Source organism: Lactobacillus ultunensis DSM 16047, assembly GCF_001436305.1.
GTDB classification, from domain to species: domain Bacteria; phylum Bacillota; class Bacilli; order Lactobacillales; family Lactobacillaceae; genus Lactobacillus; species Lactobacillus ultunensis.
This window is the reverse complement of the sequence record NZ_AZFO01000018.1, coordinates 1-43,004: the sequence shown is the minus strand read 5'-3', so window position 1 is coordinate 43,004 and position 43,004 is coordinate 1. Positions and strand designations below refer to the sequence as shown.

Here is a 43,004-nt window from a genome sequence, read left to right as displayed (position 1 = left end):
CGATTTAACTAGCACCACGCGTAATGAAAATATATTAAAAAGGATATTCTCTCGGGAATATCCTTTTTTTGCGTCCATATCGATCTTTTGTATAATAAAACTAATATGATTCAATTGAAGAGATAGGAATTATGAATAGGAAAAAATTAGATTTAATCATCAAAATAATTTTAACCATTTTGGCTTTAGCTTCAGCTGTTTTAACGTTTGCAGTTCAATGGCCTGGAAAGGAAACAGTAATAGTAGCCATTTATGGGGTACTTTACTTGATCACTGCTTTAACAGTCTGGTTTGAAAATAAGCGTGGTTGGATTCGAGTCATAATGATTGCCTCAATGGTAATTACAATTATTTTTACCATTGCTCAAGCTGTTACAGGAATTCCACTTGGAATTTATATGGGTGAAGGAATAGTTCATTCATTAATCATTGTTTTGCTAGCTTCACCAGGGATTCTAGGCTTGATTTACTTTAATTTGGGTGCGCAACACAATAATCTAGACTTGTTGTTAATTTTTATGCGGATAATACTAAATTTCGAAATTGGAATTATTGCATTTTTACTCATTGTCATGCTCGAAGTTAGTGGAGCATTAATTTGGTCTTTCCCTGAATGGGGTCAATACCTATTTGTTTATGGTATTTTGTTCCTAGTTATTCTCGATATGATCTATGCAATAATTAATTGGTTCAATTTTTATCATGGTCGAGTAACTTGGATTACTACTGGTTTAGTAATTATTGAAGTTCTTGCATGTACTCCATTGTTTGGGGTAATTACTTTCACTACTATTGTGTTTGTTTTAATTATTATTGCTATTTTAATTTGTACAGCTTACTTAAATAATCGTATTAAAAATAAAAAGTTATTGCACAAATAGTAAGTAGGTCTTATAATTCAAAACAAAAAGAGAAAATTTTGATGGAGCGACTGTTTCATTTCGAAATGGTCGCTCCTTTTTCTACTTATGGAAGGTGAGAGTAGCTATGGATAAGAAAACAAAGTTAAAACGTGGACTAAAAAGTCGTCATGTAACCATGATTGCAATTGGAGGAGCTATAGGTACAGGCTTATTTTTAGGCTCAGGTTCAGCTATTCATAGCGCAGGCCCTTCAATTATTCTGTCATACTTGATTGTGGGGGTAATTACCTTCTTTATGATGCGGGCATTGGGTGAATTAATTTTGGTTGATCCAGATAGCCATTCATTTTTAGAAGCGATCAAAAAGTATTTAGGTAAACGTGCAGAATTTGTAGCAGGATGGACTTACTGGGCTTGCTGGCTTAGTTTGGCCATGGCAGATTTAACTGCAACAGGAATCTATTTACGTTATTGGTTCCCTTGGCTTCCTCAATGGGTAGGTCCGCTCGCAATCGTAATTTTATTAATGTTCATTAATATGGTGAATGTGGGCTTGTTTGGTGAACTAGAAAGCTGGTTTTCTTTAATTAAGGTCCTAGCGATTGTAGCATTAATCATTACGGGAATTGTGATGATCTTATTGCAGACTTCAGTTAAAGGCGGCAATGTATCATTAGTTAATTTAGTTAATCATGGTGGCTTTTTCCCAACGGGGACATGGGGATTCCTACTATCTTTCCAAATGGTAGTTTTTGCCTTTGTTGGGGTAGAAATTGTAGGGCAAACTGCGAGTGAAACTGCTAATCCACATCAGGATATTCCTAAAGCAATTAATACGTTGCCTGTAAGAATTGGTCTCTTTTATGTTGGCTCAATGTTGGTAATTATGTCAGTTTATCCTTGGAATCAAATTAAAACGACTTCAAGTCCATTTGTTCAAGTCTTTACTGGAATTGGCGTAACCGCTGCAGCAGGGATCCTAAATTTTGTGGTTTTAACTGCTGCCTTATCAGCAACTAACAGTGCGATCTTTTCAACGAGTCGGTCGCTTTATTCATTAGCATGTAATGGGCATGCACCTAAATCACTTAGAAAACTTACCAAAAAAGCGATTCCTAAGCGAGCTTTGATGGCTTCATCATTGATTTTGTTTGTAGTGGTAATATTAAATTATATTATGCCAGCCAGAATTTTTGATGTAGTTTCAACTGTTTCGACAATCTGTTTCGTAATTGTGTGGCTGTTTATAATGTTTGCTCACGTCGTTTATAGAAGCAAGAACAAGGACAACTTAGGCGAGTTCAAAATGCCGGGCTATCCATTAACTAGTTGGTTGACAATCGCATTTTATGTTGCAGTATTAATTTTATTATTCTTTGTGAAAGCAACACAGTTGGCATTAATTATTTCGATTATATTTGTTGCAATTTTAGCAATTAGCTATAATTTTGTACATAAAAGAGAAAGTATTTCCTAGGAAATACTAAAGAAGGGGAGTTTTATATGGCAAAAAAGGCACCTGAATTAAAACGATCAATGACTGCCGGTCAGATGGAAATGATCTCGTTAGGAGGAGCCATCGGTGTCGGTTTATTCATGGGTGCTAGTTCCACAATTAAGTGGACAGGCCCATCAGTATTATTGGCTTATATTTTTGTTGGCGTTATTTTGTACATTGTTATGCGTGCTTTAGGGGAAATGTTGTATGTTGATCCGGGTACTGGATCATTTGCGGATTATGCGGCAGATCATGTGCATCCCATCGCTGGATATTTAGCAGAATGGGCCAACGTTTTTCAATATATCGTTGTTGGTATCTCTGAAGTTGTAGCCACTACGGAGTACCTACGTTTCTGGTGGAAAGGAACATCAGACTGGATTGCCGGAATAATTATTATTCTGTTTTTACTGATCGCTAACTTGGCTAGCGCACGTGCATATGCAACGTTGGAATTCTGGTTTGCGATGATCAAAGTGGTTACGATCATCTTAATGATTTTATTGGGACTTAGCGTAATCCTATTTGGTTTTGGCAATGGCGGTCATCCAGTTGGTTTTTCTAATCTATGGAGTCACGGTGGTTTCTTTACCGGTGGTATAAAAGGTTTCTTTTTCTCAATGGCAATTATTGTTGGTTCTTATGAGGGAATCGAGTTAATTGGAATTTCTGCTGGTGAAGTTTCTAATCCACATAAAGCGATTGTCAAAAGCGTGAAGTCAGTGTTATGGCGAATTTTGATTTTCTATGTTGGTGCTATCTTTGTCATTGTGACGATTTATCCATGGAATAAGTTGGATAGCATGGGATCACCATTTGTTACTACTTTTGCCAAGGTGGGAATCACTGCAGCTGCTTCCGTGATTAACTTTGTTGTTTTAACAGCAGCATTATCTGGAGCAAATTCTGGAATTTATTCATCTAGTAGAATGCTCTATAAACTAGCACATGAGGGTGAAGCCCCTAAGACATTTGGCTATGTTTCAAAGCGAATCGTACCAAGTCATGCGATCATAGGAATTACTAGTGGAATCTTTATTGGCTTTATGCTTAATGTGTTAGCCCAGTTTTTGAATAAATCTTTGGCAAATGTTTTCGTTATCGTGTATAGTTCGTCTGTTTTGCCAGGGATGGTGGCCTGGTTCGTAATTTTGCTAGCTGAATTGCGTTTTAGAAGAAAGAACCCAGAATTGATGAAGGAGCATCCGTTTAAATTGCCGCTTTATCCATACTCAAACTATTTTGCATTAGTTATGCTGGTAGTGATTGTGGTGTTTATGTTTATTAATCCAGAGACGCAGATTTCAGTTACAGTTGGTGCAGCTGTGTTAATTATTGCAGCACTGGTTTATGTAATTAAACATCGCGGGGATGTTAAGGAATAAATGAAAGTTATGGGTACAATTAATAAATTTAATTGTACTTTTTTATTAATTTATTTATAATGTAAACTACATACTAAAAGTAAGTAGGGGAGGAGTGCAAGTATGAACAAACCAATCATTGGAATTTCAGGTTCAGTACTTATTGACGATGGAGGTATTTTTCCAGGATATCATCGTAGCTACGTAAATGAAGATTATGTTGATTCAGTGGTCCAAAACGGTGGTGTACCATACATTATTCCCTTTAATGAGAATGATGATGTAGTTAGAGAACAACTGAATAATGTTCAAGGACTAATCCTTTCAGGTGGACATGATGTTGATCCTCATAATTATGGTGAAGAACCTCTTCAAAAAATAGGAGCTACTTGGCCTGCACGTGATCATTTTGATATGCTTTTGCTTAAATTAGCTGAGGAAAATGGCATCCCGGTATTGGGCATCTGTCGTGGCGCGCAAATTATCAATGTTGCTCATGGCGGAACATTATATCAAGATCTTTCTTACCGTAAGGAATTAACATTAAAGCATATGCAAGGTCATACTTCAGACTTGCCAACTCACGGAATGAAAGTTAAACCTAATAGCAAACTAGCAAAAATTTTAGGCAAAACCGAATTTCAAGTTAATTCTTTCCACCATCAATTGATTAAAGATGTTGCTCCAGATTTGATTGCTTCTGCTGTGGCCCCAGATGGTGTGGTTGAAGGATTAGAAAATAAAAAGGGCAATGTAATTGCGGTTCAATGGCATCCAGAAATGCTGCACCGTAATTCGCATGTCCAGTTTATGAATAACTTATTTAAATTTGTAATTGAAAATGCAAAATAAGAGGGATGCAAAATTGAGTGAGAAAACAGGAGATAAATTAGGCTTCTGGTCAATTGTGCTGTTAGCCATTAACGCTATCATTGGTTCAGGAATTTTCTTAACACCAGGTAGTGTGGTTCAACAAGCTGGTTCCAAGGCCTTAATCGTTTACTTTATTGCAGCGATTTTTGCGGCAATCCTGGCAATTTCTTTTGCGGCCGCATCAAAGTATGTAACGAAGTCAGGTGCCGCTTATGCTTATTCCAAAGCAGCCTTTGGCAAAAAAGTCGGCTTTTATATGGGCGTGTTACGGTACTTTTCAGCCAGCGTTGCATGGGGCGTTATGGCGGTCGGAGTTATCAAGTCCATGATTTCAATTTTTGGTGGTGACCCTAACAAAACTCTAAACGTAACGGTTGGCTTCTTAGTCTTAATGGCGATTATTACGATCATTAATTTGTTTGGTCAACGAGTATTAAAATGGGTCATGAATTTAGCTACGATTGGCAAACTAGCTGCTTTAGTTTTAATTATCGTTGCCGGTGTTGTGTTGTTGATTGCAACGGGTGCTTCAAGCAATTTAAGTGAAGTTGATCAGATTACGCAAGGTGGACAAAAAATTGTGCCTACTTTGACCACTACTACATTCGTTATGGCAATTGTCTCGGCGTTTTATGCTTTTACTGGTTTTGAGTCAGTAGCTTCAGGTTCAGAGGATATGAAGGATCCTGAGAAAAACTTGCCCCGTGCGATTCCTTTGGCAATTTTAGTAATTGCTATTGTATATATTGGCGTTGTAGCGGTCGCAATGGTGCTTAATCCTAAGGCATTAATGACGACTAAACAGGTTGTTGCTATTGCAGCTATTTTTGATAATAAAATCTTACGTGATGTGATCTTGGTTGGTGCATTAGTATCCATGTTTGGCATCAATGTAGCTTCTAGTTTCAACGCTCCTCGTATCTTGGAAGCAATGGCACGTGAAGGACAGATGTCAAAGGCACTTACTAAGAGAACGAAGAATAATTTTCCAATTAGAACCTTCTTTATCTCAGTAGCTCTAGCAATTTTAATTCCGATGGCCTTTGAATATAACATGGTCAACCTGATTACTTTGAGTGCGATGGTTCGCTTCTTAGGCTTTATCGTGGTTCCTCTAGCAGTTATCCAATTCTATCGTGACAAGGCTAAAGAAAATGTATTAAAGGCTGACAAGAATGTCGTTACGGATGTCGTTGTGCCAATTTTATCAATAGTGATTGTAGTGTTCTTACTAATTGAATATAACTGGCAGGCACAATTTGGCGTGGCTAATGCGGCAGGTAAAATTGTTGGTGTTAACTGGTACGCTATTGTGATGATGATCTTCGGCTTTGTAATTTTGCCATTGATTATGGCTTGGATTTCTAAAGGTGAACGGAAAAATTAGATAGTAATAAAGCATCCCTTGAGACAATGAGTTTTGTAGGGGTGCTTTTTTATAAGAAATATATTAAAAAATATTAAAATTTTAATATCCCGCGAGTAATATAAATGAAAATGAACGGGAGTGAGAAAATGGCTAGAAAAAATATGCAGTTGAATCTTAAAACTCAAAGATTTATTCGCTCTCGTAAAATTGGCTTGGTGCTCCCTTGGTTGGGTATTTTAGGGATGCTCATTCTGGTGTTCTCACTTATCATGCACGGCTTCCTCGTCTTTTTTATAGAGATTGGCTTTATTGCCAACTTTTATTACTTCATCGATGGCTATAACTGGTTAGCTGACCGGATTAGTTTTAATCCTCGTGAACAAATAGTTACTCATGAACGAGATAATCTAAATCGTTTGTTGATGTGGTTTTTTATTATTTTGGCTGGTGTTACGACTGGCGTACAAAGTTGGGTATTAGTCAGGTTTGGATTTTTAAAATTTCTGACAAATTTATCATTCATTAGTTTTTGTTACTTAAGTAGCAGAGTAGTGGAAAACTGTATGGTGCTCCTTCGGGTTCAATTACGCAATTGGTCCCATTTTTATATCGTGGTGGGTATCAGTACAGTTGTTTTACCAAGTCTGAGTCTTTTCTTTTTGTGTTGGAATTTAATTGCTTACTTTATTTTCTTAGGCATACTCTACTTGATTTATGTTTTCACTTATTACGCTTTAATTGAGGTTTATCAGCATGTTGAAAGTGACCTAGGTGGGCACAAGTATTTTATTGATTTACCTGATCATCGATTTGACAAAAAATGAAGCATCCTTTGAAACAATGAGTTTCGTAGGGATGCTTTTTAAAAATCCACTTTCATTTGTTTATTATTAAAAAAACTACCAATTAAAACTTTCTTTTCTTTTTCATTCACTCTGTAAAAGATAGCATATTTCTTACCAATAGTAATTCGGTAAGTGGGAGTAGAAAAATGATAAATTGAGCTGACATCTTGATACATGGGAGGAAATTCATGTAAAAGAGAAATACTTTTGGATACCAATGAAGTGTATCTCTGAATATAAGCATCTGGTAACTGCAATTCATCTTGCCAATAAGTGATAGTTTGAGTAAATGAATTCACGAAGTTCTTACTGTATTGTATTTGATACATTATTTACCCCAACCATATTTTCCAAACTTTGCTTTCATTTCCTTTTCATCGAACCAGTCACCATGCTTAAAATCTTCAAAACTTTGTTCAATAAGATCACGATCATGCTTTATGTCTGTAGAATTTAAATCAATAATAACTTGATGATGCTGTTTGTCTATTTTATATTCTAATTTAGCGCCTTCTGCAACACCCTAACTTTTTGGAAAGATACTACCAAGAGAATTACCAATTCTTCTAACTTTAAGTTCTTTTTTCATTATGCTTTGTCCTTTCTAATCTTATCTAATGCATTTTTGTTATAACGTGTTATAACTTGCAACTACTAAAAAATCCGAGAAGTTTCTCGGATTTCTAAATTACAGCAAGCGAATATCGTCTGCTTCACATTTTTTAACCATGTCTTTAGGCCAGATACTGGCTTGTACTTCGCCAATATGAGCCTTGCCAAGTAAAAGCATGCAGAGACGTGATTGACCAATCCCGCCACCAATAGTGTATGGCAATTCGCCTTTCAAAAGCATTTGGTGGAATGGCAACTTGGCACGTTCTTCACAGTGGGCTTTCTTCAATTGTTCACGCAAGCTTTCTTCGCTAACACGGATACCCATTGAAGAAATTTCCAATTTGCTTTGAAGAGGTTCATACCAGAAGATTAAGTCACCGTTCAATTGCCAATCATCGTAGTCAGGCGCGCGACCATCATGTGGCTTACCGCTACGCTTTAGTTTGTCACCGATCTTCATAATGAAGACTGCTTTTTCTTCTTTAGCGATCTTGTTTTCACGTTCTTCTGGGGAAAGGTCTGGCCAACGATCTTCTAATTCTTGGGTAGTAATAAATGAAACGTGATCGCCAAGACGGTAGGTAGAACCAGGGTAGCGAGCTGAAACTAGCTTTTCAGTTTCTTTGATTGCTTTAAAAATCTTGTTAACAGTAATTTCCAAAGTATCAGTATTGCGTTCTTCCTTGCGGATGATCTTTTCCCAATCCCATTGATCAACATAGATAGAGTGGAAATTATCAAGGTCTTCGTCACGACGAATAGCGTTCATGTTAGTATAAAGACCTTCGTGCATACCAAAGCCGTATCTCTTAAGAGCTAATCTTTTCCACTTAGCAAGAGAATGAACGACCTCGATAGTGTCATCCTTAGGCATTGCCTTCATATCGAAGGCTACAGGACGTTCAACTCCGTTTAAGTTGTCATTTAACCCAGTGCTCTTTTCAACAAACATTGGAGCAGACATTCTTTGAACGCCTAGAATAGAAGCAAGTTTGTCTTGGAAAGTCTCACGAATGAAGACGATTGCTGCTTCAGTATCGCGAACAGTTAATGTTGGATGATAATCTTTAGGTAAAATAAGTTCCATAGTAATCCTCTTTCTAAAAAATATTTTTTAGTTGAGAGTAAAGAAAAAGCCCTTCGCTCCCTAATTGTCAGGGACGAAAGGCTTTTTTCCGCGGTACCACCCAGATTGTCTAATATAGACCTCCTCATGAAGCACTATCATGCTCCACCGGCGTGGTAACGTACCGGAGACGTCTCAACCTACTATAAGAATTGTTAGTTCGGTGAGCTGCTAAAAGTGTTTTTCAATAATCCAGGGTCTATTAGCTTCACACTGGCACTAATTCACTGAAAAGAATGGAATTATTTACTCGTCTTTTTCATTGCTTTTTAATTTGTTTATATGTATTTAACATTAATTTGAACAAAAAAGCAAGAAAAAATTGTGCTATCATTAATTAGAAAGCGGTTTACCTATAGATATCAAAGAAAGTAAAGGACTTTTTAAGAGGATAAGAATGCTAGGTTTTTCTGTTTATCTCGGACATGAATTAACGTCTGAAGATTACAATTATTTATTAATGATGCGGAATAGTGGGTTTGCGTGTGTGTTTACGCAACTTGATGTTCCTGAGGCTGATAGTGAAACAATTTTAAATAGATTAGGTGATCTGACCAGTTGGTGTCAGAAACTGGATTTAAAAATTATTGCAGATGTATCTGAAACAATCTTGCAGAATTTGGACATTAATGTGAACAGTGTGCAACAGATTAAAAGTCTTAATTTAACCGGAATTCGTGTTGATGACGGCTTTTCTAGCGAAATGATTGCTAAACTGTCAAAAGAAATGCCGGTTGTTTTAAATGCCAGCACGATTACGCAAGATGATATTGATAATCTGAAATACAGTAATGCAAATTTTGAAAAATTAACGGCAGGACATAATTTCTATCCGCGTCCTGAGACTGGATTGGAAGCTCATTGGATGCATGAAAAGAATAAGTGGCTGCATAAATATAATTTAAAGACGGCTGCTTTTATTGCAGGAAATGGCAAATTGCGTGGCCCAATTTTTGCTGGTTTGCCTACCTTGGAAAAACAAAGATATGAAAATCCATTGGCTGCAATTCTAGAATTAAAGAGATATGATTGTGACTATATCTTTGTGGGTGATCCTCAATTAACTAGGGATGCAATTGAAACGATTACTAATTATGAAAAAGAAAATGCCATTACGTTACATTTGGATACAGAGATTCCAGAATTATTTGAAAATGAATGGCATAACCGCCCAGATGTAGCTCGTGATGTAGTTAGATTACGGGAGAGTAGAGAGAAGAGAATTCTTCCTACTGAGCCACAAGATAATATTTATGCTCGCCCCAACGGCAGCGTAACGATTGATAATAATCTGTATCAACGTTATGAAGGTGAGATTGAGATTACCAAACGTGACTTGCCATGTGATCAAAAAGTAAATGTATTAGGGCAAGTAAAGAATTATGATTTAGCCCTGTTAGATTATATTGGTTCTGATACACGGGTAATCTTCAGAAAATCGAATAAACAAGAATAATAAAAAAGAAGCATTTCCTAGGAAATGCTTCTTTTTATACTATCGGGAAAACAGGATTCGAACCTGCGACCCCCTGGTCCCAAACCAGGTGCTCTACCAAACTGAGCCATTTCCCGTTTTTAAGTGCGCCCTGAAGGATTTGAACCTTCAACCTTCTGATTCGTAGTCAGACACTCTATCCAGTTGCGCTAAGGGCGCATCTATCAACTCAATTAGTATAACATAAATACTAATAATGTCCAATTAATTTTTGAAAATAACAAAGAGCAAGAAAAAAGCCTAGCTACTGACTACCCTACAGTAACTAGACCCATATTATTTTATCGAAAAAATCCAATAAAACTATATTATCTAAAAATATTAACAAGAAAATAATTAATTTGCAATATAAATGATTAGAATATGCTTATTATTTGTCACCATCAAAAATATTATCCTTAACGATAACATAGTCTACTAACTTGATGGAGTTAAGGTCGCGACCACCAGCGTAGGAAATTGAAGATTGTAAGTCTTCTTGCATTTCACGCAAAGTATCTTTAATTGAACCACGGTATGGGACTAACATTTGCTTGCCTTCTACGTTTCTGTAAGCACCTTTTTGTACTTCGGAAGCTGAACCCCAATATTGCTTGTAAGTTTTGCCATCAATTTTGATCACATTACCTGGAGATTCTTTGTGCCCAGCCAGCATTGAACCAATCATGACCATCGTAGCACCAAAGCGTACAGACTTAGCAATATCACCGTTATGGCGAATACCACCATCTGCAATTAATGGCTTGGAAGCAACTTTGCTACACATTCTGAGAGCTGCTAATTGCCAACCGCCTGTACCGAAACCAGTTTTAAGCTTAGTAATACATGCACGACCGGGACCAACACCAACTTTAGTTGCGTCCGCACCGGCATTTTCAAGTTCACGGACTGCTTCAGGCGTAGCGATGTTGCCTGCAGTTAAGAATGATTCAGGCAATTTTTCTTTAATATACTTGATCATCTTGATAACGTAAACGGAATGACCATGGGCTACGTCGATGGTGATGTATTCTGGCTTCAAATTTTGTTTAACCAATTCATCAATAAAGTCGTATTCGCTGTCTTTAATACCAACTGAAATTGAAGCGAAGAGACCTTTTTTATGCATCATCTTAATGAAGGGGATGCGTTTTTCTGGTTCAAAGCGGTGCATTACATAATAATAACCATTTTCTGCTAACCAAATGGCTAAATCATCATTAATGACGCTTTCCATATTAGCCGGTACAACTGGTATTTTAAATGTTCGGCTTCCGAACTTTACACTAGTATCAGCGTCACGACGGCTTTTGATGATACCTTTGTTAGGAATAAGTTGAATATCATCATAATCAAAGGCTTCCATACTGAAATAATTACTCAATTTAAAATGCTCCCTTGTAAATTGCTTACCAAACGAGACCTACTATATGGGATAAAAAGCGTTTTGTCAATATAAAAATCGAACTATGAAATAATTTAAAAATAAAATAATTCGGATTTTGCATTGACTATTAAATATTAAATTGCTAGACTAGCTTACGTAATATTTATAGAGATTTTTTATGAGGTGAATTTCAAATGACAGCAGGTGCAGTCGTAGGTAGTCAATGGGGCGATGAAGGTAAAGGTAAGATTACTGACTTTTTGAGTAAAGATGCCGCTATGGCAGTTCGTTCAAATGGTGGTAACAATGCCGGCCATACTATTGATATTAATGGCAAAGAATTCAAGATGCGTTTAATTCCATCTGGTATTTTTGCTGCTTCTAAGGGTGCCGTAATTGGTAACGGTGTGGTTATCAACCCAGAGGTTATGTTTGGTGAACTTGATAACTTGGAAAAGAATGGAATTGATATCAGCAAGTTAAGAATTTCTAACCGTGCTAACATCATCATGCCTTACGACGTTAAGCAAGATGAATATCAAGAAGAAGCTAAGGGTGCTAATAAGATTGGTACTACTAAGAATGGTATTGGACCAACTTACATGGACAAGGCTTCAAGAATTGGTATTCGCGTTTGTGATTTGCTTGAAAAAGATACTTTTGAAGAAAAATTACGTCTTAACTTAAAGTTGAAGAATGAATTATTTACCAAGGTTTATGGTAAGCCAGCTCTTAAGTTTGAAGATATTTTTGAAAAGTACTATGAATATGGTCAAAAGATGAAGAAGTACGTTACTGATACTTCTGTTTTGGTTAATGATGCACTTGACCATAATGAAAAAGTTCTTTTCGAAGGCGCACAAGGTACCATGCTTGATATTGATGAAGGTACTTACCCATACGTAACTTCATCTAATACTATTTCAGGTGGTATCTGCTCAGGTATTGGGATGGGTGCTAACCGTTTGAACACTGTAATCGGTGTCTGCAAAGCTTACACCACTCGTGTTGGTGAAGGTCCATTCCCAACTGAATTAAAGGATGAAGTAGGTGACCGTATTCGTGATACTGCTCATGAATATGGTACTGTTACTGGTCGTCCACGTCGTGTTGGTTGGTTTGACTCAGTTGCTTTACGTCACGCTAAGCGTGTATCAGGCATTAATGGTTTGAGCTTGAACTTGCTCGATGTTTTCTCAGGCTTTGACAAGATTAAGATTGCTACTGCTTACGAACTTGATGGCAAGAAGATTGATTATTACCCAGCAAGTTTGAAGGAACTTTACCGTTGCAAACCTGTTTATGAAGAACTTCCAGCTTGGGATGAAGATATTACTCAAGTTAAGACTTGGGATGCACTTCCAGAGAATGCTAAGAAGTTCTTGAACCGTGTTTCAGAATTGGTTGGTGTGCCATTAGTAACTGTTTCAGTTGGCCCAGACCGTGAACAAACTATTGTATTGAAGAATCCATGGGAAATGTAATCTATGATTGATCGTTATACTCGCCCTGAAATGGGGAAAATTTGGACTGATGAAAATAAGTATGCGGCTTGGTTAGAGGTAGAAATTGCTGCTACCAAAGCTTGGGCTGAAGAAGGCGAAGTCCCTAAAGAAGATGCAGAAAAGATTGCTAAGAATGCTAGTTTTACTGCAGAACGTGTAGCTGAACTCGAACAAGTTACACACCATGATGTGGTCGCATTTACGCGTACAGTCTCTGAAAGCCTTGGCCCTGAAAAGAAGTGGGTTCACTTTGGCTTAACTTCAACTGATGTGGTAGATACAGCCCAAGGACTTTTGCTTAAGCAGGCTGATAACATTATCAGAAAAGATTTGCATGAACTGAAAGAGACCATTGTGGAAAAAGCTAGAAAGTACAAATATACTGTAGAAATGGGTCGTACTCACGGTGTTCAAGCTGAACCAACTACATTTGGATTAAAGCTTGCTCGTTGGTATGCTGAAATTAACCGTGATATTGATCGCTTCGAACACGCTGCTAAAGGCGTTGAATCGGGTAAAATTTCAGGTGCTGTTGGTACTTTTGCTAACGTACCGCCTCAAATCGAAACTAGTGTGATGAAGCAATTAGGCTTAACTCAACAACCAATCACTAGTCAAGTTTTGCCACGGGATTTACATGCTGAATATATAGCTATGTTGGCTTTGATTGCTACAAGCATTGAAAACTGGGCAACTGAAATTCGCGGACTTCAAAGAAGCGAAATTCATGAAGTGGAAGAACATTTCCGTGCTGGACAAAAAGGTTCATCTGCAATGCCTCATAAGCGTAACCCAATTGGTTCAGAAAACTTGTGTGGTATGGCTCGGGTAATGCGTGGTCATATTGTTACAGCATATGAAGATGTGGCATTATGGCATGAACGTGATATTTCTCACTCAAGTGCTGAGCGAATTATTTTGCCAGATACGACTATTGGTATTGACTACATGTTGCATCGCTTTAATCGTATTTTGAGCAATTTGGATGTTTTCCCAGAAACAATGCTTAAGAATATGGGACGTACTTATGGTTTGATCTACTCACAACGTGTTTTGCTTAAGCTGATTGACGAAGCTGGTTTATCACGTGAAAAAGCCTATGATATGGTACAAAAGTTAACTGCTAAGTCATGGAATGAGCAAAAGCAATTTAAGCCTTTAGTAGAAAATAGCGAAATCATGAACTATCTTTCTAAAGAAGATGTCGATGATGCTTTTGATTATCACTATCACTTGCGTTATGTGGATGACATTTTCAAGAAATGTGGCTTAGACTAAATTAAAAAATAAATCGAAGAGCGTTTGGAGAAAATCCAAACGCTTTTTTGGTACAATGAGAACATGTTACGGGGGAAATATCATGAAGAGATTTATTTCATTCATTGTTAGATTAATCATATTACTAGCTGGCATTGCTTTAGCAGGTTTTCTTGTATGGCAATTATTTACTGATGCATCACTGCTCAATGTTGATGTTCAAACTAAAGGACCAGTAATTATTGTTCTTTTCAGTATAATTGCTTTAATTTCTTTAGGTGCAGGCGCTAGCTTTTTTACCGATAAAAACATGGGCTCAACTATCTTTTTAGGAGCATTGTTAGCAGTAATTGCTCTGATTTTATGGATGCAAAATCAAGATTTAGTCGATATCTATCGCTGGTACTTCATTTACGGCTTATTAGTTGCCTTGCTTAGTCCATTTTTTAGAAAAGAAAATTAACTAAAAAATCCTATTTTCAAAAAATTTTACGTATTTTTTGCGTAATAAATAATAGAGGATAAAATCTCTAATTTTTTGAAATGAGGATTTTTTTTATGTTGGAAAATGAGATTACACCAACAATGGTGGATCATTTAACTGCTGGAATTATGAAAAAATACAATGATAGATTGCTTTCAGCAGTCCAAAGAATGTTGCCTGAACTTGATATTCAGGAAGTTCAATCACTTGATGATCAAAATAAAAATGTTTTGAATAAAAAAGCTGTCGTACATGTGATTGCACGAGATAAAGAACGTAATAAATACGGTTTAATTATCCAAGTAGGATCGCAGGAACCAGATGAAAACATTCTGGAGATTGCGAATGGCTATCAAGAAGAAATAATTTTTGGTGGTCTTGGTTGTCCGGAAGAAGAATTTAAGGCCGCGTACGTGATCTTTCTCTGTCGAATTGATCCGTTTGGCAAAGGTAAGTTTCGCTATGATTATTATGGTGGAAAGTATAACAAAATAACGCAGGAAACTACGCCAGCGCCAAATGTCATCTTTCTTAATTTGAATGAAGAAGGTTATATGTAAAAAAGAGATCGGTTTTTCCGATCTCTTTTTACTATAAGCTGAATATTGCAAGCAAGATAATGACGGCTGCTAAAGTGCCAATTATGATCGTTTGCATTTTTTTAGTAATTACTAAGTATGCAATGAATTCACGAACAAAGGCATTTAAGGTAAAATACCATTTTGTTTTAGCACCATAGCCGATGCATTTTAATCCCTGTCTTTTTGCTAAAACTAAAGCTCTATAAACGTGATAGGAGCTAGTAACAATACAAAATTTGCTATCTGGTTTCATCAATGCATGCGAGAAGCGAAGATTTTCATTAGTGGTTCTGGATTTATTTTCAATAATAATGTCGGCTTTAGGTACACCGGCATTCATTGCGTATTCAGCCATTGCTTCAGCTTCAGGGATATCTTCACCTGGGCCTTGACCACCAGACATGATTAATTTGGAACCAGGATTTTTGTGATAGATTTCTATTCCCCGGGAAATTCTAGAAGCAAGAAGTGGAGTAACGGTTTTACCCATAATGCCTGCCCCTAAAACTACTACATAATCAAGATGCTGTACGTGCCAATTAACCAAGTTGATCCAAGAAGTCAGGGTGAACATCATCATAATTGTTATCAAGTAAAGAATAACTAATGTCAAAAAAACATAAGGATAACTAAGCCAATTGCTGCTAGTGAAGCGCCCTATCTGTGGGAAAAAGAAGAGAAAGAAAATAATTGCAATTCCCATCCCTAAAGAAAGATAGTTGGTCCAGCGATTACCTTCTTTGCGAATAATGACGATGCCATCATAGATGAACATGATAATCAAAGTTAGAATGAAGGTAATTGTTCCAACAGCAATAATAATAAAGACAGTTACAAAGAGTGGTAAAATCCAATCTTTATAATGTGGATCAAAGTCAGCGATATTCAGTAATACAGTGGCAATAAAAATAGCCAAAGTAAAAAGTGCTATGACTAGACTGACCCCAGCATGAAGTGATCTACGTTCATGAGTTATAACCCAGAGAAAACGTCCTAGAAATAGTAGAAAGATTAAAAATGTAATAAAAATAGGATTTAGCATTTTCTTCTCCTTTAAATGCATATATCTGAAGATAATTATACCGATTAAAGTACTGAAAATGTATATATTTCGCATAAATATTAACCATAATTGAGGATGTGATTTTGCCTTTTTTATTTTTTAAAAAAGTAATAGACAATTCAAAAAATAGTAATATAATTCTAGTAAATTAGATAATTATTAAAAAGTAGGTGAGAATTATGAATGGACATATAGACGATCACATGAACAAGGGGGAGCTCACTGGTTGGCTTCGTAACCGCAAGTGGGGCAAACAAATTTTAATTGGAGAACTTATCTATGTAGCCATTTTACTGCTTGCGTTGGTATTCTACTTTCCGCTTTTTATGCATTTAATTGTTTTTCAAGGGATAGTAGTTCTAGCATACTTGGTAATAGGTTGGGTCTTTGATAAAAAAGGTGCTACTGTTAAGTTTAAACAACACGATAGTCTTTGGGATACCGTTACCAGCATTAGATTCAATAAACTATTCTTTATCCGGATGTTCGAGATGATCGACTTTTGGGTAGTCCTTGGAGCCGCCATTGTTTTTGCGCGTCAATTGTGGAACGATATTTGGCAAAAACCACTGGATTCTAGTTTAGTTGAAAATGTTACGCTTTATGGTGATTTTCTAGTCATCATTTTATTATTAGCAATTGACGTGATAATTATTGGCGCAAATAAGAAGGCAATGAGGATTAGTGGATTTATTGCGTTAGTTTCTTTGGTAGCAATTATCTTTGTTCAAAACAGCATGTTAATTCCTGCGCTTGTCGGCATTGTAGGTAGCGTTGGAGTTATTGCTTTATCATTGCAGACTAAGCTTTAGGGGGGTAGCATTATGATTAATCCTAATTCCAAAGTCTTTCAAAAAGTTTTTAAAGATAAAAAACGCAATCGCATAATGCTGTTTGCGGAATTGCTTTATGCGGTAATTCTAGCAATTACTGTGATTTATGATATTCCTGTCTTTTGTAGACTTTTGACAATTCAATTTATTGGAGTCCTTGTATTTTTGGCTATTGGCTGGTTTCTTACTTGGCGTGATAAAAAAGCAGGGCGAATTGTTGCTACAAAGAAGGATCATACTTTCTTTCTCAAAACATTCATGGAAGAAACGCCAATTCAGAAGCAAAAGGCTTTCTTTCGTACATTAAGCTTCATAACAGTATGTGTTTCTTTCATTATTTCTGCTATTTCTTGCGAAAAAATCTTTGTTGATTTAGCCAGCAAGATTCAACCTGGTGAAACTGCCATTATGGAAAATATGATGATGTATGCTGATACTTTCTATGTTTTTACTATGGCAGGCATCATGTTAGGACTGTTGTTTGGTAAAAAGCGATTAACTCGTAACGCTAGTGTAGCCTCCGCCTTTTTATCCCTAGTATTGTTTGCCTTTCATCCCGGAGCATGGCTACTCTATCTAATTGGTTTAGTAGTAAGCGGAAGCGGTTATCTTCTTTATAAGTTGAATCAGTTATAACGAATTTGAGTATCTCTTAAGCAATATGTTAGAATGAAACACATTAAACTTAAGGGATGTGAAAATGTGAATCAGCGTTATCGCGGGATTACTTTGGCTGTAGTCGGTGCATGTTTTTGGGGAGCATCAGGTACAGCAGTTGAATTTTTGTTTGCTAACAGCAATGTCGATACTTCATGGCTTGTTGGTCTACGGTTGATTTTTTCGGGCTTACTGTTAATAATTTATGCTTGTTATAAATACTTAGATCAAGTCAAGGCAATGTTCCATGATAAAAAGGCATTAATTATGTTAATTCTTTTTGCCTTTTTAGGAATGGGTAGCTCGCAGCTATCTTACTTTGTGGCTGTGAAATATAGTAATGCTCCAACAGCTACTGTAATTCAGTTTTTAGCGCCAGTCTTCATTATTCTTTATTCATCAATTCGCAGTAAAATGTTGCCACGGCGAATAGATGCTATTTCTATTTTGGTTGCAGTAGGTGTAACCTTTATTTTGGCTACAGGTGGACGCTTTGATCAGCTTGCCTTGTCACCTATGGCTTGTTTATGGGGATTGATTGCTGCACTTTCTGAAGCAATTAATACCGTTATGCCAGGCAATTTGTTTAAAAAATATGGCACAATTCCTGTAGTAGGAGCAGCAATGTTCATTTCAGGGTTAGCCTTTATTCCGATTTATTTTAATGAACCAATGCCTAAGCTTACGTCTATTGATATGTGGATGATTGTCTACATTATTATTGGTGGTACTCTATTAGCTTATACAATGTATCTTTCTAGTGTGCAATATATTGAACCGGCAACTGTGGGGATGCTAGGGGCATTTGAACCATTGATTGCTACGATTCTGTCAGTTACGCTACTTCATGCAGATTTCGGACCAATAGATATGCTTGGTGGTTTACTGATTGTTGTCGCTACATTTATGCAATTAGTGCCTAGTAAAACTGATATCAAAAATGAATAAAAAATTAACGGACTAGCTTGTACTAGTCCGTTTTTGTTATGATGATAATTGCTAGTTTGAAAATAAGGATTAAGAAGAAATGGTTACACAAAAACAACGCCGTCTTTGGGCATTTTTGGCAGCTTTAGCCTGTGTTATGTGGGGTATCTCAGGCTTATTTGCCAAGAGTTTATTCAATATAAGTTCAGATATTACGCCAATGTGGCTATCACAAATTAGAATGGTCACTTCTGGTATTATTTTGCTGATTATAGCTGGTTTTTTGAAGCAAAAGCCAATAGCTACAATGAAAAATAAACATGATGCTTGGGTAATTATTGCCTATGGGGTCTTTGGATTATTACCCGTGCAATTATTTTACTTTATTGTAGTTAAGCAAGCGAATGCATCAATTGCCACAATTTTGCAGTTTGTTGGTCCATTCTTCGTTATGGCGTATTTAGCATTTACGCATAAGCAAGTAATGCGTCGTATTGATGTGATCGCTGCTATTTGTGCTTTTATAGGTGTTGTATTGCTTGCAACGCACGGACATTTCAATCATTTTGCCATTACGCCAAGCGTTTTATTCTGGGGCTTGCTTTCAGCTGTTGGTGTTGCAACTAATACGCTGATTCCAATTGGTGTATTAAAACGTGTATCAAGTTTAGTCGTTACAGGTTGGGGACTTTTGTCTGCTGGAATCTGCTTGATGATTGTCCATCCGCAAATGCCACATATTCCTAATACGCCTCATGTTTGGCTTGACGTTGCAGCGGTAATTATCATTGGAACCTTGATTCCATTCCAGTTGATGACTAATTCATTAAGATTTATCAAGGCTTCAACGGCTAGTTTGCTTGATGCTTTTGAACCATTCTCTGCTACGGTGGGTTCAGTTCTTTGTTTTGGTTTGGTTATGACGCCAATGGATTGGATCGGTTCGATTTTAGTTGTTTTGGCTGCGATGGCTTTGAATATTGCTCCTAAGAAAAAGCCGAAGACAAACGCACATAGATAATTTTTAAGGATACTTATCAAGTATCCTTATTTTTGTGATTTAATAAATTGATGAAAGGGAGAGAGGCGCAATAATGGTTAATCCAAAAGTACGAAGATTATGGACGTTTTTAGCGGCATTAGCTGCGACTATGTGGGGGATTTCAGGACTTTTTGCGAAAGGTTTATTTAATATCAGCGGCAAAATTACTCCCATGTGGTTGACGCAAATTAGATTAATAGTTTCAGGAATAGTTTTACTTATTTTAGCAGCGGTGTTTAAGCAGAAGCCGCTTGCTACATTAAAGAATAAACATGATGCTTTGGTGATTTTAGCATATGGCATTTTCGGTTTGTTGCCGGTTCAATTGTTCTATTTTATGTGTATTCAAGTAGCCAATGCATCAATTGCCACAATCTTACAATTTATTGGCCCATTCTTTGTACTGGGGTATTTAGCTTTCACTCATAAGCAAATTATGCGTAGGCTGGATATTATTGCAGCGATCTGTGCGTTTATTGGCGTATTTTTGTTATCAACACACGGTCAATTTAATCATTTAGCTATTACGCCAGTTGCCTTATTTTGGGGCTTGCTTTCAGCAGTGGGTGAAGCTACTTACACTTTGATTCCAGTTAATATTGTTAAAAGAGTTTCCGCTATGGTTGTAACAGGCTGGGGGATGCTTTTTGCCGGCTTGAGTTTGGTTATTATTCATCCGCAATTTCAAGCTATTCCTAATAAGCCAGCAGTTTGGTTTTATACTGGGGCAGTAATTGTCATTGGGACGATTATTCCGTTTCAAATTATGGCTAATGCACTACGCTATGTTATTCCATCAACAGCTAGCTTACTCGATGCTTTTGAACCATTTTCTGCAACAGTAGGGTCGGTTTTATGCTTTGGTTTGCTAATGATGCCAATGGATTGGGTTGGCTCTGTTTTAGTTGTTGTAGCAGCTATGGCTTTGAATATGACACCCAAGAAAAAGAAGAATAAGATTCACAATCAAAGTAACTAAATTACAAACTTTGTTACATAGCTTAATTTTATAGTAGTATTTTTAAAACAAACCTGTAACATTTCTTCGGTATTATTTAAATCGTTGAGTGATGAAGCACATCATTTGACTCTAGAAGAAATGTTAAGGAGAAAAATAAATTGGAATTTAGACGTAGTTTAGTTAAGTTTGCCGCAGTTTTATCATTATTCTTTACAGGTATTTCATTAATTAATGTACCTGTTCAAAATCAAACTGTGCAAGCAGCAAGTCAAAGCAAAACAGAAAAGCGTGAAGCAATTGTTAAACTTGCTAAGAAGCAAGTTGGCAAGCGTTACGTTTATGGTGCTACTGGCCCATCAGCTTTTGACTGCTCAGGCTTAGCTCAATACGTTTACAAGAAGGCAGCTAACAAGACTTTGCCTAGAACTACTTATGGTCAAGTTACTAAGGGTAAGCGTGTTTCAATGAAACACCTTAAGAAGGGTGACTTATTGTTCTGGGGTTCTGCTTCTTCTCCTTACCACGTTGGTATCTATGTTGGTAATGGTCAATACGTTCATGCCGCAACTCCTAGCCAAGGCGTTAGAAAGCAAGCTTTGAGCGTATACTTCTATCCATCAGCTGCTAAACGCGTTTTAAACTAATTTGAAGATAAACTAAAAGCTCAATCGGAATTAACCGATTGAGCTTATTTTTTATTCTGTAACTTTTTCTTGCTTGTTCATTCGTTCATCGTGTCGCTCAATGATTAGCTTAACAATAGCATTTGCTACGTTAGTGTTCTTGAGCAGTGGACCATGTGAATATGAACCGATGAAGTTGCGGTAACGCAAGCCTTCAACGTGATCTTGAGGGTTATTGCCGTAGCCTTCGATCATGTCGCCAAGGGGATGCAGCTTGTCCTTATTATCAAAGTAAGTTTGACCTGAGTGGTTTTCAAAAGCCTTAACTTCGCCCCATTCGGTCATATAACGCGTATCGCCGATCATTCGCTTATCTGACTTGAAGACAGTGTGCAATGGCAAAATATCCAAACCAGGGATGGTTATGCCTGAATTAGTCTTGTAATAGCTACCCATTAATTGATAGCCACCGCAGATACACAACATTGGGTTGTCATCGTTAATGTATTTTTCAAGTGTTTCTTTATGACGAGGCAAGTCCTTGGCAACTACAGTTTGTTCAAAGTCTTGACCACCACCGAAGAAAACAAAGTCATAGTCAAAGGCGTTGAATTCATCGCCTAATGAAATATTATCAACTTGGGTGTCATAGCCTTCACGTTTTAACAAAAACTTGAGGATCTTAACATCGCCAGAGTCGCCGTAGGTATTCATCAAATCTTCGTAAAGATATGCAATTTTGATTAATTTATCGCTCATTTTATCGTCCCTTATTTACTAGAAATTCATTGGTTTTAGTATAACGTAAAATGGTTGGATTTTGCGAGAAAAGGTTTTGAGACTAAAACTTATCTACTTGCAAAATTTTAAATATCTAATTAAAATATGAAGCATACTACATGAAGCAGACTTCATGTTTTCTGTATAAAGAAGATGATCGTATCAAAAATTTGGTGAAAGAAGAACGTAAAAAGGCTGGTCTGATTCAGCGAGAAGTAGCAGAGAAGGTTGGTGTTACTGAACGGACAATTATTTCAGTGGAAAAGGGCAAATATAAACCGTCGATTGTTTTAGCTTATAAGTTAGCTCAATTATTTGGGACAGATATTGAGATGCTTTTTTGTTTAAAGGAGTATGTTGAAAATGAGCAAAGCGAATAAACGTAAACGAATGAAATACTACCTTGGTGCGGGTATTTTCATTATATTAACATTGTTCCAGTTATTCATATTAGGACAGCACTTGTTGAATGACGCTGGCTGGGGACAGATTTTGAAGGATGTAATTTGGACAGTATTACTATTGTTGGTCACTTTGGGTGACTATGCTATAGCGAAGGATGTAGGAACGCCGGACGATGATGATGAACGTGACAACTACATTGAAATGAAGACGGAACATCAGCTGATGAAAATTACGATGGTGCTACTCTGGGTACTAGGAGCTGTATTCTTAGCTGGGGGAATTATACTTGCCAAAAATAGTGGAGTAAATACTTTAGTATCTGCACTAATATTAGTAGCTATTGTCTTGCTCACCCTTTGGACATTGCTAATAGTGATTGAATTGATTCTGTTTGCAATTAATTATCATCGGGATTAATAGAAAACAAAAAATGAGACGATTTAATCGCCTCGTTTTGATATAATTATGTGCGTACACTGACACCAGTGTACAAGTGTAAATAAGAAGGGCGTGACTACTTTTGGAGACGTTCTTTAATGCGCTTGGCTGGTAGTACATTCCCAGTGTACCAAGATCAAGAGCGCTAAACGTGCAAATGTTGCCAGCCCAATTGATTTTTTAGAAAATAGTGTTTCAGATTATCTTCGGCGAATTACCCGTGAAATTTCTACCGCATATGTGAATGATAAAACAGATGAGCTGTATCAATATGCACAACGATTTCTGAATATAAGTCATAATAATATTATGGATGAAGTAGCTTTTATTCAGGCATGTATTGCTTGTAACGGTTTATTAGATCTAACAGGAATAGATTTAACTAGCAAAAGGGACAAATTTAGACTAAATTCTTATTTTAATAAGGTGCTAAGTGAAAATGAATGTTGGCATTACGAAGATATTTATCTTTTTGGGAATACGCAAAGTATTTTAGATGCAAGAAGAATTTATGAATTAGCCTATTCACTTAATTACTATGCCCAGGGACATTCTACTAGCAATAAAGAATGGACTACTTCAGTTTTAAATACACTAATTAATGCGTTATTTGTACTTATTAAAAAAGACATTGATTTAGCACAAAAATTGGATTCACTTTTAAGCAAAAATTCAGATCAAATATCAGATAGATATTCCTTTGAACGAATCAGATATAATTTTATGCATAGTTTAATCGAGTATGTTTTTACCAAAGATAATACGAAAGTATTAAAGCAATTCAGTTTCTTAAAGTTTGAAAACTTATTGGATTTAGAATCAGGATTTGAGACAGCTTATAATCAAGTTAATGAAATTTATTTTCCAAAATAGCCAAGCAATTAAAAATGCTAATATATTAGCATTTTCATTAGATGAGCTGTAAATCATGGTATTTTAAAATTGAATCATTAATTATTATCAAGGCGTAATGAATATGAATGTTGCTACAATAATTGGAATAATCTTTGTGATAGCCATGCTAGTGTTATCTTTCACACCTGCTTATCGCAAATACAAAATGCTATATATCGAAAAAGTGGGATATTGGGACATTCTGATCCAATTTCTAGTAATTGCTGGTATTAATTTATACATGTACTTAAATTATGGTGCTGGAGCATTATTCTTATTAGTTGTCCCAATTCCATTAGATATTATCTTTTTAGCGACAATGATTTCGTCGTATCTTAGAGTAAGAAAATACAAGCAAGAGCATTAAAAATAAGCATCTAGTTGAAAAAAACTAGATGCTTATTTGCTTGATATGATAATTTATTCTACGTTTTCTTCTTGTGCTGCCAAGTGATTGATTGGACCCCATTTAGAACCAACGTCAATTGGATGTGAAATTGCATCGTAAGTAAAGTCCTTACCAATTTTTACAGCATCTAAAACAGAGTTGCCTTTAGCCAGTTCAGCTGCAATTACCGCAGATAAAGTGTCACCAGTACCATTTACGCGGTCAGTCTTGAAGTATGGTTTTGTAAATTCATGGAATTCACCGTCTTCTGTAAGCAAAATATCGGTTACTTCAGTTTGACTACCATCATGACGACCTTTCATCAGGACATTCTTAGCACCCATATCTTGCAACTTCTTAGCGCCTGCATGAATCTCTTCCTTAGTGTCTAGTTTCATGCCAGTTAATTTTTGTTGCTCATAAAAGTTAGGCGTAATCACATCGGCTAATGGCAATAAGCGGTTTAGGAAGGTTTGATAGGCATCATCATCAAGCAAGGTTGCACCGTGTTTAGTAATGATAACTGGATCAAGCACAATTTTGCCCATGTTGTATTTGGTTAAATTATCTGCCACACAGTCGATGATTTCCTTGTTGGCGAGCATCCCCGTTTTAGTCGCATTAATCTTAAAGTCGTCGTTCAACACATCAAACTGCTTTTGAATAAAATCAAGCGGCATAATCTGCTGCGCAAAAATCCCCTTCGTGTTTCCTGCAACTGCAGCGGTCATTAATCCCATGCCATAAACACCACGAGCATAGAATGAGTGCAAATCTGCTGGCATTCCTGCACTCCCATCACTGTCATTACCTGCAATTGTTACTGCAATTTTTTGATCTTTAAGCATTATGTCAACCCTCTCTTCATTGTTATGAAAAGTATAACTTAGATAAGCAAATATTTGCTAGAATCTGCACCTCAAAAACAGTAAACTTATAAGAAAGCGCTTTTGTAGAAAAGAGATACAGAAAATGGCCGAGCAATATATTTTATCAATTGATGAAGGAACTACATCAACTAGAGCAATTATTTTTGATCATAACGGCAAAGAGGTCGCATCAGCCCAAAAAGAGATCCCTCAATATTTTCCTGAACCAGGTTGGGTAGAACATGATGCAAATAAAATTTGGATGGCAGTTCAGACTACCGTTGCCAATGCATTTATTAATTCAGGTATTTGGCCAAGTCAGATTGCTGCTATTGGTATTACTAATCAACGTGAAACGACTGTAGTTTGGGATAAAGATAATTTATCATGCAATTGTTTGGCAATCGCGCCAGACTACTAAATTGGCTGAAAAGCTAAAACGGGAAGGATATAGCGAAGAAATCAGAAAAAAGACGGGTTTAATTATTGATCCATACTTTAGTGCAACAAAGATTCGCTGGATTCTTGATCACGTTAAAGGAGCTCAAGAAAAGGCTGAGCAAGGTAAATTGCTCTTCGGCACGATTGATAGCTGGCTAGTTTGGAAACTAACTGATGGTAAAAAACATGTGACTGACTATACTAATGCTTCACGAACCATGCTTTTTAACATTCATACTCTTAAATGGGATAAAGATATCCTTAAGCTGCTTAATATTCCAGAACAAATGCTGCCGGAGGTACGGTCTAATTCCGAGGTTTATGGTAAAACAGCTAATTACATGTTCTTTGGTGGTAATGTCCCAATTGCCGGAATGGCGGGCGATCAACAAGCTGCCTTATTTGGTCAGCTTGCCCTAAAGCCAGGAATGATCAAAAACACATATGGTACAGGTGCATTTATTGTAATGAATACTGGTGAAACACCTACTACTTCTAATAACAATTTGTTAACGACAATTGGTTATGGCATTAATGGCAAAATCACTTACGCGCTAGAGGGATCGATCTTTGTAGCCGGTAGTGCAATTCAATGGCTGCGTGATTCGATGAAGTTAATCAAGCATGCACCAGATTCTGAAAAAGCAGCGTATGAATCAAAGTCGGAGAACGAAGTTTATGTTGTACCAGCGTTTACGGGACTGGGTGCACCTTATTGGGATGCAGAAGTGCGTGGATCGATTTTTGGTGTTACACGTGGAACTAATGATAAGGATATAATCAAAGCAACCTTGCAGTCACTGGCTTATCAGACGAGGGATGTAGTAGATACCATGCAAAAAGATTCAGGTATTGAAATTCCAACTCTGCGTGTTGACGGTGGTGCTAGCAACAATAATTATTTGATGCAATTCCAAGCAGATATTTTAAATACCAAAATAGAGAGAGCTAAAACATTGGAGACAACTAGCATGGGTGCTGCCTTCTTAGCCGGTCTTGCTGTCGGCTATTGGAAAAATGTGGATGAAATAAAGCATATTTTCATGGTTGGTCAGGCTTTTGAACCGAAAATGGGACAAAATGAACGCGAAAAACTCTATGCTGGTTGGCAACGTGCCATTAAGGCTACGCGTGTTTTTGTCCATGGAGAGTGATTGAAATTAATTACGATTAGGACTTTTTGTTATAATAAAAGTAATATATTAACTATTTCACAAGGAAAGGCGAGAGGCAAGAAATGGAACATGACAGAATACTTGCTTTAGATGGTCCACTTAACTTCAGAGATATTGGTGGCTACAAAAATGATAAGGGCCAACATGTAAAGTGGAATAAGATTTATCGTTCTGATTCGCTCAGTTCTTTGTCTGATAAAGACGAGCAAAAATTGGCTGATCGCCGAATCACCGTTGATATTGACTTGCGTTCTAAATATGAACAAAATTCTGCTCCAGATAAACTTTGGCCTGGAGTGAGATATGTAGATGCTCATATTTATTCGGAGGATCGCAAACAGAATAAGGGTGATAATAAATTATATCGTTTCATTCACCATATTCCTGATATGGGCAATAATTTTTTAGGACAAATCTATCAACAAGTTTTGCTTAATACGCATAGTCAACATGAATTTGCCAGAATTTTTGCGGAATTAATTGAACTGCCTGAAGAAGATGCTCTAGTTTATCACTGTAGTGCAGGTAAAGACAGAACTGGTATGACGTCTGCTTTAATTTTGACCGCTCTTGGTGTTGATGATGACACGATTGCCCAAGATTATTTATTGACTAATGAACTCTACGACTTTGCAATTTCAAAGCAGTTCCCTGATGATACGCAGATTGCAAAACTAGTTTCAAAAATGAATTTAACTAAAGGCGAAGGCCCAGCTATTCGTGGTATTACCGAAACTATTCGCAAAGGTTGGGGTAGTTTTGATGCATTTTTTAAGAAAGAACTTGGTTTTAGTCAAAGAGATTTAGATCGATTTAGAAGTATGTATTTAGAATAGGAATAAAATGACAACTTTATCTGATGTAGCTAAAGAAGCAAATGTTTCTAAAATGACGGTATCACGGGTGATCAATCATCCTGAACAGGTAACGCCAGAATTGCGAGCAATGGTTGAAAAAGCAATGGAATCTTTGAATTATCATCCTAATTCGATTGCTCAAGCCTTGGTTAATAATCGCACTAATGTGGTAAAGTTTGTTACCCTTGAAGATATTGATACGACCGAACCGTATTATATGAACTTATTGTTTGGTTTTGCCCGTGGGCTGAATACTAAGCAATATGCAATGCAGCTGGTTACGGATCCAACCAAAATTGAAAAAGGCCACGCTGACGGGTATTTGATTACAGGTGCTCGTAATAAGGACTATGACTTGTTTGATAAACTAGATAAGCCATTTGTTTTATTTGGCGAAAATCACCGTGGATATGACTTTGTTGATACAGATAATCAATCTGCTGAAAAAATGGCAACGCAATACGCGTTGGATCGACTTTATAAGCATATTATCTTTATTGGAATCGATATTAAAGAACCATTCGAGTATTCACGTGAAGCAGGGTATATTAATACTCTGCAGCAACATCAATTAATTCCTCAGATTTATCGGGTACCTAATCATAGTCATAAAGCTCAGGAAGTTATTCGTGAGCATTTTAAAGAGTTTAAGAAAGATACCTGTTTTATTTGTGCCAGTGATCGAATTGCGGTTGGCGTGGTTCGTCAACTGCAGGCGGAAAGGGCTAGAATTCCGGCTGATTTTGGTGTGATTGGTTTTGACGGCGTCTTCTTGGATCAGGTTTCTAATCCTAAACTGACTACTATCAAACAGCCGATTTTTGAAATGGGTGAAATGTTAGCTAAGATGCTTTTGCAGAAGATTGCTCAATCCGGTTCACCGCAGGGAGAAATTATGCTTAAGCCCAAATTAATTAGACGAGAATCAACACGATAAAAAATAATGAGCACATTGCCTGATGTTGGCAATGTGCTTTTTTTGATATGAATAAGTATTAATTAGTAGAAAAATAAATTCAAAGTATTTGAATCATGTTAAAATTATTAAAAATAATTTAAAGTGAAAAGAGGCGGAGAAAGTATGAAGATACTTATAAATAATATTGTAAATAGGTATAAATATCGATTACTTTTGCTACAGTTTATGAGTATCTTGGATACTTTAGCTGTAACTCTTAATGTCTATTTAGAGGGGATGCTACTCAACTCATTAGTTTATGGTAAAGATCGAAATAATTTTTTTAGAGTATTAGTTTTTATTATTATCTTGAGCGTTATGAGACTAGTATTTTCTTTTTTTGATAGCAAGATTCAAATCTTAGATTTTAGAAAGGCTATTTTAGATTCTAACGATTTAGTAATAGAAAAACTATATTCCAAGGATACGCTGGAAATATTGAAAAAAGATCCAATAAAGTTAACTGATCAAATAGTTGATGATACAAATGAAGTAATATCTTTTATTTTCCAAACAATAAGTCAGTTAATTTCTCTTAGTTTAACCTTAGTTATAATTTTATTTTATTTGCTTAAAGCGAATATTACGTATTTTTGGGTAATGTTGTCGCTTTTACTGATTTATACATTATGTTACTTTTTTCTGAAGCCAAGGATGTATACCGTTAACCTAAATTTAAAAAATAAAACTAGTGAATATTTTTCCGGATTGTCTGATTGGATAAGACGGTATGTAGAAATAAAGGGCAAAGAAGAACTTAAACTGAATAAGTTGAATTTAAATACATTAAAGCAAAACTTGTTAAAAGTGGGACGTAAGGATTACGTGCTTAGCTATATAATGTCAACATTGCAAATTGGGATTCAGTTAATTTTTCAAATCTTTCTTTTTATTTGGGGTGGAATTTTAGTAATATCAGGGGAAATAACTATTGGATATTTTTCGATAGTTTTACAGTATTTTAATCAATTATTAGATAAAGCAGATGAAATTTTCTCAATCTTAGTAAAAGTGGAATCATCAAGAGCTTCATATAGAAGGCTTGACAATCTTTTACATCTTAAATCTGAAGTAAATGGTTCAATTAAATTAAATAAGATAGAGAGCATTTCTCTTAAAAATGTAAATATTAGTTTAGATCAAAATAAATATTTATTTAATTCTCCTGTCACATATAAATTTGCTAATCCAGGTTTTTATACTATTACAGGAAAGAATGGTATTGATAAATCTATTCTTTTAAGGACCATAACTGGCATTTATAATTCAAAGGTTGTTGGTAATATTTTTATTAATGATAAGCTGGCTGAAATGGTAGATAGAAAAGATTTAAGAAAGGCTAAATTAGGTTTTCTATTTCAAGATACAGGTATACCGACTTGTACTGTAAGAGATTATTTAGGAAACAATGTTACAGAAATAAAAAGCAGATTATTTTCTCAAGTCTTTAGTTCCGAAAAATTTAATATCAATAATATTTTATATAAACCTATGGATACATTATCTTCAGGTGAATTACAATTGGTTAAATTATATTCTGCCTTAACTAAAGAGAAAGTAGATGGCTTACTATTAGATGAGCCACTAGCTAATATTTATCCTTCTATGAAAAGAGATATTGTACAACTTTTAAAAGAATTTGCTAAAGATCATTTGGTAATTATAATTAGCCACGATGAAGAAGGTTTAACGGATGAAAAGACTTTACAAGTAGAATAGAGAAATAATGAGCACATTGCTTGATGTTGGCAATGTGTTTTTTTGCATTGAAAATCGTTTCATCAATTAAATGAAAGCGCTATACTTAAAATTAGATATAAGTTAGACACTAATTGTGAAATAGAGGTCACGAGATTATGAAAAAAGTTTTAGCAATTAATTCAGGTAGTTCATCATTTAAATATAAACTCTTTTCTTTCCCAGATGAAAAAGTAATTGCTTCTGGTATGGCTGATCGTGTTGGTTTAGAAAATGCGGTCTTTAAGATTAAATTGAGTAACGGAAGAGAATATATTAGAAATACTAATATTCCTGATCAATCCGCAGCAGTTAAGCTTTTAATGGAAGATTTGAAAAAATTCAAAGTAGTTAAAAGTTTGAAAGAAATCGCAGGTGTTGGGCACCGAGTTGTTAATGGTGGTGAAATTTTTAAGAGCTCAGCTGTCATTGATGAAAAGAAGCTACAACAAATTATTGACTTGGGCGAATTGGCTCCACTGCACAATATTCCAGAAGCCACAGGAATTAAAGCATTCATGAAAATTATTCCTGATGTTCCTCAAGTTGCTGTTTTTGATACTTCATATCATACCAGTCTTGATCCAATTCACTATCTTTACTCTATTCCTTATAAATACTATAAAGAGTACGGTATTCGTAAATATGGTGCACATGGTACTTCAGTAGATTATATAGCACCGCGCGCAGCACGAATGATGGGTAAAAACCCTAATATTGTTCGACTAATTGTGTGTCACTTGGGTTCTGGCGCTTCAATTACCGCAGTTAGACATGGTAAATCATTTGATACTTCAATGGGCTTCAGTCCGTTAACTGGGGTAACAATGGGTACGCGTAGTGGTGATTTTGATCCTTCAGCAATTCAACACTTGATGCATAAGACAGGCATGTCGATAGATGAAGTTATTGAGATGTTGAACCACGAATCAGGGATGTTGGGAATATCCGGTGTCTCATCCGATATGCGTGATTTAATTGATAGCAAGCAAAAATCAGCTAAATTAGCACGGCGTATTTTTATTAATCGAATAGTTCGATATGTTGGTGCTTATGCTGCTGAGATGAATGGTGTTGACGGAATCGTCTTTACTGCTGGTGTGGGAGAACACGATCCAGGAGTCCGTGCTGGCGTTATGTCATCTCTGAGATATTTGGGCCTTGATCCAGACTTCAAAGCTAATAGAACTGATGGTGAGAAATTTATTTCTAAGCCAAATTCTAAAGTTAAAGCATTGATTGTGCCTACTAATGAGGAATTGATGATTGCACGTGAAGTTATTCGTTTGACTCGCTAACAAGATGAAGAAACTATTTAGTACATCCTAATTGGATGTACTTTTTTTGATACCGGTAACAGTACACTATATATTGAAAACGGTTTCTTTAATCAACTACACTATGGTTGGAGGAAAAAATTATGGCACATTGGTACGATCATGCAATTATTTATCAAATTTATCCTAAGTCTTTTCAAGATAGCAACGACGATGGTATCGGCGATCTTAATGGTATCCGCAAGCGCATCCCGTACTTACAGAACCTAGGTGTCAATGCCGTTTGGCTTAATCCTGTCTTCGTTTCGCCTCAAGTTGACAATGGCTACGACGTTTCAAATTACTTCGCAATCGATCCTCACATGGGTACGATGGAAGACATGGAAAATCTTATTAAGGATCTGCATAAGGCAGGAATTCATCTGATTATGGATTTTGTGTTGAATCATACTTCTGACCAACACCCATGGTTCCAAGATGCAATTAAAAATCCTAAGAGTTTATATCGTGACTATTACATCTTTGCTGGACATGATAATCAGCGTCCTAATAATTGGGGTTCATTCTTCGGTGGTAGTGTTTGGGAGCCGGATCCAGCCGGGACAGGACAATCATACTTTCACTTGTTTGACAAACGTATGCCAGACCTTAATTGGAAAAATCCAGAAGTACGTCATGCTATGTTAGAAGTAGCAGAATTCTGGCTAAAAAAAGGAATCGATGGTTTACGACTTGATGCTTTCATTCATATTGGCAAGGCCGATTTAAGGCAAAATTATCCAACAGTTGATAATAATGATAAGCCGGTTGTAGCAGAACCATTTTTCGCTAATTTGCCACAAGTGCAAGAATGGATGCGTCCATTTTGTGAGAAAATTAAGCGGGATTATCCAGATGCATTGCTGTTAGGTGAAGCCGCAAGCGCTAGTGTCAACTTAGCAGTTGATTATACGAATAAACGCAATCATTTAATGGATAGTGTAATTACTTTCCGTTACTTTACAGAAGATGATTCTGACGTAGATAAACGGTTTTCAGAACAATATCAGCCTAAGAAATTAGACTTTACTGCTTTTAAGCAAAATCAAGTTGTGTGGCAACAAACTTTAGCTGGTGTTTCTCGTCCAACTTTGTACTGGAATAATCATGATATGGCAAGAATCGCAACGAGAGTTGCTAAAACTACTACTCAAGCCAAGAGTTTGGCAATGTTGATGTATTTGCAACGGGGTATACCAGTTATTTATTATGGCGAAGAATTAGGTCTGAAGAATCTGCACTTTACTAATGCGGAACAGTTTGAGGACCAGACGGTTAAACCATGGCTTAAGGATGCAGAAAAGGTATTGAGCAAGAAAGATGCGTTGGCAATGGTCAGTGATACTCATAAATTGCCAGCTCGTGGTCCAATGCCTTGGAACAATACTAAAAATCATGGTTTTACTGAAGGTACGCCATGGCTTGATGGCATTAGCCAAAACGATGTTTCTGTAGCCGACGAAGTTAACTCAAGCGGCAGCATGTTTACTTTCTATAAGGACATGCTTAACTTGAAGAAGACTTCTTTGTTTGAAGATGGTACTTATTATATGATTGCAACTGATAAAGATAGTTACGTTTATCAACGTGATTTAAACGGTGAAAGTGCAATTGTTGCTGTTTCATTGAGCAATCAAAAGACCAAAGTCAAACTACCTGCTAACTATACCAAAGAAGAATTAAAAGCAGGCGAATATCAATTAACTAATGGGGAATTAACTTTGATGCCTTATGCAGGCGTTGTGTTGAAAAAGGAGAACTAAATTATGCAATTAGCTGCTTTAAAGCACCGAACTGAAAGTGAAGATAGTTTTGTAGTTGATCCAACTCATGTACGCGTTCGTTTTCACAGTGCAAAGAATGATGTTGAAAAAATAATTGTTCACTATTGTGATAACTATTTGCCACTTAAGCATGCTAAAACTGTAGAGATGGAAAAAATTGGTGAAGGCCAAGTTGAAGACCACTGGGGCGTACACTGGGGCGTAACGCTGGAAGCACCATTTCATCGTTTAAAGTATACTTTTGAAGTTATTGGTAAAGATGGTACAAGTGTTGTAGTTGGTGACCGTGCTATCAGTAGCGATATCGAAGAAGCCTTAATGGAAGATGGTTCATACTTTAAGGTGCCATATTGCCATGAAATTGATATGACCAAGACTCCTGAATGGGTACGTCATACAGTTTGGTATCAAATCTTTCCTGAACGTTTTGCCAATGGCGATAAATCCAATGATCCTAAAGGTACTAAACCCTGGAATCCTAATGACCATCCAGGCCGTGAAGACTTTTATGGTGGGGATTTGCAAGGTGTGCTTGATCACTTGGATTATTTAAAAAAATTAGGGATTAATGGCATTTACTTCTGCCCAATCTTTAAAGCTCATTCCAATCATAAATATGACACGATTGATTACTTGCAAGTTGATCCAGATTTTGGTGATAAGGATTTGTTTGCCAAGGTAGTCAATGAGGCTCATGCTCGTGGGATGAAAGTTATGCTAGATGCAGTCTTTAACCACTTAGGTGATCATTCAATGCAATGGCAAGACGTAGTTAAAAATGGTCCAAGTTCACGTTTTGCAAGTTGGTTCCATATTAATGAATACCCAGTAGAACCCTATCGTGATCCATCTAAAGGCGAGGGTAATCCACAATATGATACTTTTGCTTTTGAAAAACATATGCCAAAACTAAATACGGCCAATCCAGAAGTGCAAGATTTCTTGTTAGAAATTGCTACTTATTGGGTTAAGTATTTTGATATTGATGCTTGGCGTCTAGATGTAGCCAATGAAGTTGATCATCATTTCTGGAAGAAATTCCATAAGGCAGTAACTGATATTAAACCTGACTTTTACATTGTGGGTGAAGTTTGGCACTCAGCTCGACCATGGCTTAACGGTGATGAATTCACTGGAGTAATGAATTATCCATATACCTTGCAGATTGAAGATCACTTCTTTAAACATAAGCTAACTGCAGAACAGATGACGAGACGTTTGACGGATCAATTAATGAAATATCGTGACTCTACTAATGCGGCTATGATGAATATGCTTGATTCGCATGATACTGCCAGAATCTTAACAGTGGCACATGGTGATCAAGATTTGGCTTTGCAAGCATTAACCTTTGAATTTATGCAAAAAGGCAGTCCATGTATCTACTATGGTACAGAAATGGGGATGACAGGTGGTAACGATCCTGATTGTCGTAAACCGATGGACTGGTCTAAGGAAGATGGCCCAGTTTGGCAAAGAGTTCATAACTTAATTAAATTTCGTTTAGATCATGATGAAACCTTTGGTAAAGGCAAAATTAAGTTACGCGTAACAGAGAATGGGCTGATTGAAGTGGATCGTGAAGGCAAAGAAAACATTCATGCCTACTTCAATACCACAAATCAGCCAGTAAATATCGATTGTGAAAATACTTTTAGTCAGGGCTATGAAAATAGTCAATTAGCTCCAAAAGGCTTTGTGGTAAGTGTTCAGTAAAAGTTACTTTAAATAAGCAAGATAAAGAAGGCAGATTAAGTTCTGCCTTCTTTTTGTATTAATAAATCCTGATAACGGTAACAGAGCTTTTGATATTGCAAACCGCTTTCAATTCAAGGATAATGAAAGCGTAAACAAGAGAGCACCTCAAGATTTGCGGGAGATATGTAATATATGAAACGAATTTTTGAAATTGACCCTTGGAAGGTCATCACTCATAACTTCGATCCAGAAAACAAGAGATTGCAAGAAAGTATGACTGCAATCGGTAATGACTATATGGGTATGAGAGGAAACTTTGAAGAAGGTTATTCCGGAGACCATTTACAAGGTACCTACCTTGCAGGTGTCTGGTTCCCAGACAAGACCCGTGTTGGTTGGTGGAAGAATGGATATCCAAAGTACTTTGGTAAGACTCCTAATGCACCAAGTTTCATTGGTATTGGCATTACTGTTAATGGTGAAAAGCTTGATTTAGCTAAAGTTAAGTTTAGTGACTTTGAATTAGCACTTGATATGCACCAAGGTCTTTTGACCAGAAGTTTCATTTATGAAGGCAAAGATGTCAAAGTTAAGTTTGAATTTGAACGTTTCCTTCACATCGTTCAAAAAGAAGCAGCTTTAATCAAGGTTAAGGCTACTGTACTTGAAGGTCACGCTAAGATCGACTTTGATTCAACTTTAGATGGTACTGTTGTTAACGAAGACAGTAACTATGATGAACGTTTCTGGTTGCCACTTGGTGAAGACAAGGATGCTAGAACCATTCAAGTTAAAACTAAGGAAAATCCATATGATGTTCCTCAATTTACTGTTTTGCTTAAAGAAGCTTTACGTCATAACGGTGAAGCAGTACAAGGTGAAGTTTCCACTGAGGATGCTAAATTAAGTGAAAAACTTTCAGTTGAGTTAAATGAAAACGAAAGCTATGAACTTGAAAAAGATGTCATTGTTGTAACTAGCCGTGATGTTGAAGATAAGGATCAAGCTGATGTTGCTAATGATTTAATGAAGAAGCTTCAATCTAAGAGCTTTGAAGAAAACTTAGCAGATCATACAGCAGCTTGGAAGAAGCGTTGGGACAAGTCAGATGTTGAAATTGCTGGTGATGATGCCGCTCAACAAGGTATTCGCTTCAACATTTGTCAATTATTCATGACTTACTACGGTGAAGATGAACGCTTGAATGTTGGTCCTAAAGGTTTCACCGGAGAAAAATACGGTGGTGCTACTTACTGGGACACCGAAGCTTACATCGTTCCAATGTACTTATGTGTAACTGATCCAAGCGTTACGCGTGCATTGCTTCAATATCGTCATAATCAACTTCCAGGTGCTTACCATAATGCTAAGGAGCAAGGTCTTCCAGGTGCATTATTCCCAATGGTTACCTTCAACGGTATTGAATGCCACAACGAATGGGAAATCACTTTTGAAGAAATCCACAGAAATGCGGATATTCCTCACGCAATTGCTATGTACACTGATTACACAGGTGATGATAGCTACGTCAAGAATGAAGGTATGGATGTCTTAGTTGGTACCGCAAGATTCTGGGCAGCTAGAGTTCACTGGTCCAAGTGGCGTAACAAGTACGTAATGCACGGTGTAACGGGTCCTAACGAATACGAAAACAACGTTAATAACAACTGGTTCACTAACACAATGGCAAGATGGCTTCTTCAATACACTTTGAAGCGTTTGCCACTTGCAACTAAGGAAGCTCAAGAAAGAGTACATGTAACTGAAGAAGAAAAAGCTAAATGGCAAGACATTGTAGACAAGATGTACTTACCAGAAGACAAAGAACGCGGCATCTTCTTACAACAAGATGATTTCTTAGACAAAGACATTCGTCCAGTTAGCGAAATCGAAGATCAACGTCCAATTAACCAACACTGGTCATGGGACAAGATCTTGCGTTCACCATTTATCAAGCAAGCCGATGTTTTGCAAGGTATTTACTTCTTAAACGATCAATATACTAAGGAGCAAAAGAAAAAGAACTTCGACTTCTATGAACCATTAACTGTTCATGAAAGTTCACTTTCACCATGTATTCACTCAATCTTAGCTGCTGAACTTGGCAAGCAAAAGAAGGCCGTTGAGCTTTATGAAAGAACAGCTCGTCTAGACCTTGATAACTACAACAACGATACAGTTGATGGTTTGCACATCACTTCAATGAGTGGTTCATGGTTAGCAATTGTTCAAGGTTTCGCAGGTATGCGTTATGACCATGATCAATTGAAGTTCAACCCATTTGTACCAGACAACTGGGACCACTACAGCTTTAAGATCAATTACCGTGGTCGTTTGATTGAAGTTTACGTTGATCATAAGGAAACTAAGATTACTTTACTTAAAGGTAAAGACTTAGACGTTGAAGTTAAAGGTAAGAAACTTACTCTTAAAGAAGGTAAAACCCAAAATGCTTAAAGGATTATTATTCGATTTAGATGGTGTTTTAACTAATTCAGCTAAGTTCCACTTAACTGCTTGGAACAACTTGGCTAAAGAATTGGGCATTCACTTAACTGATGCTCAACTTGATTCACTTCGTGGTATTTCCAGAATGGATTCATTGAATCTGATCTTAAAATACGGTGGTCAAGAAGATAAATATTCTGAAGCGGAAAAAGAAAAGTTCGCTGCAGAAAAGAATGCTAAGTTTGTAGAACAAGTTGAAACAATGACACCAAAGGATATTTTGCCAGGTATCCCTGAATTGTTGGCCGATGCTAAGAAGCAAAACTTAAAGATGGTAATTGCTTCTGCATCTAAGAATGCACCTAAGATTTTAACTAGATTAGGCATCATGGATGAATTTGACGGTATCGTTGATCCTGCCACTCTCCATCACGGCAAGCCAGATCCAGAAATTTATGAAAAGGCTCAAGAAATTGCTGGTTTAAAGGCCAATGAAGTAATCAGTTTCGAAGATGCTAAAGCTGGGGTTGAATCAATTAAGGCTGCAGGTCAATTTGCAGTCGGAATTGGTGATAAAGAGTTGCTTAAAGAAGCAGATTATATCGTACCGTCTACTGCAGATTTGAAACTTAGTGAGATTGAAAAAGTTTTTGAAGAGAAATAAAAGTTAGAGAGTAGGGGAAACAATGGTTGAGGTTGATTTAAACCATATTTACAAGAAATACGAAGGCAATGATAAGTATTCTGTAAATGACTTTGATTTACATATTAAAGACAAGGAATTCATCGTTTTCGTTGGACCATCAGGTTGTGGTAAGTCAACGACATTAAGAATGGTTGCTGGTTTGGAAGACATCAGTAAAGGTACTTTGGAGATTGACCACAAGGTAATGAATGATGTAGCTCCAAAGGACAGACACATTGCGATGGTTTTCCAGAACTATGCTTTGTATCCACACATGACCATCTATGACAACATGGCTTTTGGTTTAAAACTTCGTCACACGCCTAAGGACGTAATTGATGGCAAGGTAAAGAAAGCCGCTAAGATGTTGGGCTTGGAAGATTACCTGGATAAAAAGCCAGGTGCTTTATCCGGTGGTCAACGTCAGCGTGTTGCTTTAGGACGTGCGATCGTTCGTGCTGCACCTATCTTCTTAATGGACGAACCTTTATCAAACCTTGATGCCAAGCTTCGTGTAACGATGCGTACCGAAATCGCTAAGCTTCACCAAGACTTGGGTACCACTACTATTTATGTTACCCACGACCAGACTGAGGCTATGACCTTGGCTGACAGAGTTGTTGTTATGTCTGTTGGTCGAGTTGAACAAATCGGTACTCCATTGGAGGTTTACAACAAGCCAGTTAATATGTTTGTTGCAGGTTTCATTGGTTCCCCACAAATGAATTTCTTCAATGTTCACTATAAGGACGGTCGAATTTCAGATGGTAAAGGTTTGAATATTGGTATTCCTGAAGGTAAAGCCAAGATGCTGAACGAAAAAGGATACAACGATAAGGATCTTGTCTTCGGTATTCGTCCAGAAGATATTCACTCAGAAGAAGCATTTATGGAAACTTGGCCAGATTCAGTAATTGAATCTAAGGTTGTTGTTTCAGAACTTCTGGGTGCTACTATTCAACTTCACCAAGAAGTTGATGGTACTGAATTTACTGCAATTGTAAACTCACGTGATTATCACAAGCCGGGTGACATGGTCAAGATGGGCTTCGATGTTAACAAGGCTCACTTCTTTGACAAAGACAGCACCAAGGCAATCGTTAACTAATTTTATTAATGCTTACAACCATATGTAGCAAAGGCTACTGTTGTTAAGAAATGTTTATTGTTTTGATTTTTTAGGAGGAAAAAGTCATGAAGATTTGGAAGAAAATGGCTTTAGGTAGTGCCGCTGTATTAGCAGCTATGTCATTAGCAGCTTGTTCAAACGGCTCATCAAATTCATCAAGTAGTAATAGTTCAAGCAAGAAAGCTAACTTAACCCTTTGGGTTGATACTGAACAAGTTCCTTACTACAAGCAAATTGCTAAGGACTTTACTAAGAAGAATAAGAACATCAAGGTTCGTGTTGTTCAAAGTCCTAACGGTTCAGCTAACGCTAAGACTGATGTTGGTAAGGACCCATCAAAGGCTGCCGATGTATTTGAAGTTCCTAACGACCAATTAGGTCAAATGGCTGAAGCAGGTTACATTAACCCACTTTCACCAGCTGCAACTAAAGACATTAAGGCTAACTACATCGATGTTGCATCAAAGGGTGTAACTTGGAAGAACAAGATTTACGCATTCCCATACGCACAACAAGCACAAACCATTTACTACAACAAGTCTAAGCTTTCCGCAAACGATGTTAAGGACTGGAAGACTTTAACTTCTAAAGGTGTTGTAGCTACTGACTTTACTAACGCATACGTAATGTGGCCAGTAATGTTCTCAGCAGGTACAAAGCTTTACGGTGACAACGGTGAAGACCTTAAGGGTTCAACCTTTAACTCAGAAAATGGTGTTAACGCTTTGAAGTGGTACGCAGCTCAAAAGAAGAACAAGGGCGTAATGCAAACTTCAAACGCTTTGAACCAATTGAAGAAGGGCAACGCTCAAGCTATCTTGGACGGTCCATGGAACGCAGCTAACATTAAGAAGATCTTGGGCAAGAACTTCGCAGTTGCTAAGTATCCTAAGATTGATGTTGGTGGCAAGAGCGTACAAATGGAAGCATTCCTTGGTATCGAAGGCTTCGCAGTTAACTCACACACCAAGAACGCCAAGGCTGCTTCAGATTTAGCTGCTTACATTACTAACAAGAAGGCACAATTGATCGCTCACAAGGAAGCTGGTCAAATCCCTGTATTGAAGAGTGCAGTTAACTCATCAGCTGTTAAGAGTGACCCAGTTGCTGAAGCTGTAATTGAAATGGCTAAGCCAGGTAACTCAGTATTGCAACCTAAGCTTCCACAAATGGCAACATTCTGGAACGAATCAGCTCCACTTATCAGTGGTACTTACGATGGCAAGATCAAGCCAGCACAATACAAGGCAAAGCTTGCTAAGTTGCAAAAAGATATTTCTAAGAAATAATTTATAAAAACTATTTCTTAAAGCATAAGCAAAGGTTGGCCACAAACTCCAACCTTTTTGCCTAAGAAGGGGAGAAGTTATGTTTCTAAAGAAAAAACATGTAGCTCCTAAAGCAAAATATAGTGAAGTATGGTCAAAAGGTGATATTGCTACCAAGTTGTCATTCATTATCATGGGTAGTAATGCTTTGGCTAACAAACAATGGGTAAAGGGTATCGCACTCTTATTCTCAGAAATTATTTTCCTTGTTTGGTTCATCTTCAGCGGTATTTCGACTTTAGGCATCCTGGCTACATTAGGTACTGTTAAAACCAAAAAAGTTGTCTATGACGCCGCTCAAGGTGTTTACATCACGAAGCAGCCATCAAACTCAGTTTTGATCTTACTGTTTGGTGTATTGGCAGTTATCTTATGTATTGCAATGATTTATTTGTACATTGTTAACTTAAGATCAACTAGACACAACTACATTTTGAAGCGTGATGGTGAACACATCCCAACTAACGTTGAAGAATTAAAGAGTTTGCTTGATACTCGTTTACACGCAACTTTAATGGTAATTCCATTATTGGGTATCTTATTCTTCACGGTTTTGCCAACGGTCTTCATGATTTCAATGGCATTTACCAACTATGACCGTCAACACCCGATCGCATTCTCATGGACAGGTTTCAAGGCATTTGGTAATGTTTTGAGCGGTGACTTGGCTGGTACTTTCTTCCCAGTATTAGGCTGGACTTTGATTTGGGCTGTTGCAGCCACTGCTACAACATTCTTCTTCGGTGTTTTGCTTGCCATGTTAATTGAATCAAAGGGCATTAAGCACAAGGCATTCTGGAGAACGGTCTTCGTAATCGTTTGGGCTGTTCCACAATTCGTATCATTATTGATGATGGCTCAATTCTTGGACTATCAGGGTGCTTTGAACAACATCTTGATGAACTTGCATTGGATTAGTTCGCCAATTCACTTTATTGATAACCAAGCTTCTCCATTAGTGGCAAGAATTACGGTTATTATCGTTAACATGTGGATCGGTATTCCAGTTTCAATGTTGGTATCAACTGCGATTATTCAAAACTTACCACAAGATCAAATTGAAGCTGCCAAAATTGACGGTGCTAATGCAGCGCAAATTTTCCGCTCAATTACTTTCCCACAAATTCTATTTGTTATGGCACCTTCACTTATTCAACAATTCATTGGTAACATTAACAACTTTAACGTTATCTTCCTGCTGACTGGTGGTGCACCAATGAACAGTAAATATAATGGAGCCGGTTCAACTGACTTGCTGGTAACCTGGTTATATAACTTGACGTTCGGTCAAGAGCAGCGTTACAACGCATCAGCTGTATTGGGTATCTTGATTTTCATTATTAGTGCAGTTGTTTCCCTGATTGCTTACAGGCACACTAATGCTTACAAGGAGGGCTAGACATGAAGTCATATTCAAATCAAAGACGGCTCTCATTAATCTTTCGGTATATCCTGTTAACTCTTTTAGCTATCATTTGGATTTTACCAATTGTTTGGATCGTCTTAGCAAGTTTTTCATTTAATGATACTGGATTTGTTTCGACCTTCTGGCCAGAACAATTCACGTTGCAAAACTATATTGGGATCTTTACTAATCCGCAATACCCATTTGGCAATTGGATTCTTAATACTTTAATCGTTTCAATTGCTTCAATGATTGTTTCAACTTTCTTAACTATTTCAGTTGCCTATGTATTATCACGGCTTCGCTTTAGATTTAGAAAGCCATTCTTACAAATTGCTTTGGTATTAGGGATGTTCCCAGGCTTCATGTCAATGATCGCTTTGTACTACATCTTAAAGGGTTTGAACATGTTAAACCTCTTTGGATTGTTCCTGGTATATGTTGGTGGTGCTGGCTTAGGCTTCTACGTTGCTAAAGGTTTCTTTGATACGATTCCTAGATCAATTGACGAAGCTGCCGAAATCGACGGTGCTACTAAGTGGCAAGTATTCTTACACATTGGTTTGCCACTTTCAAAGCCAATGATTGTTTACACTGCTTTGACTGCTTTCATTGCTCCATGGACAGACTTCATTTTCTCAGGTATTATTCTTTCAACTTCAGGAAATGCTAAGACTTACACGGTTGCTTATGGTTTGTACAACATGGTTCACACGGCCAAAGGTAATGCGACTGCATACTTCGCACAATTCGTTGCAGGGTGTGTAATCATCGCTATCCCTATTACTATCTTGTTCGTCTTCATGCAGAAGTTCTACGTAAACGGAATTACTGCTGGTGCCGACAAGGGTTAATTTCAAATATTGCTTATGCTAAAAAACGCTTTGCTCGAAAGAGTGATACATTCCCTGTCAAGTAGACA

39 protein-coding genes, 2 tRNA genes, 1 pseudogene and 1 other annotated feature are annotated in these 43,004 nt (G+C 36.9%); of the genes and pseudogenes, 34 read left to right on the top strand and 8 right to left on the bottom strand.

Annotated features, from left to right (window positions below; all coding sequences use genetic code 11):
• The first annotated feature begins 131 nt into the window (after positions 1-131).
• From FC57_RS06425 to FC57_RS06400, 6 genes are all read left to right on the top strand, one after another.
• Entirely contained in the window at positions 132-881 is a 750-nt protein-coding gene (locus FC57_RS06425; protein WP_007125941.1) for a hypothetical protein, read from the top strand.
• A gap of 106 nt (positions 882-987) precedes the next feature.
• Positions 988-2,340 (top strand): amino acid permease, encoded by a 1,353-nt coding sequence (locus FC57_RS06420; protein WP_040529517.1) that lies wholly within the window; start codon positions 988-990, stop codon positions 2,338-2,340.
• 26 nt (positions 2,341-2,366) lie between these two features.
• Positions 2,367-3,746: an amino acid permease gene (locus tag FC57_RS06415; protein WP_007125943.1), complete on the top strand. Its 1,380-nt coding sequence runs from the start codon at positions 2,367-2,369 to the stop codon at positions 3,744-3,746.
• A gap of 102 nt (positions 3,747-3,848) precedes the next feature.
• Positions 3,849-4,577 carry a gamma-glutamyl-gamma-aminobutyrate hydrolase family protein gene (locus FC57_RS06410; RefSeq protein WP_007125944.1) on the top strand — a complete coding sequence of 243 codons (729 nt, stop codon included), beginning with the start codon at positions 3,849-3,851 and terminating at the stop codon, positions 4,575-4,577.
• 13 nt (positions 4,578-4,590) lie between these two features.
• Entirely contained in the window at positions 4,591-5,985 is a 1,395-nt protein-coding gene (locus FC57_RS06405; protein ID WP_040529519.1) for an APC family permease, read from the top strand.
• Between the two features lie 128 nt (positions 5,986-6,113).
• Positions 6,114-6,791, top strand: a complete 678-nt coding sequence (locus tag FC57_RS06400) for a hypothetical protein (protein WP_040529631.1) — start codon at positions 6,114-6,116, stop codon at positions 6,789-6,791.
• A 38-nt stretch (positions 6,792-6,829) separates the two neighbouring features.
• Here FC57_RS06400 and FC57_RS06395 read toward each other — a convergent pair whose 3' ends face one another.
• The gene (locus FC57_RS06395; protein ID WP_007125947.1) at positions 6,830-7,141 is read right to left on the bottom strand and encodes a type II toxin-antitoxin system RelE/ParE family toxin; all 312 of its coding nucleotides are present in this window, start codon (positions 7,139-7,141) and stop codon (positions 6,830-6,832) included.
• A 359-nt stretch (positions 7,142-7,500) separates the two neighbouring features.
• Positions 7,501-8,514 (bottom strand): aspartate--ammonia ligase, encoded by a 1,014-nt coding sequence (gene asnA, locus FC57_RS06390; RefSeq protein ID WP_007125948.1) that lies wholly within the window; start codon positions 8,512-8,514, stop codon positions 7,501-7,503.
• A gap of 66 nt (positions 8,515-8,580) precedes the next feature.
• Positions 8,581-8,825, bottom strand: a binding site (T-box leader).
• Positions 8,826-8,950: 125 nt separating this feature from the next.
• Between asnA and FC57_RS06385 the strand changes: the two genes are divergently transcribed.
• Positions 8,951-10,009: a DUF871 domain-containing protein gene (locus tag FC57_RS06385; protein WP_007125949.1), complete on the top strand. Its 1,059-nt coding sequence runs from the start codon at positions 8,951-8,953 to the stop codon at positions 10,007-10,009.
• Positions 10,010-10,051: 42 nt separating this feature from the next.
• Here the strand turns inward: FC57_RS06385 and FC57_RS06380 are convergent.
• From FC57_RS06380 to FC57_RS06370, 3 genes are all read right to left on the bottom strand, one after another.
• Positions 10,052-10,125, bottom strand: a tRNA-Pro gene (locus FC57_RS06380).
• An 8-nt stretch (positions 10,126-10,133) separates the two neighbouring features.
• A tRNA-Arg gene (locus FC57_RS06375) sits at positions 10,134-10,207 on the bottom strand.
• A gap of 211 nt (positions 10,208-10,418) precedes the next feature.
• The gene (locus FC57_RS06370; protein ID WP_007125950.1) at positions 10,419-11,411 is read right to left on the bottom strand and encodes a GMP reductase; all 993 of its coding nucleotides are present in this window, start codon (positions 11,409-11,411) and stop codon (positions 10,419-10,421) included.
• Between the two features lie 197 nt (positions 11,412-11,608).
• Between FC57_RS06370 and FC57_RS06365 the strand changes: the two genes are divergently transcribed.
• The 4 genes from FC57_RS06365 to FC57_RS06350 all read left to right on the top strand — a co-directional run bounded on the left by FC57_RS06365 (position 11,609) and on the right by FC57_RS06350 (position 15,220).
• On the top strand, positions 11,609-12,898 hold the full coding sequence (locus FC57_RS06365) for an adenylosuccinate synthase (protein ID WP_007125951.1): 1,290 nt from the start codon (positions 11,609-11,611) through the stop codon (positions 12,896-12,898).
• A gap of 3 nt (positions 12,899-12,901) precedes the next feature.
• Positions 12,902-14,197 carry an adenylosuccinate lyase gene (gene purB / locus FC57_RS06360; protein ID WP_007125952.1) on the top strand — a complete coding sequence of 432 codons (1,296 nt, stop codon included), beginning with the start codon at positions 12,902-12,904 and terminating at the stop codon, positions 14,195-14,197.
• A gap of 82 nt (positions 14,198-14,279) precedes the next feature.
• Positions 14,280-14,639, top strand: coding sequence for a hypothetical protein (locus tag FC57_RS06355; RefSeq protein ID WP_007125953.1), 360 nt, complete (start codon positions 14,280-14,282; stop codon positions 14,637-14,639).
• 95 nt (positions 14,640-14,734) lie between these two features.
• Entirely contained in the window at positions 14,735-15,220 is a 486-nt protein-coding gene (locus tag FC57_RS06350) for a hypothetical protein (protein ID WP_007125954.1), read from the top strand.
• 31 nt (positions 15,221-15,251) lie between these two features.
• On the opposite strand, the gene FC57_RS06345 is transcribed toward FC57_RS06350, so the two are convergent.
• On the bottom strand, positions 15,252-16,283 hold the full coding sequence (locus FC57_RS06345) for a YdcF family protein (protein ID WP_040529521.1): 1,032 nt from the start codon (positions 16,281-16,283) through the stop codon (positions 15,252-15,254).
• 200 nt (positions 16,284-16,483) lie between these two features.
• Between FC57_RS06345 and FC57_RS06340 the strand changes: the two genes are divergently transcribed.
• The 6 genes from FC57_RS06340 to FC57_RS06315 all read left to right on the top strand — a co-directional run bounded on the left by FC57_RS06340 (position 16,484) and on the right by FC57_RS06315 (position 21,368).
• On the top strand, positions 16,484-17,116 hold the full coding sequence (locus FC57_RS06340) for a hypothetical protein (protein ID WP_007125956.1): 633 nt from the start codon (positions 16,484-16,486) through the stop codon (positions 17,114-17,116).
• 12 nt (positions 17,117-17,128) lie between these two features.
• Positions 17,129-17,773 carry a hypothetical protein gene (locus FC57_RS06335; RefSeq protein WP_007125957.1) on the top strand — a complete coding sequence of 215 codons (645 nt, stop codon included), beginning with the start codon at positions 17,129-17,131 and terminating at the stop codon, positions 17,771-17,773.
• 33 nt (positions 17,774-17,806) lie between these two features.
• Complete coding sequence (locus tag FC57_RS06330; RefSeq protein ID WP_007125958.1) at positions 17,807-18,742, top strand: DMT family transporter; 936 nt, start codon at positions 17,807-17,809, stop codon at positions 18,740-18,742.
• A 79-nt stretch (positions 18,743-18,821) separates the two neighbouring features.
• Complete coding sequence (locus FC57_RS06325; RefSeq protein WP_007125959.1) at positions 18,822-19,742, top strand: DMT family transporter; 921 nt, start codon at positions 18,822-18,824, stop codon at positions 19,740-19,742.
• 73 nt (positions 19,743-19,815) lie between these two features.
• Positions 19,816-20,742, top strand: coding sequence for an EamA family transporter (locus FC57_RS06320; RefSeq protein ID WP_007125960.1), 927 nt, complete (start codon positions 19,816-19,818; stop codon positions 20,740-20,742).
• A 140-nt stretch (positions 20,743-20,882) separates the two neighbouring features.
• Positions 20,883-21,368: a C40 family peptidase gene (locus FC57_RS06315; RefSeq protein WP_007125961.1), complete on the top strand. Its 486-nt coding sequence runs from the start codon at positions 20,883-20,885 to the stop codon at positions 21,366-21,368.
• Between the two features lie 51 nt (positions 21,369-21,419).
• On the opposite strand, the gene FC57_RS06310 is transcribed toward FC57_RS06315, so the two are convergent.
• Positions 21,420-22,106: a type 1 glutamine amidotransferase gene (locus tag FC57_RS06310; protein WP_007125962.1), complete on the bottom strand. Its 687-nt coding sequence runs from the start codon at positions 22,104-22,106 to the stop codon at positions 21,420-21,422.
• 140 nt (positions 22,107-22,246) lie between these two features.
• Between FC57_RS06310 and FC57_RS06305 the strand changes: the two genes are divergently transcribed.
• From FC57_RS06305 to FC57_RS06290, 4 genes are all read left to right on the top strand, one after another.
• Entirely contained in the window at positions 22,247-22,507 is a 261-nt protein-coding gene (locus FC57_RS06305; protein ID WP_007125963.1) for a helix-turn-helix transcriptional regulator, read from the top strand.
• Positions 22,491-22,949: a hypothetical protein gene (locus FC57_RS06300; protein WP_052536205.1), complete on the top strand. Its 459-nt coding sequence runs from the start codon at positions 22,491-22,493 to the stop codon at positions 22,947-22,949. Before FC57_RS06305 ends, FC57_RS06300 begins: the two co-directional genes overlap by 17 nt.
• Before the next feature lie 330 nt (positions 22,950-23,279).
• Positions 23,280-23,843, top strand: coding sequence for an Rgg family transcriptional regulator (locus tag FC57_RS06295; RefSeq protein ID WP_187364792.1), 564 nt, complete (start codon positions 23,280-23,282; stop codon positions 23,841-23,843).
• 103 nt (positions 23,844-23,946) lie between these two features.
• On the top strand, positions 23,947-24,231 hold the full coding sequence (locus FC57_RS06290; RefSeq protein ID WP_007125966.1) for a hypothetical protein: 285 nt from the start codon (positions 23,947-23,949) through the stop codon (positions 24,229-24,231).
• Between the two features lie 53 nt (positions 24,232-24,284).
• On the opposite strand, the gene thiD is transcribed toward FC57_RS06290, so the two are convergent.
• Positions 24,285-25,100: a bifunctional hydroxymethylpyrimidine kinase/phosphomethylpyrimidine kinase gene (thiD, locus tag FC57_RS06285; RefSeq protein ID WP_007125967.1), complete on the bottom strand. Its 816-nt coding sequence runs from the start codon at positions 25,098-25,100 to the stop codon at positions 24,285-24,287.
• Positions 25,101-25,224: 124 nt separating this feature from the next.
• Between thiD and glpK the strand changes: the two are divergent.
• The 13 genes and pseudogenes from glpK (at position 25,225) to FC57_RS06220 (ending at position 42,936) form a co-directional block, all read left to right on the top strand.
• A pseudogene (gene glpK / locus FC57_RS06280) lies at positions 25,225-26,716 on the top strand (glycerol kinase GlpK).
• An 83-nt stretch (positions 26,717-26,799) separates the two neighbouring features.
• Positions 26,800-27,573, top strand: a complete 774-nt coding sequence (locus FC57_RS06275) for a tyrosine-protein phosphatase (protein ID WP_007125970.1) — start codon at positions 26,800-26,802, stop codon at positions 27,571-27,573.
• A gap of 7 nt (positions 27,574-27,580) precedes the next feature.
• Positions 27,581-28,531: a LacI family DNA-binding transcriptional regulator gene (locus FC57_RS06270; RefSeq protein ID WP_007125971.1), complete on the top strand. Its 951-nt coding sequence runs from the start codon at positions 27,581-27,583 to the stop codon at positions 28,529-28,531.
• Positions 28,532-28,675: 144 nt separating this feature from the next.
• A complete protein-coding gene (locus tag FC57_RS06265; RefSeq protein WP_040529526.1) occupies positions 28,676-30,271 on the top strand; it encodes an ATP-binding cassette domain-containing protein in 1,596 nt (531 codons plus the stop codon).
• A 137-nt stretch (positions 30,272-30,408) separates the two neighbouring features.
• Positions 30,409-31,587 (top strand): acetate/propionate family kinase, encoded by a 1,179-nt coding sequence (locus FC57_RS06260; protein ID WP_007125973.1) that lies wholly within the window; start codon positions 30,409-30,411, stop codon positions 31,585-31,587.
• A gap of 122 nt (positions 31,588-31,709) precedes the next feature.
• A complete protein-coding gene (locus FC57_RS06255) occupies positions 31,710-33,368 on the top strand; it encodes an alpha-glucosidase (protein ID WP_007125974.1) in 1,659 nt (552 codons plus the stop codon).
• Positions 33,369-33,371: 3 nt separating this feature from the next.
• On the top strand, positions 33,372-35,105 hold the full coding sequence (locus FC57_RS06250) for a glycoside hydrolase family 13 protein (protein ID WP_007125975.1): 1,734 nt from the start codon (positions 33,372-33,374) through the stop codon (positions 35,103-35,105).
• A gap of 174 nt (positions 35,106-35,279) precedes the next feature.
• Complete coding sequence (locus tag FC57_RS06245) at positions 35,280-37,544, top strand: glycoside hydrolase family 65 protein (RefSeq protein ID WP_007125976.1); 2,265 nt, start codon at positions 35,280-35,282, stop codon at positions 37,542-37,544.
• Entirely contained in the window at positions 37,537-38,199 is a 663-nt protein-coding gene (gene pgmB, locus FC57_RS06240) for a beta-phosphoglucomutase (RefSeq protein WP_007125977.1), read from the top strand. Before FC57_RS06245 ends, pgmB begins: the two co-directional genes overlap by 8 nt.
• Positions 38,200-38,221: 22 nt before the next feature.
• On the top strand, positions 38,222-39,328 hold the full coding sequence (locus FC57_RS06235; RefSeq protein ID WP_007125978.1) for an ABC transporter ATP-binding protein: 1,107 nt from the start codon (positions 38,222-38,224) through the stop codon (positions 39,326-39,328).
• Between the two features lie 86 nt (positions 39,329-39,414).
• On the top strand, positions 39,415-40,638 hold the full coding sequence (locus FC57_RS06230; RefSeq protein WP_007125979.1) for an extracellular solute-binding protein: 1,224 nt from the start codon (positions 39,415-39,417) through the stop codon (positions 40,636-40,638).
• 79 nt (positions 40,639-40,717) lie between these two features.
• Positions 40,718-42,076 (top strand): carbohydrate ABC transporter permease, encoded by a 1,359-nt coding sequence (locus tag FC57_RS06225; protein WP_007125980.1) that lies wholly within the window; start codon positions 40,718-40,720, stop codon positions 42,074-42,076.
• 2 nt (positions 42,077-42,078) lie between these two features.
• Positions 42,079-42,936 (top strand): sugar ABC transporter permease, encoded by an 858-nt coding sequence (locus tag FC57_RS06220; RefSeq protein WP_007125981.1) that lies wholly within the window; start codon positions 42,079-42,081, stop codon positions 42,934-42,936.
• The last annotated feature ends 68 nt before the right edge of the window (positions 42,937-43,004 follow it).

What these genes read in the sequence shown, in the direction of transcription:
- thiD (WP_007125967.1), bottom strand. Translation starts at nt 25,100, where the DNA reads ATGCTTAAAGATCAAAAAATTGCAGTAACAATTGCAGGTAATGACAGT.
- FC57_RS06305 (WP_007125963.1), top strand. Translation starts at nt 22,247, where the DNA reads ATGAAGCAGACTTCATGTTTTCTGTATAAAGAAGATGATCGTATCAAA.
- purB (WP_007125952.1), top strand. Translation starts at nt 12,902, where the DNA reads ATGATTGATCGTTATACTCGCCCTGAAATGGGGAAAATTTGGACTGAT.
- FC57_RS06250 (WP_007125975.1), top strand. Translation starts at nt 33,372, where the DNA reads ATGCAATTAGCTGCTTTAAAGCACCGAACTGAAAGTGAAGATAGTTTT.
- FC57_RS06300 (WP_052536205.1), top strand. Translation starts at nt 22,491, where the DNA reads ATGAGCAAAGCGAATAAACGTAAACGAATGAAATACTACCTTGGTGCG.
- FC57_RS06295 (WP_187364792.1), top strand. Translation starts at nt 23,280, where the DNA reads ATGGATGAAGTAGCTTTTATTCAGGCATGTATTGCTTGTAACGGTTTA.
- FC57_RS06310 (WP_007125962.1), bottom strand. Translation starts at nt 22,106, where the DNA reads ATGAGCGATAAATTAATCAAAATTGCATATCTTTACGAAGATTTGATG.
- FC57_RS06350 (WP_007125954.1), top strand. Translation starts at nt 14,735, where the DNA reads ATGTTGGAAAATGAGATTACACCAACAATGGTGGATCATTTAACTGCT.
- FC57_RS06275 (WP_007125970.1), top strand. Translation starts at nt 26,800, where the DNA reads ATGGAACATGACAGAATACTTGCTTTAGATGGTCCACTTAACTTCAGA.
- FC57_RS06340 (WP_007125956.1), top strand. Translation starts at nt 16,484, where the DNA reads ATGAATGGACATATAGACGATCACATGAACAAGGGGGAGCTCACTGGT.
- FC57_RS06335 (WP_007125957.1), top strand. Translation starts at nt 17,129, where the DNA reads ATGATTAATCCTAATTCCAAAGTCTTTCAAAAAGTTTTTAAAGATAAA.
- FC57_RS06420 (WP_040529517.1), top strand. Translation starts at nt 988, where the DNA reads ATGGATAAGAAAACAAAGTTAAAACGTGGACTAAAAAGTCGTCATGTA.
- FC57_RS06245 (WP_007125976.1), top strand. Translation starts at nt 35,280, where the DNA reads ATGAAACGAATTTTTGAAATTGACCCTTGGAAGGTCATCACTCATAAC.
- FC57_RS06235 (WP_007125978.1), top strand. Translation starts at nt 38,222, where the DNA reads ATGGTTGAGGTTGATTTAAACCATATTTACAAGAAATACGAAGGCAAT.
- FC57_RS06365 (WP_007125951.1), top strand. Translation starts at nt 11,609, where the DNA reads ATGACAGCAGGTGCAGTCGTAGGTAGTCAATGGGGCGATGAAGGTAAA.
- pgmB (WP_007125977.1), top strand. Translation starts at nt 37,537, where the DNA reads ATGCTTAAAGGATTATTATTCGATTTAGATGGTGTTTTAACTAATTCA.
- FC57_RS06260 (WP_007125973.1), top strand. Translation starts at nt 30,409, where the DNA reads ATGAAAAAAGTTTTAGCAATTAATTCAGGTAGTTCATCATTTAAATAT.
- FC57_RS06325 (WP_007125959.1), top strand. Translation starts at nt 18,822, where the DNA reads ATGGTTACACAAAAACAACGCCGTCTTTGGGCATTTTTGGCAGCTTTA.
- asnA (WP_007125948.1), bottom strand. Translation starts at nt 8,514, where the DNA reads ATGGAACTTATTTTACCTAAAGATTATCATCCAACATTAACTGTTCGC.
- FC57_RS06270 (WP_007125971.1), top strand. Translation starts at nt 27,581, where the DNA reads ATGACAACTTTATCTGATGTAGCTAAAGAAGCAAATGTTTCTAAAATG.
- FC57_RS06225 (WP_007125980.1), top strand. Translation starts at nt 40,718, where the DNA reads ATGTTTCTAAAGAAAAAACATGTAGCTCCTAAAGCAAAATATAGTGAA.
- FC57_RS06395 (WP_007125947.1), bottom strand. Translation starts at nt 7,141, where the DNA reads ATGTATCAAATACAATACAGTAAGAACTTCGTGAATTCATTTACTCAA.
- FC57_RS06230 (WP_007125979.1), top strand. Translation starts at nt 39,415, where the DNA reads ATGAAGATTTGGAAGAAAATGGCTTTAGGTAGTGCCGCTGTATTAGCA.
- FC57_RS06320 (WP_007125960.1), top strand. Translation starts at nt 19,816, where the DNA reads ATGGTTAATCCAAAAGTACGAAGATTATGGACGTTTTTAGCGGCATTA.
- FC57_RS06265 (WP_040529526.1), top strand. Translation starts at nt 28,676, where the DNA reads ATGAAGATACTTATAAATAATATTGTAAATAGGTATAAATATCGATTA.
- FC57_RS06425 (WP_007125941.1), top strand. Translation starts at nt 132, where the DNA reads ATGAATAGGAAAAAATTAGATTTAATCATCAAAATAATTTTAACCATT.
- FC57_RS06385 (WP_007125949.1), top strand. Translation starts at nt 8,951, where the DNA reads ATGCTAGGTTTTTCTGTTTATCTCGGACATGAATTAACGTCTGAAGAT.
- FC57_RS06330 (WP_007125958.1), top strand. Translation starts at nt 17,807, where the DNA reads ATGAAACACATTAAACTTAAGGGATGTGAAAATGTGAATCAGCGTTAT.
- FC57_RS06415 (WP_007125943.1), top strand. Translation starts at nt 2,367, where the DNA reads ATGGCAAAAAAGGCACCTGAATTAAAACGATCAATGACTGCCGGTCAG.
- FC57_RS06290 (WP_007125966.1), top strand. Translation starts at nt 23,947, where the DNA reads ATGAATGTTGCTACAATAATTGGAATAATCTTTGTGATAGCCATGCTA.
- FC57_RS06220 (WP_007125981.1), top strand. Translation starts at nt 42,079, where the DNA reads ATGAAGTCATATTCAAATCAAAGACGGCTCTCATTAATCTTTCGGTAT.
- FC57_RS06345 (WP_040529521.1), bottom strand. Translation starts at nt 16,283, where the DNA reads ATGCTAAATCCTATTTTTATTACATTTTTAATCTTTCTACTATTTCTA.
- FC57_RS06410 (WP_007125944.1), top strand. Translation starts at nt 3,849, where the DNA reads ATGAACAAACCAATCATTGGAATTTCAGGTTCAGTACTTATTGACGAT.
- FC57_RS06400 (WP_040529631.1), top strand. Translation starts at nt 6,114, where the DNA reads ATGGCTAGAAAAAATATGCAGTTGAATCTTAAAACTCAAAGATTTATT.
- FC57_RS06255 (WP_007125974.1), top strand. Translation starts at nt 31,710, where the DNA reads ATGGCACATTGGTACGATCATGCAATTATTTATCAAATTTATCCTAAG.
- FC57_RS06355 (WP_007125953.1), top strand. Translation starts at nt 14,280, where the DNA reads ATGAAGAGATTTATTTCATTCATTGTTAGATTAATCATATTACTAGCT.